44 protein-coding genes are annotated in these 49,884 nt (G+C 33.8%); 32 read left to right on the forward strand and 12 right to left on the reverse strand.

The genetic code is table 11. The features are described from left to right. From H3T96_RS12945 to H3T96_RS12965, 5 genes are all read left to right on the forward strand, one after another. The coding region (locus tag H3T96_RS12945; RefSeq protein WP_198248667.1) for a hypothetical protein at positions 1–1,076 on the forward strand (1,076 nt) is incomplete at its 5' end. 86 nt (positions 1,077–1,162) lie between these two features. After that, positions 1,163–2,314 (forward strand): hypothetical protein, encoded by a 1,152-nt coding sequence (locus tag H3T96_RS12950; RefSeq protein ID WP_198248668.1) that lies wholly within the window; start codon positions 1,163–1,165, stop codon positions 2,312–2,314. An 86-nt stretch (positions 2,315–2,400) separates the two neighbouring features. Continuing rightward, positions 2,401–3,552 (forward strand): hypothetical protein, encoded by a 1,152-nt coding sequence (locus H3T96_RS12955; protein ID WP_144093207.1) that lies wholly within the window; start codon positions 2,401–2,403, stop codon positions 3,550–3,552. 87 nt (positions 3,553–3,639) lie between these two features. Next, positions 3,640–4,782 carry a sel1 repeat family protein gene (locus H3T96_RS12960; RefSeq protein WP_144093205.1) on the forward strand — a complete coding sequence of 381 codons (1,143 nt, stop codon included), beginning with the start codon at positions 3,640–3,642 and terminating at the stop codon, positions 4,780–4,782. A 415-nt stretch (positions 4,783–5,197) separates the two neighbouring features. After that, entirely contained in the window at positions 5,198–6,730 is a 1,533-nt protein-coding gene (locus tag H3T96_RS12965) for a tannase/feruloyl esterase family alpha/beta hydrolase (RefSeq protein WP_144093203.1), read from the forward strand. A 283-nt stretch (positions 6,731–7,013) separates the two neighbouring features. Here the strand turns inward: H3T96_RS12965 and H3T96_RS12970 are convergent, their stop codons facing one another. Beyond that, on the reverse strand, positions 7,014–7,556 hold the full coding sequence (locus tag H3T96_RS12970; protein WP_144093201.1) for a DUF4865 family protein: 543 nt from the start codon (positions 7,554–7,556) through the stop codon (positions 7,014–7,016). Between the two features lie 109 nt (positions 7,557–7,665). Here H3T96_RS12970 and H3T96_RS12975 point away from each other — a divergent pair, with 109 nt between their 5' ends. Further along, positions 7,666–8,403 (forward strand): LysR family transcriptional regulator, encoded by a 738-nt coding sequence (locus H3T96_RS12975; RefSeq protein ID WP_144093199.1) that lies wholly within the window; start codon positions 7,666–7,668, stop codon positions 8,401–8,403. Between the two features lie 17 nt (positions 8,404–8,420). On the opposite strand, the gene H3T96_RS12980 is transcribed toward H3T96_RS12975, so the two are convergent. Next, on the reverse strand, positions 8,421–9,287 hold the full coding sequence (locus H3T96_RS12980) for a helix-turn-helix transcriptional regulator (RefSeq protein WP_144093197.1): 867 nt from the start codon (positions 9,285–9,287) through the stop codon (positions 8,421–8,423). A gap of 517 nt (positions 9,288–9,804) precedes the next feature. Here H3T96_RS12980 and fsa point away from each other — a divergent pair. The 3 genes from fsa to H3T96_RS12995 all read left to right on the forward strand — a co-directional run bounded on the left by fsa (position 9,805) and on the right by H3T96_RS12995 (position 12,066). Continuing rightward, a complete protein-coding gene (gene fsa / locus H3T96_RS12985; protein WP_086327077.1) occupies positions 9,805–10,467 on the forward strand; it encodes a fructose-6-phosphate aldolase in 663 nt (220 codons plus the stop codon). Between the two features lie 195 nt (positions 10,468–10,662). Continuing rightward, positions 10,663–11,460 (forward strand): siderophore-interacting protein, encoded by a 798-nt coding sequence (locus tag H3T96_RS12990; protein WP_144093195.1) that lies wholly within the window; start codon positions 10,663–10,665, stop codon positions 11,458–11,460. Between the two features lie 18 nt (positions 11,461–11,478). Beyond that, positions 11,479–12,066: an ACP phosphodiesterase gene (locus H3T96_RS12995; RefSeq protein WP_144093193.1), complete on the forward strand. Its 588-nt coding sequence runs from the start codon at positions 11,479–11,481 to the stop codon at positions 12,064–12,066. A 69-nt stretch (positions 12,067–12,135) separates the two neighbouring features. Here the strand turns inward: H3T96_RS12995 and H3T96_RS13000 are convergent, their stop codons facing one another. Further along, positions 12,136–14,223, reverse strand: a complete 2,088-nt coding sequence (locus H3T96_RS13000) for a 3-hydroxybutyrate oligomer hydrolase family protein (RefSeq protein ID WP_144093191.1) — start codon at positions 14,221–14,223, stop codon at positions 12,136–12,138. A gap of 110 nt (positions 14,224–14,333) precedes the next feature. Then, positions 14,334–15,248, reverse strand: a complete 915-nt coding sequence (ilvY, locus tag H3T96_RS13005; RefSeq protein ID WP_065737373.1) for an HTH-type transcriptional activator IlvY — start codon at positions 15,246–15,248, stop codon at positions 14,334–14,336. A gap of 206 nt (positions 15,249–15,454) precedes the next feature. Here ilvY and prfC point away from each other — a divergent pair, with 206 nt between their 5' ends. Then, positions 15,455–17,047 carry a peptide chain release factor 3 gene (gene prfC / locus H3T96_RS13010; RefSeq protein WP_144093189.1) on the forward strand — a complete coding sequence of 531 codons (1,593 nt, stop codon included), beginning with the start codon at positions 15,455–15,457 and terminating at the stop codon, positions 17,045–17,047. A gap of 80 nt (positions 17,048–17,127) precedes the next feature. Here prfC and H3T96_RS13015 read toward each other — a convergent pair whose 3' ends face one another. Beyond that, a complete protein-coding gene (locus tag H3T96_RS13015) occupies positions 17,128–18,213 on the reverse strand; it encodes a hypothetical protein (RefSeq protein ID WP_144093187.1) in 1,086 nt (361 codons plus the stop codon). A 468-nt stretch (positions 18,214–18,681) separates the two neighbouring features. On the opposite strand from H3T96_RS13015, the gene ptrA reads away from it, so the two are divergent. From ptrA to H3T96_RS13070, 11 genes are all read left to right on the forward strand, one after another. Continuing rightward, positions 18,682–21,555 (forward strand): pitrilysin, encoded by a 2,874-nt coding sequence (ptrA, locus tag H3T96_RS13020; RefSeq protein ID WP_186279288.1) that lies wholly within the window; start codon positions 18,682–18,684, stop codon positions 21,553–21,555. 114 nt (positions 21,556–21,669) lie between these two features. Then, positions 21,670–22,542, forward strand: coding sequence for a helix-turn-helix transcriptional regulator (locus tag H3T96_RS13025; protein WP_144093183.1), 873 nt, complete (start codon positions 21,670–21,672; stop codon positions 22,540–22,542). 29 nt (positions 22,543–22,571) lie between these two features. Further along, complete coding sequence (gene aroA / locus H3T96_RS13030) at positions 22,572–23,852, forward strand: 3-phosphoshikimate 1-carboxyvinyltransferase (RefSeq protein WP_144093181.1); 1,281 nt, start codon at positions 22,572–22,574, stop codon at positions 23,850–23,852. A 1-nt stretch (position 23,853) separates the two neighbouring features. After that, positions 23,854–24,534: a (d)CMP kinase gene (gene cmk / locus H3T96_RS13035; protein ID WP_144093179.1), complete on the forward strand. Its 681-nt coding sequence runs from the start codon at positions 23,854–23,856 to the stop codon at positions 24,532–24,534. Between the two features lie 112 nt (positions 24,535–24,646). Beyond that, positions 24,647–26,329 carry a 30S ribosomal protein S1 gene (gene rpsA, locus H3T96_RS13040; RefSeq protein WP_086326142.1) on the forward strand — a complete coding sequence of 561 codons (1,683 nt, stop codon included), beginning with the start codon at positions 24,647–24,649 and terminating at the stop codon, positions 26,327–26,329. Positions 26,330–26,429: 100 nt separating this feature from the next. Then, the gene (ihfB, locus tag H3T96_RS13045) at positions 26,430–26,720 is read left to right on the forward strand and encodes an integration host factor subunit beta (protein WP_025315113.1); all 291 of its coding nucleotides are present in this window, start codon (positions 26,430–26,432) and stop codon (positions 26,718–26,720) included. 330 nt (positions 26,721–27,050) lie between these two features. Continuing rightward, positions 27,051–29,357 carry a DNA internalization-related competence protein ComEC/Rec2 gene (locus H3T96_RS13050; protein WP_186279287.1) on the forward strand — a complete coding sequence of 769 codons (2,307 nt, stop codon included), beginning with the start codon at positions 27,051–27,053 and terminating at the stop codon, positions 29,355–29,357. Positions 29,358–29,453: 96 nt separating this feature from the next. Continuing rightward, positions 29,454–30,461, forward strand: coding sequence for a tetraacyldisaccharide 4'-kinase (gene lpxK, locus H3T96_RS13055; protein ID WP_144093213.1), 1,008 nt, complete (start codon positions 29,454–29,456; stop codon positions 30,459–30,461). Positions 30,462–30,464: 3 nt separating this feature from the next. Then, on the forward strand, positions 30,465–30,650 hold the full coding sequence (locus H3T96_RS13060) for a Trm112 family protein (RefSeq protein ID WP_144093175.1): 186 nt from the start codon (positions 30,465–30,467) through the stop codon (positions 30,648–30,650). A 21-nt stretch (positions 30,651–30,671) separates the two neighbouring features. Further along, positions 30,672–31,436, forward strand: a complete 765-nt coding sequence (gene kdsB, locus H3T96_RS13065) for a 3-deoxy-manno-octulosonate cytidylyltransferase (RefSeq protein ID WP_144093173.1) — start codon at positions 30,672–30,674, stop codon at positions 31,434–31,436. 3 nt (positions 31,437–31,439) lie between these two features. Next, a complete protein-coding gene (locus tag H3T96_RS13070; protein WP_065737361.1) occupies positions 31,440–32,132 on the forward strand; it encodes a DUF2461 domain-containing protein in 693 nt (230 codons plus the stop codon). Positions 32,133–32,150: 18 nt separating this feature from the next. Here H3T96_RS13070 and H3T96_RS13075 read toward each other — a convergent pair whose 3' ends face one another. Then, positions 32,151–32,813 (reverse strand): MarC family NAAT transporter, encoded by a 663-nt coding sequence (locus H3T96_RS13075; protein ID WP_144093171.1) that lies wholly within the window; start codon positions 32,811–32,813, stop codon positions 32,151–32,153. Between the two features lie 105 nt (positions 32,814–32,918). Then, positions 32,919–33,440: a single-stranded DNA-binding protein gene (locus H3T96_RS13080; protein WP_039127675.1), complete on the reverse strand. Its 522-nt coding sequence runs from the start codon at positions 33,438–33,440 to the stop codon at positions 32,919–32,921. 218 nt (positions 33,441–33,658) lie between these two features. Between H3T96_RS13080 and corA the strand changes: the two genes are divergently transcribed. The 4 genes from corA to H3T96_RS13100 all read left to right on the forward strand — a co-directional run bounded on the left by corA (position 33,659) and on the right by H3T96_RS13100 (position 36,442). Further along, positions 33,659–34,600, forward strand: coding sequence for a magnesium/cobalt transporter CorA (gene corA, locus H3T96_RS13085; RefSeq protein WP_039127672.1), 942 nt, complete (start codon positions 33,659–33,661; stop codon positions 34,598–34,600). A 195-nt stretch (positions 34,601–34,795) separates the two neighbouring features. Beyond that, entirely contained in the window at positions 34,796–35,755 is a 960-nt protein-coding gene (locus H3T96_RS13090; RefSeq protein ID WP_144093169.1) for a glucokinase, read from the forward strand. Positions 35,756–35,777: 22 nt separating this feature from the next. Further along, the gene (locus H3T96_RS13095) at positions 35,778–36,023 is read left to right on the forward strand and encodes a YcgL domain-containing protein (protein WP_039127699.1); all 246 of its coding nucleotides are present in this window, start codon (positions 35,778–35,780) and stop codon (positions 36,021–36,023) included. Continuing rightward, positions 36,020–36,442, forward strand: coding sequence for a YcgN family cysteine cluster protein (locus H3T96_RS13100; RefSeq protein WP_039127666.1), 423 nt, complete (start codon positions 36,020–36,022; stop codon positions 36,440–36,442). The genes H3T96_RS13095 and H3T96_RS13100 overlap by 4 nt, the downstream gene beginning before the upstream one ends. Before the next feature lie 38 nt (positions 36,443–36,480). On the opposite strand, the gene H3T96_RS13105 is transcribed toward H3T96_RS13100, so the two are convergent. Both H3T96_RS13105 and H3T96_RS13110 read right to left on the reverse strand, forming a co-directional pair. Then, entirely contained in the window at positions 36,481–37,038 is a 558-nt protein-coding gene (locus H3T96_RS13105) for a YggT family protein (protein ID WP_065737358.1), read from the reverse strand. Positions 37,039–37,075: 37 nt separating this feature from the next. After that, entirely contained in the window at positions 37,076–37,777 is a 702-nt protein-coding gene (locus H3T96_RS13110) for a YggS family pyridoxal phosphate-dependent enzyme (protein WP_144093167.1), read from the reverse strand. 36 nt (positions 37,778–37,813) lie between these two features. Here H3T96_RS13110 and H3T96_RS13115 point away from each other — a divergent pair, with 36 nt between their 5' ends. The 4 genes from H3T96_RS13115 to H3T96_RS13130 all read left to right on the forward strand — a co-directional run bounded on the left by H3T96_RS13115 (position 37,814) and on the right by H3T96_RS13130 (position 40,633). After that, a complete protein-coding gene (locus tag H3T96_RS13115; RefSeq protein ID WP_144093165.1) occupies positions 37,814–38,758 on the forward strand; it encodes a type IV pilus twitching motility protein PilT in 945 nt (314 codons plus the stop codon). Between the two features lie 126 nt (positions 38,759–38,884). Then, on the forward strand, positions 38,885–39,694 hold the full coding sequence (gene proC / locus H3T96_RS13120) for a pyrroline-5-carboxylate reductase (RefSeq protein ID WP_144093164.1): 810 nt from the start codon (positions 38,885–38,887) through the stop codon (positions 39,692–39,694). A gap of 307 nt (positions 39,695–40,001) precedes the next feature. Next, on the forward strand, positions 40,002–40,211 hold the full coding sequence (locus H3T96_RS13125) for a cold shock domain-containing protein (RefSeq protein ID WP_039127656.1): 210 nt from the start codon (positions 40,002–40,004) through the stop codon (positions 40,209–40,211). Positions 40,212–40,369: 158 nt separating this feature from the next. Beyond that, complete coding sequence (locus H3T96_RS13130; protein ID WP_144093162.1) at positions 40,370–40,633, forward strand: DUF5339 domain-containing protein; 264 nt, start codon at positions 40,370–40,372, stop codon at positions 40,631–40,633. Between the two features lie 17 nt (positions 40,634–40,650). Here the strand turns inward: H3T96_RS13130 and H3T96_RS13135 are convergent, their stop codons facing one another. The 3 genes from H3T96_RS13135 to H3T96_RS13145 form a co-directional block, all read right to left on the reverse strand. Beyond that, positions 40,651–41,049 carry a thermonuclease family protein gene (locus H3T96_RS13135; protein WP_198228699.1) on the reverse strand — a complete coding sequence of 133 codons (399 nt, stop codon included), beginning with the start codon at positions 41,047–41,049 and terminating at the stop codon, positions 40,651–40,653. Positions 41,050–41,412: 363 nt separating this feature from the next. Further along, positions 41,413–41,934 (reverse strand): bifunctional 3-hydroxydecanoyl-ACP dehydratase/trans-2-decenoyl-ACP isomerase, encoded by a 522-nt coding sequence (fabA, locus tag H3T96_RS13140; protein ID WP_039127647.1) that lies wholly within the window; start codon positions 41,932–41,934, stop codon positions 41,413–41,415. 145 nt (positions 41,935–42,079) lie between these two features. After that, positions 42,080–43,852: a Lon protease family protein gene (locus tag H3T96_RS13145; protein WP_144093160.1), complete on the reverse strand. Its 1,773-nt coding sequence runs from the start codon at positions 43,850–43,852 to the stop codon at positions 42,080–42,082. A gap of 135 nt (positions 43,853–43,987) precedes the next feature. Here H3T96_RS13145 and H3T96_RS13150 point away from each other — a divergent pair, with 135 nt between their 5' ends. From H3T96_RS13150 to H3T96_RS13160, 3 genes are all read left to right on the forward strand, one after another. Beyond that, positions 43,988–45,814 (forward strand): DUF3413 domain-containing protein, encoded by a 1,827-nt coding sequence (locus tag H3T96_RS13150; RefSeq protein ID WP_144093158.1) that lies wholly within the window; start codon positions 43,988–43,990, stop codon positions 45,812–45,814. Between the two features lie 623 nt (positions 45,815–46,437). Continuing rightward, positions 46,438–48,804, forward strand: coding sequence for a type VI secretion system Vgr family protein (locus tag H3T96_RS13155; RefSeq protein ID WP_144093156.1), 2,367 nt, complete (start codon positions 46,438–46,440; stop codon positions 48,802–48,804). Further along, positions 48,804–49,703 carry a hypothetical protein gene (locus H3T96_RS13160; RefSeq protein WP_144093154.1) on the forward strand — a complete coding sequence of 300 codons (900 nt, stop codon included), beginning with the start codon at positions 48,804–48,806 and terminating at the stop codon, positions 49,701–49,703. Before H3T96_RS13155 ends, H3T96_RS13160 begins: the two co-directional genes overlap by 1 nt. Positions 49,704–49,884 lie beyond the last annotated feature (181 nt).

The raw sequence follows: 49,884 nt of genomic DNA on the forward strand, positions 1-49,884 counted from the left end.
TTTTATATTTTCATCATTTATTTAAGCAAGACAGAGATTTTGGTTTTGTTGATACAGAAAATATAACCATGGACTATACTATTTACCCTTCAACCATTCCTGAAAACCAATTATTACGCATAGAAGAAGCTGAAAAACTATATCGTGGTGCATTTAACGATCAAGTATTTTATGCTGTTGTAGATCCTGAAGACTTAGTTAAATTTATTAAACATGCTTGGCAGTGGGATAAAAATGCAATGCCTTATTATTATGACCTTCTTTATTGGCATGAATTTTATAATGAATATGCGAAAGAAGAAGGTATGATGTCTTTTAAAGAATTTATGAAAAAATATCGCGATCAGTTGGTTGATAATACCGGAAAACCGTTAATTGAACCGGTGGTATTTAAAGAACGAAATATGCGTAGTTATTTATGGAATAAATTTGCTGATTTAAAATATCCAAAATTTGCTTACCGAAAGGGTAGGAATTTTAGTCCTTGTGAAAGTGATAATAATGAGAAATATCTTCCATGCTCTGATGAACAATTAGAAGAGAGTATTAAATATTACAATTATGCTTTGGAAGGTGGTTATCACTGTTATGAGGATTTAACAGCACGAATGCTGTTTCAACAAGGATCTCATTATAAAGATAAAGAATTCAAAAAAATTAATAAATTAACCGAATATCGTAAATCATTAATACCAGAAAGATTAGAACTGGCAATTGATTATGCCGAAATAATAGCTGAGCACAGTTCAATTATTGGTATATTAAGGGTGACTGAAGCCTATTTATATGGTTTAGGGCGTGAGCAAGATCCAGTAAAAGCCTATGCATGGTCACTATTAAGTGATTATGCAAAACAAAAAATTATTGAAATCGGTAATAATTTAGCATGGGATTATTATCAGCTTTCTCCAGTTTGGGAATATAATAAGGAAATTCAAACTCGTTTAGAACAAATTCTTACCCCAGAACAAAAACAAGCCGCACAAAATGAGTTAGCAGAGTTAAAAACCAAAATTATTGATTGGAATTATAATCGTTGGCAAGAGCAAATTGATGATTTTCATCCTAAACCTTAATTTTTTGAAATATGCTCGTTATAAACTTAAAGCTAGTTAATTATAGCCTATTAAGATATTGCAAATTTAAGTGAATGGAATTGAGGGTGAATAATAAAGTGAAACAATCAAAATTCAAAAGATTATTGGTAATCAGCATTATTATGGCTATTGGTGGTTATTTTTTATATTTTCATCATTTATTTAAGCAAGACAGAGATTTTGGTTTTGTTGATACAGAAAATATAACCATGGACTATACTATTTATCCTTCAACCATTCCTGAAAACCAATTATTACGTATAGAAGAGGCTAAAGAGCTATATCGTCGTGCATTTGACGATCAAGTATTTTATGCTGTCGTTAATCCAGAAGCGTTAGTGAAATTTATCAGACATGCTTGGCAATGGGATAAAAATGCAATGCCCTATTACTATGATCTTATTGTTTGGCAAAAGTATTATGATGATAACAAAAAAGAAAAAGGTATGATTTCATTTTCTGAGTTTATGAAAAAATATCGCGATCAGTTAGTTGATAATACCGGAAAACCGTTAATTGAACCGGTGGTATTTAAAGATCGTAAAATGCTAAGTTATTTATGGGATAAATTTGCTGATTTAAAATATCCAAAATTCGCTTACCAAAAGGGATGGAGATTTAGTCCGTGTAAAGGCGGTAATAATGAGGAATATATTCCATGCTCTGATGAACAATTAGAAGAGAGTATTAAATATTTCAATTATGCTTTGGACGGAGGTTATCACTGTTATGAGGATTTGACTGCACGAATGCTGTTTCAACAAGGCGATCATTATAAAGATAAAGAATTCAAAAAAATTAATAAATTAATCGAATATCGTAAATCATTAACACCAGAAGATTTAAAACTGGCAATTGATTATGCCGAAATAATAGCTGAGCACAGCTCAATTATTGGTATATTAAGGGTGACTGAAGCCTATTTATATGGTTTAGGGCGTGAGCAAGATCCAGTAAAAGCCTATGCATGGTCACTATTAAGTGATTATGCAAAACAAAAAATTATTGAAATCGATAATAATTTAGCTTGGTATCGTCATCAGCTCCCTCCAGTTTGGGAATATAATAAGCAAATTCAAACTCGTTTGGAACAAATTCTTACCCCAGAACAAAAACAAGCTGCTCAAAATGAGTTAGCTGAGTTAAAAACCAAAATTATTGTTTGGGATTACAACGAATGGAAAGTGCAAATTGATGATTTTCATCCTAAACCTTAATTTTTTGAAATATGCTCGTTATAAACTTAAAGTTAGCTAATTATAGCCTATTAGGATATTGCAAATTTAAGTGAATGGAATTGAGGGTGAATAATAAAGTGAAACAATCAAAGTTCAAAGGATTATTGGTAATCAGCATTATTATGGCTATTGGGGGTTATTTTTTATATTTTCATCATTTATTTAAGCAAGACAGAGATTTTGGTTTTGTTGATACAGAAAATATAACCATGGACTATACTATTTACCCTTCAACCATTCCTGAAAACCAATTATTACGTATAGAAGAGGCTAAAGAGCTATATCGTCGAGCATTCGACGATCAAGTATTTTATGCTGTTGTAGATCCTGATCACTTAGTTAAATTTATTAAACATGCTTGGCAATGGGATAAAAATGCAATGCCCTATTATTATGATCTTCTTCTTTGGCATGACGTATATGATGAAAATGAAAAGGAAGACGGTATGATGTCATTTACTGAATTTATGAAAAAATATCGCAATCAGTTGGTTGATAGTACCGGCAAACCGCTAGTTGAACCAGTAGTATTTAAAGATCGTAAAATGCTTAGTTATTTGTCGAATAAATTTGCTGATTTAAAATACCCAAAATTTGCTTTCCAAAAGGGATGGAGATTTAGTCCGTGTAAAGGCGGTAATAATGAGGAATATATTCCATGCTCTGATGAACAATTAGAAGAGAGTATTAAATATTTCAATTATGCTTTAGAAGGAGGTTATCACTGTTATGAGCATTTGACTGCACGAATACTGTTTCAACAAGGTGCTCATTATAAAGATAAAGAATTCAAAAAAATTAATAAATTAACCGAATACCGTAAATCATTAACACCAGAAGATTTAAAACTGGCAATTGATTATGCCGAAATAATGGCTGAGCACAGCTCAATTATTGGTATATTAAGGGTGACTGAAGCCTATTTATATGGTTTAGGGCGTGAGCAAGATCCAGTAAAAGCCTATGCATGGTCACTATTAAGTGATTATGCAAAACAAAAAATTATTGAAATCGATAATAATTTAGCTTGGTATCGTCCTCAGCTCCCTCCAGTTTGGGAATATAATAAGCAAATTCAAACTCGTTTGGAACAAATTCTTACCCCAGAACAAAAACAAGCTGCTCAAAATGAGTTAGCTGAGTTAAAAACCAAAATTATTGATTGGAATTATAATCGTTGGCAAGAGCAAATTGATGATTTTCATCCTAAGCCTTAATTTTTTGAAATATGCTAGTTAATAAACTTAAAGCTAGCTAATTATAGCCTATTAGGATATTGCAAATTTAAGTGAATGGAATTGAGCGTGAATAATAAAGTGAAACAATCAAAGTTCAAAGGATTATTGGTAATCAGCATTATTATGGCTATTGGGGGTTATTTTTTATATTTTCATCATTTATTTAAGCAAGACAGAGATTTTGGTTTTGTTGATACAGAAAATATAACCATGGACTATACTATTTATCCTTCAACCATTCCTGAAAACCAATTATTACGTATAGAAGAAGCTGAGAGGCTATATCGTCGAGCATTCGACAATCAGGTATATTATGCTGTCGGAGATCCTAATGAGTTAGTAAAACTTATTAAACATGCTTGGCAGTGGGATAAAAATGCAATGCCCTATTATTATGATCTTCTCCTTTGGCATGACGTATATGACAAAAAAGAAGGTAAGATGTCATTTACTGAATTTATGAAAAAATATCGCGATCAGTTAGTTGATAATACAGGCAAACCGTTAGTTGAACCGGTGGTATTTAAAGATCGTAAAATGCTTAGTTATTTATGGGATAAATTCGCTGATTTAAAATATCCAAAATTCGCTTACCAAAAAGGTTGGAGATTTAGTCCTTGTGGATACGATAACAAAGGGGAACGTTTGCCATGTTCTGATGAAGATCTTGAAGAAAGTATTAAGTATCTTAATTATGCTCTTGACGGAGGTTATCACTGTTATGAGGATTTGACAGCACGAATGCTGTTTCAACAAGGCTATCATTATAAAGATGAAGAATTTAAAAAAATAAATAAATTAATCGAATATCGTAAATCATTAATACCAGAAGATTTAAAACTGGCAATTGATTATGCCGAAATAATGGCTGAGCACAGCTCAATTATTGGTATATTAAGGGTGACTGAAGCCTATTTATATGGTTTAGGGCGTGAGCAAGATCCAGTAAAAGCCTATGCATGGTCACTATTAAGTGATTATGCAAAACAAAAAATTATTGAAATCGATAATAATTTAGCTTGGTATAGTCATCAGCTCCCTCCTGTTTGGGAATATAATAAGGAAATTCAAACTCGTTTGGAACAAATTCTTACCCCAGAACAAAAACAAGCCGCACAAAATGAGTTAGCTGAGTTAAAAACCAAGATTATTGTTTGGGATTACAACGAATGGAAAGAACAAATTGATGATTTTCATCCTAAGCCTTAATTTTGGGAAATTTTTTATGGAACATTATAATACGTACTAATGTAAGCCCGATCTGGCTGTCATCTATTTCTTTAAATGATGGTCAGATTGAAATAGTTTACTTTTTCTTTCCAAGTCATCTTATCAAATAAATTTTTATTACAATTCTATTAAAACACATTACAATTTACAATCATCAGAAATATTTATAAATTTTTACAATGAGTTAGATATTCAAAGTTACATTTTGATGGTAATTATCGTTGATGGATATTGTCTTTTTTTATTTCTTAATATTTCAAAGTGAAAAAATACGGCAGAGTGACATTCGCTGATAGAAATTAATTATTATTTATGTTGTTATTTATGTAAGTAATGCATAATATTAATCTAAATAGTTTTAGAAAAGATATTTTTTGATGATAGGAATAGAGATATGATGAAATATAGTTTATTGTTTTTATCGGTTTTAAGTTGTTTGAGCGCTTCTGCTTATGCAAAACCACCTTCAATGTGGGATTCAGCCGAAAGTTGTAAAAAATTAAGTGATTTGAAATTAGATAATGCAAAAGTCGTAAATACTAAGTTAATTGAAGGAAATTTTACGCCACCTTCCAAATTAGCTGATACTCTACGGGGAGCTAAAGCAAAAGAAATCGTTGGTTTACCACAGATTTGCCGAGTTGAATTAACTATTGAGCCTGCTATTAATGTTGAAGTATGGTTGCCAAGCCAATGGAATCATCGTTTACAATCAATAGGTGGTGGTGGATATGCAGGGTTTATACCATTTGATAAGTTAGCTGTAGCGGCTAAAAATGGTTATGTCACAGCGGCGACAGATACTGGACATGTAGGGAATCTGGTTGATGGTAAATTTGTCTTTAAAGATGGCAAATTACAAACTGATGCGGTAAGAGATTTTGCACATCGTAGTGTACATGAAATGACGATAAAAACTAAACAAATTATTGAATCATATTACGGTCAGGCTGCAGATTATTCGTATTGGAATGGTTGTTCTACAGGAGGGCGTCAAGGACTAATGGAAGCGCAATGGTACCCAACTGATTATGATGGTTTATATATTGCAGCCCCAGCAATCTATTGGGATAAATTTGTACCTGCAGAATTATGGCCGCAAGTTGTAATGCAAGAAGAGTTAGGTAGACCTATTGGAAGCGATAAGCTAAATAAAGTTAGAAAAGCGATCATTGAATTTGCGGATGAAAAAGATGGCATTAAAGATGGAATAATTAATGACCCAACAACATTAGAAATCAGTGATGATCTACTTAATCAAGCAGGCCTAAACAAAGATGAGATTCGAACATTACGAAAAATCTGGCAAGGTCCAACAGATCAAAATGGAAAGTCTTTATGGTTTAGTATTGAACCATCCGCTCCACTTGATGTATTAGCTGGTAATGAAGGACCTTTTCCTATACCACTTGATTATTTGAAGTATTGGATTAAACAAGATCCTAATTTTGATTGGAAAAGTTTAGGATATAAAGGTTATGAAAAGTATTTCAATCAATCCGTTAAAATGTTTGCTCCAATAATGGGAACTGATGATACAGATTTAAGTCAGTTTAAAAAATTAGGTGGAAAAATGATTATTTGGCATGGTTTGGATGATCGTCTTGTAGCACCAAAAGGATCAATTCAATACTATAATGATGTATTGAAAACCATGGGTGGCAAAGAGTATGTAGATAATTTTGCCAAACTTTATCTAGCACCTGGTGTTGATCATTGTAATGGTGGTGATGGCCCAGATAAAATTAATGGTTTTGAAACATTAGTTAATTGGGTTGAGAAAAAACAAACGCCAACGACTCTAATAGCTAAAAAAATAAAAAATGGTCAAGTCACCATGCAACGACCTTTATGTCAATATCCTCAACAAACAATATATACAGGTAACGGTGATACCAATAACCCTGAAAATTTTGTATGTCAATAATTCAGTAACTAGCTAACCTAAATATTGGGTTAGCTAGCTTTTTTATGCTTAAAGCGCTCAGAATTTTCTTTTTTGTTGAAGTTGGCCTTTTATGTGTGCGCAAGTAAGAACTTTTGTTTTTTCTCTCTTTCATTATAAACCTTGAGTTTATAATGAAATGGTATAGACTCCTGAATATTTTTTACATGATATAACTGTTATATATTTAAAAATGCATATAATCTAAAATTTTTTGAAGTACTTTAAGGCAAAATCAATCTATAAAATTAGCTCTAAAAAATTATCAATAAATCGCTGGTACTGTCCCTTTTGCTAGATACAAAATTTGATAAATATTTTTTTGTTCGCTAGCTGGTTTTTTCTTGAAAAAAGTATACGAAGTATATTGCCATTTGTCGGGATTATAGATGACGACATTGCCTATCTGATCTTGGTGTTTAGTTGTTTTGAAACTAAAATTTTTTAGTTGAGCTTGCACAGGTATAGCGTGATGTTCTTCTAATACATATTTACTGAGAAAAAAGTTATCTTCTAATTCAATTTTTGTCGTAATGCCAATATTAATATTTTGCCAGCCAAATGAGTCAATTATATTGTCAAAATAGCCATCAAAAATAAATTTAGTCATGCCGTTAGTGTGATGCCAAATATACAGCGGGCAATAACTATTGGTTAGATTGTCATTGCCTTGTTCTGAGATTAAATAAGCTTTAAAAAGTAAATCTTCAAAGCCATCCATTTTATAACCATTTTGGTTGACGCGATTTTTTATGATCTGCATATCATAATCGGCAGGTAAAAGAATTTTATATTGCATAGCTTGCATTGTTTTTCCTCCTTTTAATTTTATCGTTAGTTTAATAACTTAATTGAGGTTTGAATAATTCTAATTTATGATTGAGTTATCAAAAAAAATGATAGGTTACTGAGCAAAAATGGATTTTAAAGGATTACATATTTTTAAAACGATTTATGATCTTAAAAGTCTTAATAAAGCGGCTAAAGCGTTGAGCTATACACAATCAAATATAACAGCTCATTTAAAAAAGATTGAACATGAATTGCGAGCAACGTTATTTATTCGTGGTTTTGATGGCGTTAGACCTACCGAAAAGGGGGAACAATTTTATCAATTTACTTTGCAGACGTTAGCGCAGTTTTCACAACTCAAACAATCTTTTAAAGGTAAACATTCTACATTATTAATTTCGGAACTTTTATTTCAGTTTCTGGTTATTGAAACGAAAAAATATTGCCTTGAATCCACAGAAATTATTATTAAACGAACCAGTGATATATCTAATGCAATTCATCATCATTATTATGATGAAGTAATTACTTTTGAAAAATTTAAACATCCTGATTATCTTTTAACAAAAACCGAAAATTTACCGATTGCTTTTTTACAAAGTCAATCAATTGAGACGCCCGATCTTTTACCAATATTTATCAATAATGATGAACATTGCCCATTAAGAGCCAAAACGCTTGCTTTAAATTATCCATCCGAAAATCTTATTACGGTTGATTCTTTAAGCCAAATATTAAATCTTGTCGAGAAAGGACAAGGTATAGCATTGTTGCCAATTTTTTTAATGAAAGATAAATTCAAAACCATTAATAATCATTGCGACTTTGTTAAATATTATGGTTATCAACATAATAGCGTTTAATTTTTACTAAAATCGCATTATTTTTGAGATAACTTACTGTGATATTGTCGGCGGTATTCGGTAGGTGAACGTTCGGTTTTTTTTCTAAAAATTCGACAAAAATAGTTACTGTCTTTAAAGCCTGAAGCATGGGCGATCTCTTTTACATTTAAATCATAGTTTTTAAGTAATGATTTGGCATATTCTAAACGGATTTGATTCAAATATTCATTCAGTCCAATCTTTCCTTCACGTTGGAAAAGATGTGATAAGTAATTAGGAGAGATGTAGAACATTTTCGCTAAAAAGTCGCGGGTCACATCTTCCCGAAAATGCGTATCAATATACTGGCGAATCGCTTCAAATAAACTGGTGGTTTTTGAGGAGGTTTCAATATCGGCGTTGAGCAAATCAAGCGTACTACTCAGCAAGCTATGAATAAGAAAATAAGCGGTTTGATTTTGTTCTGACGGTTGATTATGCCAAGTAAGTTCTGCAATTGCTTGAATAATAAAGGCACCAACACGTGGTCCACGTCTTGCAATATTGAGTTGACCTTTAGGAATTATCTGCGTGCCATCCCAATGTAATAAACTTAGACCAATTTGTTGTTTGCCAAATAAAATACTCAAAATGGTAACAGGTTTATGCCACAAAGGTTTATTCCAACTATTAGAGGTCACATAGAGAATATCATTGGCATACAGAGTATTACTGATTTGTTCACCTCTATCATTTGCGCATAATATTTCTTGTTGACCATTGATAATGATCTCTATACGAGGAAAATTAACTTGGTAAGCAAGAACAGGGGCGAGTAGAGCATTATTGGCAAAATATATTTTATTGATACTGTTAATTTTGCTTGTAAATTGTCTCAGTATTTGTTCAATAGATAAATCCATAAAAACGCTCCAACTAAATTAATTTATACTTGCCAAAATTTTTTATATAACCAGTGGTTAAACTGCATAATTTGGATTGAGCACATGATGCGCGATAAAAAGTAAGTGTATAGTAGGGGAAAGTAACAATTTATTAGATTAATAATGGAAAAATTATCCTGATTCAATCGCTGTTTTACCATTAGTTTTATAGATGAAATAAAACCACAATTTATCATGTTTTATTTCTATTTTATAGTGTTAATGTTTTCACTATTTAATCGAAAATATACACAACATTACAATTAATAACATATTAAAAATATAAACTTAGCATTGTTTCGATATCTATAGTAATTAACTCTCTTTTTTTTTGATTATGTGATCAGACTCTCATTTTTATTTAAAGCATACAAAAATCCAGTAAATGACAGATTCGTCTTCTAGGTTTTTGCTTAAATATTCTTTATTATCAAACTATTATTTATGTACTACTTTTTTTATATAAAGATTAATTATCCAAGTTAGGGGGTTCAATATGGAACTATATTTAGATACAGCCGATATTGCGGCAATTAAGCGTTTAGCGCCCGTGTTGCCAATTAATGGGGTAACAACCAACCCAAGTATTGTGGCAAAGTCAGGTAAAAACATTTTTGAGTTGTTAGATGAACTGCAAAATGTGTTAGGTCCCGATAAGTTGCTCTTTGCACAAGTGCTGGCAAGTGATGCAAAAGGGATGATTAAAGAAGCCGAACAACTTAGAGAGGTCGTACCGTCAATTGTGACTAAAATTCCCGTTAATGCACAAGGTTTAATGGCTATTAAAGAGTTAACTCAACAGGGAATTACAACGTTAGGAACAGCAGTCTATGGTGCTGGGCAAGGATTTTTGGCAGCACTTGCTGGAGCAAAATATATAGCTCCCTATGTGAATCGTATTGATGCACAAGGTGGCAACAGCAAAGAAACGGTTTTAGAATTACAAAAATTGCTTGATTTGCATTGCCCTGAATCAGTGGTGTTAGCAGCAAGTTTTAGAACGCCAAGACAAGCATTAGATTGTATGTTAGCGGGTTGTAAAGCCATTACCTTGCCAGTCGATGTGGCAGAATTATTTATCTCTGACCCCGCAGTCGATGCGGCAGTAGCTAAGTTTGATCAAGATTGGTGTAGCGCATTTGGTTCATTAAAATATTAATTTTATCTTCTAGGCTATTTTTTAGGTTAAGTAATATTATTATTTGCATCGGTGAAATCTGTTCCATTAAATTTAAATGGAACAAGTGAGTTTTATTTTTGGACTAAAAAATAGCGTTTTTTTTTGATGTTTTGCTGTATGATAATCCAACATCCAAAGGCAATAATATCCATAAAAAATTTAAGGAGTTAACTAATGACAGATAAACCCAAAAAATCAAAAAAACTTATTGTTAATGCGCTATTAACAGTATTAAAAGTTGAGAAGATTTCACCGAGCTTTATACGTGTGCAGTTTAGTAGTAATAAACCGTTTGATGTTGATTCTGCGTGGGTTTGTCCTCATGTTAAATTGCTTTTTCCTGAGCCTATTACAGGTGAAATTTTATTTCCTAAACTAGACGAAGATAATAAGATTGTGGTAAGTGATAAAGTTCGTCAATTGGCGCGCAGTTATAGTGTACGTGAATTTGATAGTGTGACTAATCAGTTGTTTATTGATTTTGCGATTCATGAAAGTGGTTTGGCGACTGTTTGGTCAAGACACGCTAAAGTTGGTGATCAGATTGGTTTGGTCGGTTCTGCTGGTAAACTGTCGTTCACCGATAATTGTTTGGTGTTGATGGGGGATATTTCAGCTGCACCAGCAATCTGTTATACGCTTGAACATTTACCTGAAAAACAAAAAGTTTATGCGTTTATTCTGGTTAATCATCCTAAAGATATTGTGCCACTACCAGATAATGAAAATGTGCAAGTTAATTGGTTAGTTCAAGATAATACAAAACCTAATCAATTGGTCGATGTAGTAATAAATACTGAATTTGCCGAACAGGATAAACTTATGTTTTGGGGCGGAATGGAAAGTTCATTAGCTCAACAATTACGACGAGCATTGAAAGATAAATATACTCAGCTTGCACCAGAAGCGATTCATATTACGAGCTATTGGCGTGAGGGTTTTGCTGAAGGTGAATTTAAACATCGTGACTAATCAATTATACTTGATTTTATGAATATTTTAGCGCATCTACATTTAGCTTCGCTGGCTAGTAGTTCATTAATTGGCAATACGGTAGCGGATTTTGTTAAAGGTGATCCTTATTTAACTTATACTGACGATATTGCTGATGGAATTATGCTACATCGCAAAATTGATAGCATGACCGATAATCTGCCTGAAGTGAAGCAAGCGAAATTATTGTTTCGCCAAACACATCGGCGCGTGGCGTCAATTGCATTGGATATCGTGTGGGATCACTTTTTATCAAAACAGTGGTTGACCTTTGGCGTTATGGGAACTGTTAGCGAATTTAATCAATATACCAAACAGCAAATTCAACCTTTTATTACTCAATATCCTATTGATTATCAAAATTTTATGCAAGCTATGTGGCAAGGTGAGTGGCTAGAAAATTATGCCTCAATTGATTTTGTTGAAAAGGTATTAAATGGTATGGCAAAAAGGAGACCCAAACTCTTTTTATTGAAAGAAAACATCATTGATATTCAGCAAAATTATTCTGAGTTAAAAGCATTATTTGCTGTTTTATATCCTAAAATACGCACATCAGTACTCTTATCCAAATTTACTTTATAAAGATTTTGACTACCGGTATTAAGTCAGTTTAGAAACTTAACCCGATAGTTAAAGATGATTTCTTAATGATTAATTAGGAATAATCAGTTCGCCATTTTCTTTCTTGATGATATTGCTACTGTTAGGCGATTGTAATATTGGTACTAAATTTTGGGCAGTGGCATCAGGTGTAAATGCAATTTTTCCTGCACGAGGCTTAGCATGAATTACTTGGCTGTCAGGCAGCGTTGCATTGTTGGTTAAATTAGCCCACAACCACTCTATCGCATCCTCACCATAATAATCAATTGAGACGAGCGAATTATCAAATGGAGGTTTTCCTTCTAAATAACTACTATTTTTTACCTCAATATAACGTAATTGTGAATTGTTACCTTCCACTTGACTGTTTAACGCCACATAAGCGCGGGAAGTATAATCTGGTAGTTGTTTTACATTATTACGACCATGGATGATAAATGTTTTAATTCCATTTAAATTGGCTGAAGCGATAACTTGTTTCATACCTAGCTCAACTTGAGGCTCTTTTAATTTGTTATATAAACAAATTGCTCCTTTGCTGTTGTAGTCAATTCCATCTTTATTATCGGAACTTGAATAGAAATCTCTTCTTGGTGAATATATATCTTCATCATTGACAAGAGCCAACACGGTTGATTCATCCCCTAGCCATATCGGAAGTTGTCCATTTGCCAATCCCCATAATTGCTGGAAATCTATTTCTGATAAAGGCTCAACTTTACCTATATAAAGGAGTGGATTTTTTTGGGTGCTTGCAACTGAATAATTACACATTTTTTCCATAATGTCATAATGACCATAGGCACTAATATATTGATAAGGTAAACCTATTGTTTCTTTAAAATAAAAATATGGAAGCTGCTTCTCCATTTCGGATGTCCAACCATATTGACGCAATTTTTCAAGTGCTTCTTTTGGGGTTCCATAAACTAATAATTGTGCCTTTTTTAATGCATCACAACGATTTTGCGCATAGATAAATTTATCAGCAAAAGGTAAATGGATATCTTTATTATTGTCAATAATCGCAGGAACAGCGCAAGGTATATATAATGATGCATAAGCGCTATATTCTGCTATTGAACGATACTCAATTTTTGTTGGCGGTTTTTGTCCGAGTTTAACCGTTACAGGTATCGTTTCAGAGTAAGGTGCGATTTGTGGATTAACTGCAACAATACCTTTTATCGTATTATTTTTATCTAACTCTCCTGCTTTTAAAGCGGCTCCTGCGCCATCAGTTGCACCATAAACTAATACTAGCGTATTATCTTTATCAAATATGACCTTTTTAGTCGGTGAAAATTGAGTATTGATTTGGTAAAAAGCAAACTCAATGGATTTTAAAACAAATTCCCCCCAACGTTCTTCAGAATTCTGTTTTGAGTGCAGTTGTTTTATTGCATAGCGATTAGGGTGGGTTTTTACATATTGTTCTCTATTTTCTATTTTTGGTTTAAACAGTAAATTGTCTGTTTGTACCTTGCCATTGATCGCATAACCACGTTGATTGGTTATATCATAAATACCATTCCCTAAACCCTTATCATTATAAACGACTGCACAGTTATGACGAAGTCCCCATAATCCTCGAATTTGTACATCATATGCATTAAATAATCCATCAGAATCAGTTGATGGTACTGCAACAATACATGGTTTATTTTTATCAAAATCCAATGGGATTTGTACTAATAACCCGACACTCTCATCGTTATTTTTAAAGGTTGCTAATATTTCAGTACCAGCTATTTTGCCATCAAACATAGGAGTAAGATTTTTTCTTTGAAAACCAAAAAATGTCCCTTCTCCTGTTTTGGTATCAATAAAACGATTCAATTTTAGTTGTCTAAGTTCTTGTGGGGTTGGTTTGGCAGGGTCAGCAATGGTTGGTTTAATCACGAGTGTTGATAAAGGCGTAAATCCCAACCCAGCTGTTACTAAGTCATCGGTATCTCCGTCATAGTAGGTCGAACTTTCAATTGTTATCCCGGTTGGATACTGGATAAGATTCATCTCTTCACGAGATATACTTAATCTTGAATCACTTTTAGCTTGTGCTGCAAAAGGAATGATAGCGGTGGTAACACATATTAACGATACCAATGCTTTTATTTTTATATTTTTAATTCTCATTGCAAGTATTTCCTTTCTTAACAACCAAATTATTTTAGGTAGAGTTATCTAGGTGTACATTTGGTTGTTTAAATAAAATTATCTCTATTTTTTTATTTGGTGAATAAATATTATATTTTATTTTTTTGATTATTGGGTAGATTAAGAACACAAAGTGTCCAAAATGCCGAGATGATCCTTTCGGACAATCGTCTTTTTTGCACGCAGATGCCCACATCAAAGGGTTCCATTAAATTGGTTGACCATTCGGTTATTCGCTCTCTGATTCTTTCAGGACTGTTTTCCATTACTACTTTAGGTAACAATGCTACGCCACATCCTAATGCGACCATTGATACGATTGCTTCGTGCCCAGCTACAGTGGCATAAATTTTTGGACTGGTTATTTTTTGTTGTTTAAACCAAAGATCAATTCGGTGTCGGCTTGGTCCATGCTCAGGTAAAATAAAAGGGATATTATGCCAATCAGGCTGTTTTTGATGAAGTTTATCACTAAATGAACTGTTAAGTTTTGGTATTAATAGTACCATCTCAATTTCACCAAATTTTAAGAATTCAACGCCGGCTGGTAATTGTTTGGGTTTACCGGCAATGGCTAAATCGGCAAGGTTTGATTGTACTTTCTCAACGGCATCGGCCGCATCGCCTGTGGAGAGCTTAATTTCAATCTGTGGATAATGAATACGGAATCTATCCAATATTTCAGGTAGATGGCTATAAGCAGCGGTAACCGAACAAAAAAGGGTAAGTTCACCGACTAATTGTTGATCTGATTGATCTAAATCTTGTCTAACTTGTTGATGCAGGTTCACAACTTGTTGAGCAAAGCGCTTTACTTTTTCACCTTCCGATGTAATTTGTACTTGGCGATTATCTCGAATAAATAGAGTATGACCAAAATGCTCTTCCATTCTTTGGATCTGTCTGGATAACGTTGATGGACTTACGTGCATGGCATCGGCTGTCATTCCAAAATGACAAGTTTCACATAAATGTAAATACAACTTTAGATCACGGATATTCATAACAAGTTCCATTTTTATACTGAAACGTTAGTGTAATCTGAAACTTCTTGTCAAAAAGACAAATAACAGCTAACAATATTTAATGTAAACATTATGCATAGATACACAAATAAGGCAAATAGCATCGTTTATAACATCAATGGCAAAACAGTTAGATACCTGTTAAAATACGCGATTATTTTGTATAGATTAAAACAGTTAATTTTATGACAGAACAAGCTTATTTAGATGAAGTGAATGCACGTCGCACTTTTGCTATCATCTCGCACCCCGATGCTGGTAAAACAACCATTACGGAAAAAGTACTATTATTTGGACAAGCGATTCAAACAGCGGGTACCGTTAAAGGTCGCGGTGCGAATGCCCAACATGCCAAATCTGACTGGATGGAGATGGAAAAACAGCGTGGTATTTCGATCACCACTTCGGTTATGCAGTTTCCTTATAACAATTGTTTAGTTAACTTACTCGATACTCCTGGGCATGAAGACTTCTCAGAAGATACTTACCGTACTTTAACCGCAGTAGATAGTTGCTTGATGGTTATTGATGCGGCAAAAGGGGTCGAAGATCGTACTCGCAAATTGATGGAAGTTACCCGTTTGCGTACGACGCCAATTTTAACCTTTATGAATAAACTTGACCGTGATATTCGTGATCCAATGGAGTTGCTTGATGAAGTTGAAAATGAGCTTAATATCATGTGTGCGCCTATCACATGGCCAATTGGTTGCGGTAAGCTGTTTAAAGGTGTTTATCATTTAGCTAAAGACGAAACGTACTTATATCAATCAGGCCAAGGTCATACCATTCAAGAAGTGCGAATAATAAAAGGTCTAACAAATCCTGATTTAGATGCTGCTGTGGGAGATGATTTAGCACAACAACTGCGTGAAGAATTAGAATTAGTGCAAGGTGCATCAAATGAATTTGATTTGGAAGCGTTCTTATCAGGTGATTTAACCCCAGTGTTTTTTGGTACTGCATTAGGCAATTTTGGCGTCGATCATATGCTGGATGGATTAACTGCTTGGGCTCCGACCCCGCAACCTCGTCAAACTGATAAACGTCAAGTTGAATCATCAGAAGAGAAATTCAGTGGCTTTGTATTTAAAATCCAAGCCAATATGGATCCAAAACATCGTGACCGTGTGGCATTTATGCGCATTGTATCGGGTAAATACGAAAAAGGGATGAAGTTGCGTCATGTTCGTTTGGCTAAAGATGTAAATATTTCTGATGCATTAACCTTTATGGCTGGCGATCGGGAGCACGTTGAAGAAGCTTACGCTGGTGATATTATTGGTTTACACAATCATGGCACAATTCAAATTGGTGATACTTTTACCCAAGGTGAAGATTTTAAATTTACAGGTATTCCTAATTTTGCACCAGAACTGTTCCGTCGTATTCGTTTAAAAGATCCTCTTAAACAAAAACAGCTATTAAAAGGGTTAGTTCAGTTGTCAGAAGAGGGGGCTGTACAAGTATTTCGTCCAATCACCAACAACGATTTAATTGTCGGAGCGGTTGGGGTACTTCAATTTGATGTGGTGGTGGCTCGATTGAAATCGGAATATAACGTCGAGGCAATTTATGAGCCAGTTAATGTCACTACAGCGCGTTGGGTTGAGTGCAATGATGTGAAAAAACTTGAAGAGTTCAAACGCAAATGCGAGCAAAATTTAGCATTAGATGGTGGTGATAACTTATCTTATATTGCACCAAGTATGGTAAATCTGAATTTAACCCAAGAGCGATATCCTGACGTTGAATTTAGAAAGACACGTGAACATTAATCATTTTTTATGAGTACATGTACCGATAGTTGAAGAGCTGGTTTGCCAGCTCTTTTGCTTTATTTAAAAGGCGTTTATCGTTATAAAGCAAGACCATGTAGAGCAATGCCGTCAAAAGAACGCCATTGCGTTAAGTCATTTTCCAGTAAACGTACCGTTTCAAATAACCTTTTTTCATCCCCCATAAAACTAATTTCATTATTTGCTGTTCTTGGCGATAAGTGTGAAGAGTAAGTATGAACTTTATTATCGCCACTTGAAATATTAAATTTATCAACTTCATCCTCAATTAGACCATTTTCAAGCGCAATAATAATTTTTTGTTCGTTTTTATCACCCCAAGTTAACCATTCCGCACTAATATTGTAGATTTGAGTGTAATTGGTACGGTAAGCCATAATAATATATTTTGAAGTATAGGATTTAATGCTTTTTACAGTTTGTTCACCATTGTCTATATAGAGTAACCAAAAAGGGATAACGACCTCAATTTTATCTCCCCATGATTGACTAAGCATCTTTATGGCATTAACCCAAAGTTTCCAAATATGATTGGCGTCTTGATTGTATTCATCTAATATATAAGGTTCGATATCATATTGAATACCAGCAAGACTAGGTTTATTTTTACGCATAGAACAAAACTGTTTGATTATTTTATTGCGTTCAATGGCATTTTTTAAACCTGAATCAATGACCATATCGGGTGAACCTTCTATCGCAATGATTTTTATCCGATTTTTATAGGCTATATCGAGCAGTTGGTTTAACTGATCTATATATTTTATTGTTTTATTTTCAATTTCTAATTGAAGATAGATTTGATTTATCCCTTTTGACTTTATTTTGGCTATAAATTGTTTTGGTGAAGTATTCCAAGTATGCGCTTCCCAGTTCCACATACCAAGATTAAGTGATTTTTTGGTACTTTGTCGATTATTGGTGGCAAAAGATTGGGTCGTTATTGTTTGATTATCACAGGATGTATTATCATTTTGTATTGAATCAAATATTTCAGTTGCAGTGGTTGAGCTAACTTCATCGTTGTTATCGTAGCTAGAAGAAACGATATTGTTATTTTGTTTTTGTGTGGTGGAAATTGAGGTAAATGTTTCGTTTTTTGTTTCACTTGAAACTTCTTTTTTTTTCTTATTGATATGAACCATTATTTGATTGCTCCTTTAACATATTATAAGTACCGTTTGGAGTTTTACATAAACCAATCATAGTACAGATGGAATCAATATAGGGAGTGCTAGAAATATAGTCGAACGAAGTACTCCTTTCCTTTTTGAATCAATGCATTTTCGATAAAAATCTAAACTACTTTAAATCAATTGGAGCTACTGCATAATTGTGTTAATTTGTACTGATATTGACTTTGATACTGATAAGATAGCATCATTTTTGTGACATAAAATTGTAAACAATTTATAAAGTTACTGAACTGACCGTATAATTGTAAGACTGCTTCTTCAACGGTAATGATTGAATTATAGTATAATTTTTATGCAAAAGATATTTATCACTGGTCATTTTTTGTAAAGAAACTTTAACGTTCAAACATTGTGTTTTTCTCCCTAATTCATTAAAAAAAGACTATAATGTTGTTTTTTTTGTTAGGCGAAGATTATATGGATAAGATAAAAATTATTTTTTTTATAGTATCAGTATTTTTAATTTTTAATTCATCTTTTGCAATTGAAAACAAAATTTCCTTCCCTGTGCTTTTAGAAAAGATACAACAAAGTGATCGCGATAATCGCCAATATGAGGTAATTGAATTGGCAAATCAGATGCGCGTACTGTTAGTTTCCGATCCTAAAGCGGCAAAATCGTTAGGATCTTTAGCATTACCAGTAGGTTCACTGCAAGATCCCAAAGATCAGCAAGGATTAGCTCATTACACCGAACATATGGTACTGATGGGATCGAAAAAGTACCCTGAACCCTCAAGTTTCTCCGAATTTTTAAACCGCCATGCAGGCAGTTATAATGCCAGTACTGCTGCGCATCGCACCGCTTTTTATTTTGAAGTTGAAAACAGTGCGTTAGATACTGCGATAGATTATTTAGCCGACGCGATAGCGGAACCTAAATTAGATTCTAATTTTGCAGATAAAGAACGCAATGCGGTTAATGCTGAAATGACTATGGCGAGATCAACCGATGGTTTTAGAATAAGGCAAGTTAATGCAGAAACCATTAATTCTGATCATCCAGCAGCACAATTTGCAGGTGGTAACTTAGAAACATTAAGTGATAAACCAACGAGTAAACTTCAAGATGCTTTAGTGGCTTTTCATAAAGATTATTATTCATCCAATATTATGGTGGGGGTAATTTATAGTAATCAACCTATCAATAAATTGGCAAAATTAGCAGAAACAACCTTTGGCAGAATCCCGAACAAAAATATTACTGTTCCAAAAGTGGATAAACCCGCATTAACGCCAAATGTACTCAGTAAACAAATTGCTATGGTACCGGCCCAGCCCAAAAAAATGCTGTTTTTGCAATTTCCAATGGAAAATAATTTAGCTAAATTTGCTGATAAAACGGATGAATATATCAATTATTTGATCAGCAATAGCAGTCAAAATACTTTATCAGACCAATTGAAAAAACAAGGTTTAATTGAAGGTATAAGTTCAACTTATGATTCTATTCGTTACGGTAATAGTGGTACGTTTAGTATAAATGTGAGTTTAACTGATGAAGGTCTTGCTCAGAAAGATAAAGTAATTGGTGCTATTTTCAATTATTTACATTTAATTCAAAAGCAAGGTGTTTCAGATGCCTATTATGAAGAACTCAGAAAAGTTTTAGCATTACAATTTAAGTATGAAGATGTAGAACGAGATATGTCTTATGTAGAATGGCTATCTGATCAAATGTTGTTATATCCAGTGCAAAACGTTTTAAATTCCGATTATGTTGCCACTAATTTTGATAAAGCGGCAATAATTGCTCGTTTAAAAAGTTTAACGCCGGATAATATTCGAGTTTGGGTGATTTCACCAGATCAAACTACTGATAAAACTGCTTATTTTGTCGAGGCTCCTTACAAAATTGAAAATATCACCAGCGAACAAAAAGCCAGCTGGTCAACATTGGGTAAAAGTTTTACTTTTACTTTACCTGAATTGAATCCTTATATCCCCGATGATTTTTCGATAGCAAAACAAAATTATGATCAAGCTCAACCCACCGAGCTTAGCAAACGTGGTAATCATATCCATTTTGTTAGTCAATATTTTAAAAATGAGCCTAAAGCTGCAATTGTGGTTTCATTGCGTAACAATCAAGCTTTCGACTCAGCTAAAGCAGATGTCGAATTTGAGTTACTTGACTATATTGCAAACCGAAATTTAAGTAATTTGCAATTTCAAGCTGCAGTAGCGGGGATTTCGTTATCCACTCAAAGTGACAATGGTTTAATGATCTCAGCAAGTGGTTTTAGTCAACATTTACCAAAAATGGTTACATCAATTCTTGATAATTATCGAAATGTAACTATTGATGAACAAACTTTAGCTTTGGCAAAATCTTGGTATCTGCAAAAACTTGATAATGCCGATCATGCTAAAAGTTACTGGCTAGCTGTCCAACCAATCAATGCGTTATCGGTGTTACCTCATTATTATGAACGAAATGAACGACGCCAAATTACTGCCAATATTACCATTGAAGATGTTGTCAATTATCGTAATAACTTACTTTCTCGTTCTGTGCCATATATGATTAGTTTAGGCAATTTATCTAACGAGGACTCTTTAGATCTTTATCACTCAATCCAAAAAACGTTAGAAAAGGATGTTGAATATACACCGAATGAAAATATTAACATCAAAAATTCACTGGATGCCAAAATTACTCAACAAGCTAAAAGTACTGATAATGCTTTAATAATGGGTTATATTCCAACAGGCTATGATAGGATTAGTGGTGGGATGTTGAGTTATACCTTGACTAAAATCATATCCCCATGGTTTTATGATCAAATACGTACTAATGAACAATTAGGTTATGCGGTATTTGCGGCTCCTATGACAATAGGGGATTCCATAGGAATGAGCTTTATAGTGCAAAGTAACCAGTACGATCCAGCTTATTTATTTAAACGTTATAAAGAATTTTATCCTGTAATATCAAGTAAATTGCATGCATTATCTAAAGATGATATAAACCAATATAAAAAAGCAGTACTTGATGAATTAATTATGCCACCGCAAACTTTAGATGAAGAATTAAGCCGTTATTTACCTGATTATCGCAATAACCGTTTAACGTTTGATTCATTAAGAAAAAAAATTGAGCAAGTGAAGAAAATCACCAAGCAAGATCTTATTGATTTTTATCATCGTTCAGTTATGGAACCAAAAGGCTTGGTGTTAGCGTCACAAGTTTTAGGTAAACGCGAAGCTGATGCAAAACAACCCGAAGCTATTTCAGAATTTACTGAATATAAAAATGTAACATCTTTACAAGAAGTTCTATTAAACTAATTTATGTTTTAAAAATAAACATAAAAACGGGTTAAGCCTGAAAGATATTCACAAAAATTGGCATTGTTATCACCATGTGATACACTGCCAAAATCCCAATGTTTTGAGTGTATTATGATTACTGGAACGATTGATTATTGTGCTATAGGTCAGCGATTGCGCGCATATCGAATTGCGGCTTCGCTAAAAGCGGAAGATGTTGCAAAAAATCTTAAAATTTCACGAGCAGCTGTCTATCGGTTAGAGAAAGGTGAAATTGTTAAAATAGAAACTTTAGAGCGGTTGGCCTCTTTACTCAATACATCTTTTGCGAGTTTACTTGGAATCGATACTGAATATTATTCAAGTGGTGAAGGATTTTTTGAAAGAATGCGACAGCTTGAAGAGCAATCAACTCATATTTATTCTCATTTCGATCCTTTCTCATTTTTATTAACTTCACCGAATTATCTTAATCATTTAGCTATGATGCTAGCAGAGTCTAGCGAGTCAATCGATCCGCAAAAATATGCAATGATTTTGTCAATTTTAAGACACCGTAAAACACAGTTTCACCAATCAATTCCTAAGGTTATTAATTTAATTAGCTTACGTAATGTTGAACGTTTTTTACATATCGGCTTAGTAGGCAACTTAACTATTTCGCCAGGTAAAAAGTCTGAAAGAATGCTACTTGCTCGTAAAGAAGTTTATCATTTGATTGAACTCATTGAGCAACAATCTTATGCGCCAACCATTGCTATCACACAAGAAGCTATTCCATCAATTGCTTTTCAAATTTTTTATCAAAATGGTGAGCCAATTTCACTTGCAATGAGTCCTTTTCGTTTGGGTGAATTGCCAAATGTAACGACGGGTATTGCTTCAATTACTTCTTCGCATGATGCCATTAAACATCATCGTTCCTTATTTGATAAATTATGGCAAAATAGTGCCAAAGATGAGTATGCAATTGATTTGCTAAAAACAACATTAGATAAATTTTAAAGAATACAAAAATATTTAAGAGAGCCATTATGTTATCCCTAACATTACAACCAATAAAAAAATTTAACGGCACCATTAATTTACCCGGTTCTAAAAGTGTGTCTAATCGTGCATTACTATTATCCGCTCTAAGTAAGGGGAATACACGTTTAACCAACTTACTTGATAGTGACGATGTTCGCTACATGCTTGATGCTTTGGCGGCTTTGGGGGTGAAATATCAGTTATCGCATGATCGAACCATTTGTGATGTTGAAGGTGTAGGCGGTATGTTACATTCGACGCATGCCTTAGAACTTTTTCTTGGGAATGCAGGTACAGCAATGCGACCACTCGCTGCGGCTTTATCTTTAGGCAATAACAATATTGTACTAACGGGTGAGCCACGCATGAAAGAGCGTCCAATTGGCCATTTAGTTGATTCGCTCCGTCAAGGTGGTGCTAAAATTGATTATCTTGAAAATGAAGGTTATCCACCACTTCATATTCAAGGCGGTTTTGCTGGCGGTAATATTCAGGTTGATGGTTCGGTTTCTAGCCAATTTTTAACCGCTTTATTAATGGCTTCACCATTGGCGCCAAATGATACTGAAATCACGATAGTCGGAGATTTAGTTTCTAAGCCTTATATTGATATTACGATTAAGATGATGGCAATTTTTGGTGTCACAGTGACCAATCATCATTATCAAAAATTTACAATTAAAGCTAACCAAAGTTATCAATCTCCGGTTAACTATTTAGTCGAAGGCGATGCTTCGTCAGCCTCTTATTTTTTAGCCGCTGCTGCAATTAAAGGCGGTACGGTGCGTGTTACAGGTATTGGTAAAAAAAGTTTACAAGGCGATACTCAATTTGCCCATGTACTTGAAAAAATGGGCGCTAAAATCACTTGGGCTGATGACTATATTGAATGCACTCGTTGTGAGTTAAATGGCATTGATATGGATATGAATCATATTCCTGATGCAGCAATGACTATTGCAACAACGGCACTGTTTGCGAAAGGACCAACAACAATTCGCAATATTTATAATTGGCGAGTTAAAGAAACTGATCGTTTATATGCGATGGCAACTGAATTAAGAAAAGTTGGTGCTACGGTTGAAGAGGGTAAAGACTATATTACTATCGAACCACCCGCTAAATTAACTCATGCTGAGATAAAAACTTATAACGATCACCGCATTGCAATGTGTTTTTCATTAGTTGCATTATCTAATACGCCAGTAACCATATTAGATCCTAAATGTACAATGAAAACTTTTCCTGATTATTTTGAACAATTTAAACGATTAAGTGTAGAATAAAATGAATAAATCTGTTCCTGTTATTGCAGTTGATGGGCCAAGTGGTGTTGGTAAGGGCACATTATGTCAAGCATTGGCAAATCATTTTAAATGGCATCTTTTGGATTCTGGAGCAATTTATCGTGTGCTTGCACTTTCGGCGCTTAAACAAAATATTGCTCTTGATGACGAACAAAAGCTTGCCCAATTAGCGCTTAATTTACCATTGACATTTGATACGACAGGCATTGAAGTAAAAATTTTGTTAAATAATGTTGATGTGTCAAAAGATATTCGCACAGAACTTACAGGGGGAGCTGCCTCAAAAGTTGCTGCAATAAATAGTGTTCGAACTGCTTTATTACAACGCCAACGAGACTTTAGACAGGCACCGGGACTGATTGCTGACGGTCGAGATATGGGTACTGTAGTGTTTAAAGATGCGCCAGTTAAGATATTTCTTGATGCGAGTGCAGAGTCCCGCGCAGAAAGAAGAATGAAACAGTTGCAAGATAAGCAAAATCATGTTAAATTCGCCGAAATTTTGCAGGAGATAACTGCGCGTGATGAGCGCGATCGAAATCGAACTGTTGCGCCACTTAAGCCTGCGGATGATGCTTTAATAATTGATACCACATCCCTATCTATTCAAGATGTTTTCAATCAATCTATTAAGTATATAAATAAAGAACTTGCGTTGTAAGTTTGCTTACAGCGTGGAACTCGCTCCAATATAAGGATGTATGGAGTATCACCAACAACCCCACAAGACATGATGTAATGTGGACGTTAATTTTAACTTAAAGTATATAAATATGACTGAATCTTTTGCTCAACTCTTTGAAGAGTCTTTAAATCAACTAGACACTCGTTCTGGTAATATGATCCGTGGTACTGTCGTTGCAATCGACAAAGATGTTGTTTTAGTTGATGCTGGTTTAAAATCTGAATCAGCAATTCCAGTAGAGCAGTTTAAAAATGCCCAAGGCGAATTAGAAGTTCAAGTTGGCGACGTAGTTGATGTCGTTCTTGACTCAATTGAAGATGGCTTTGGCGAAACAATTTTATCTCGTGAAAAAGCTAAACGTCACGAAGCGTGGCTAACACTAGAAAAAGCAGTTGAAGATGCTGCAACAGTTTTAGGTGTTATCAATGGTAAAGTTAAAGGTGGCTTTACGGTTGATCTTAATGGCGTTCGTGCGTTCCTACCAGGTTCGCTTGTTGATGTTCGTCCATTACGCGATACTTCTCATATTGAAAACAGAGAAATCGAATTAAAAGTTATCAAATTAGACCAAAAACGTAACAACGTAGTTGTTTCACGTCGTGCTGTTATTGAATCTGAAAACAGTGCAGAAAGAGAACAACTTCTTGAAAATCTACAAGAAGGTTCAGAAGTTAAAGGTATTATCAAAAACCTTACTGACTATGGTGCATTCGTTGATCTTGGCGGTGTTGATGGTTTACTTCATATCACTGATATGGCTTGGAAACGTGTTAAACATCCAAGTGAAGTGGTTGAAGTGGGTCAAGAATTACTTGTTAAAGTACTTAAATTTGACAAAGATCGTTCACGTGTATCTCTAGGCTTAAAACAATTAGGCGAAGATCCATGGGTATCAATTGCTAAACGTTATCCAGAAGGTACTAAAGTAACTGGTAAAGTAACTAACTTAACTGATTACGGTTGTTTTGTTGAAATCGAAACGGGTGTTGAAGGTTTAGTACACGTTTCTGAAATGGATTGGACAAACAAAAACATTCACCCATCTAAAGTTGTTAGCCTAGGTGACGTGGTTGAAGTTGTTGTTCTTGAAATTGATGAAGAACGTCGTCGTATCTCTCTAGGTCTTAAACAATGTAAACCAAATCCATGGTTACAATTTGCTGAGTCACACAATAAAGGTGATAAAGTTAGCGGTAAGATCAAATCAATCACTGATTTCGGTATCTTCATCGGTTTAGATGGCGGTATTGATGGTTTAGTTCATCTTTCAGATATTTCTTGGAATATGCCTGGCGAAGAAGCAGTTAAATCTTACAAGAAAGGTGATGATATCGAAGCGGTTGTGTTACAAGTTGACGCAGAACGTGAACGTATCTCTTTAGGTATTAAACAACTTGAAGACGATCCATTCAGTAGCTTTGCAGCTAACTACAAAAAAGGCACAATCGTTAAAGGTACTGTGACTGCAGTTGATGCTAAAGGTGCAACTATCGAAATCGCAGAAGGTATTGAAGGCTACTTAAAAGCACAAGATATCTCTCGTGAACGTATCGAAGATGCAACGACTGCATTAAAAGCTGGTGATGAAGTTGAAGCTAAGATTGTTAATATCGATCGTAAAACTCGTGCTATTTCTTTATCAATTCGTGCTAAAGATGAAGCTGACGAAAAAGAAGCACTTGCAGCGGTAAATAACACAACTACTCAAGAAGATGCATCATTTACTAACGCAATGGCGGAAGCATTTAAAGCAGCATCAAAAACTGAGTAAAAAATGTTTATGTAAAGAGTAAAGAGGGCTTGCCCTCTTTTTCTTTTGTAGTATAAAATGAATTGATTTTATGCCGCGCAAAAATTAATTAGGAGTGACCATGAACAGATCAGATTTAGCAGAAAAAATAGCCAACTGGCGGGCGCACCTTCCTGTGCAGCTAGTTGATGATGCTGTGAGAGATATTATCGAACAGATCGCGTTGGCTATGGAAAGTAATGATCGTGTTGAAATTCGAGGTTTTGGTAGTTTCAGTTTGAATTACCGAGCCCCACGTAAAGCAAGAAATCCTAGAACTGGTGGTAATGTTGAAGTTAAACACAAATATATTCCACACTTTAAACCAGGTAAAGAGTTACGTGAAAGAGTAAATAATGCTGCTAAAGCATAATATTTAAATATTATCATTCATAAAGCCTTTGATTTCGATCAAAGGCTTTTTATTTCACTGCGATTTAATCTTGGCATCAATAATTTACTTACCTTACTACTAAAAATCTTTTCTTAAGATTGCAATTCGCTGGTTTATCAAGTCAACGTCACTGTTGCTCTGATAAATAACAATATTCCACAATAAACTATCAAATAAACTTATTATCCTAAAATTATTCTCACCTTATTAATAAATTGGAAGCTAACTTCAAAATTTCAAGATAGATTATTCTGATCAATTAATCATATGATAAGTTGACTGCTCTATAAAATGAATCTTGTTAGGTTTATGCGACGATTATCACTTGATTTATTGGCAATCATATTTTCGTTAGGCTGTTTGCCATTGATGTTTTTACCTTCACTGCTCTGTGACGATCAATGGTATATGATAACGTTGATATTGATTATTGTGATTTTAATTGCTCCATCTAAATTTCAAAACTATATTACTGTTATTACTGTATTTTCTATTAGTTTTTTATGGTCCGTAGCGTATTCTAAACAATATTTAATAAAAATTGAGCCATATATCGACAAAACGATTGTGGTAAAAGCAAGAGTTGAAAGTATAAACACTCGTGTTTCTACTTCGCCAACCGATCTTTATTATGTAAAAATTGCAATCAATGACGATTCTCAATCTTTTTTATATCCTAAGGTAACAATATCGGTATATTGGGATCAACAAATTAAACCAAAAGCAGGACAAATTTGGCAATTAACCTTAAAAACAAAAGTAGTACATGGTTATTTAAATGAAGGAGGATTTGATAGCCAACGTTATGCCATAGCTAATCGTAGCCTTCTATCAGCAAAATTAATTCAGGCTGAGTTACTTGAAGATAATTTAAGTATTCGGCAGCTAATCGCTGATCATTCGTTACCTTACATTGATCGATTTACTTATCGAGGTATTTTACTCGCATTAGCTTTTGGTGATCGTAGTCAAATGGTTGATGAGCATCGAATTATTATGATGCAAACAGGTGTTGCCCATCTAATGGCTATATCAGGTATGCACATTTTATTGGTTTTTGGACTTTGTTGTACTTTATTAAAAATTTTGATGTTTTTTATTCCTCAGCGTTTTATCTACTTTTTCATCCCAATCATAATAGCATGGCTAGCTGCACTATTTTATGCATGGTTAACAGGACTTAATCCTCCTGCATTACGAGCCATGTTAGCATTATCTATTTGGATATATTTACGTTTTAAAAACAGTCAAATCAGTGCTTGGCAAAAATTAAACCGTATCGTTGCGTTATTATTACTTTTTGATCCGCTAATGATTTTATCAGAAAGTTTTTGGCTATCTTGTTATGCAGTAACGAGCTTAATTTTTTTATCTGACTGGCTACCTCTACCTAAAGTTATAAATAATAAGAAACGCTGGTATTGGATAAGATTGTTACATTTACAATTTGGTTTAATCTTATTAATGTTACCGATTCAATTGATTATCTTTCAAGGTATCAGTTTGGTATCTTTGTTAACAAACTTAATTGCTATTCCTGTTATTACATTATTGACTTTGCCCTTGATTATTTTTGCCCTGTTCTTTAGTGTTAGTCATTGTATTCATCTTGCTTCATGGTGTTGGTTTATCGCTAATAAATCGCTTGAATGGCTATTTGTTTGTTTAGATAAATTAAATCTGGTATGGCTTGATATTTCCGCAGATTTTTATCTTTTAAGTATTTCCGGTTGGCTAGCATTTGTTATTGTACGTACCGAATTATGGCGACGTTTTGGGTTCACCTTATTAATCATTTTAATGATACTTTGCACACCCCTTTTTAAACAGCAGGAGGATTATTGGCGTTTAGATATGCTTGATGTTGGGCATGGGTTAGCAATTGTGATTCATAATGGTAAATCAGCAATTTTGTTTGACACGGGGGCTAAATGGGAAAGAAACTCCGCAGCAGAGCGGATTATTCTCCCTTTTTTACGATGGCATAATTTGAATTTGGAAGGAATTATCATAAGCCATCAGCATAATGACCATATAGGTGGTTTAGATTTACTGCAAAGTCGTTATCCTAATGCTTGGCTAATGAGTTCATCTTTAGCATTAAATAATCATTACCAATGTTTAGCAGGTAACACTATTCTATGGAATAGTTTGTCTGTTAATGTGCTATGGCCAACTCAATTAGTTAAATATGCTCAAAATGCAGATTCGTGTGTGGTTCAGGTGACCGATGGGCATTTTTCTGTACTTTTGACTGGGGATTTAGAACGCAATCAAGAATATCAATTAGTCACTAAATATCGAAATCAGTTAGCATCAACCATATTGCAAATTCCTCATCATGGTAGTAGTACTTCATCTAGTTATGCTTTTTTAAATCATGTTAAACCAGTAAAAGCATTAATTTCAACTTCTCGATATAATCCTTGGAAGTTACCATCACATAAAGTCATAGCACGATATCAAGATTTACACATAGATTACTATATTACCGCTAAGACAGGGCAAATCAGTCTGATTTTTGATAATCAAAAGTGGAGATTAAAAACCATGCGCAGTGAAATTAAACCAAGATGGTATCATGATTGGTTTGGTAGTTTACCGATTTATGAGTAAAATAGCTTATCTTTTGCTGTAAGCAATTAATCTTGTAAATGCTATATCTAACAGGTATAAAAACAAAACTAAACATAATTGAGTGATATTAACGTGATGATTGAAAAACTTTGGTATGGTAAAAATCGGTTATTTTGGTTACTAATACCATTTTCTCTATTATATGGTTTAATTGCGTTTGTTCGTCGTTTTTTATATAAAATTGGTATTTTCAAATCTTGGCAGTCACCGGTACCAATCATTATTATTGGTAATTTATCTGTAGGCGGTAATGGTAAAACACCATTGGCTATTAGTTTGATTAAAGCTTTACAGGCAAAAGGATTGAAAGTTGGTCTTGTCTCACGTGGATATGGAGGTAAGGCTGAAAACTATCCGCTTATTTTAGATGACACAACAACAACCGACCAAGCAGGCGATGAACCCGTACTTATTTACCAACGAACCCATGCCCCTGTAGCAGTCTCGCCAAATCGATGCCAAGCTGTTAAAGCATTATTGGAACAAAATCAATTAGATGTAATTTTAACGGATGATGGTTTGCAACATTACGCATTAGCAAGAGATATTGAAGTTGTTGTCGTGGATGGTAAACGATTATTTGGTAATGGTTGGTGGATGCCAGCCGGCCCAATGAGAGAGAGACAAAATCGGTTAAAATCAGTTGATTTAATCATTGTAAATGGTGATAGTATCAATAATTTGACCCAGCAATATCCTGATAAAACTTACACTATGCAATTAGTACCGAAATATGTGATAAATTTACTCACCAAAGAAAAAAAAGAGTTATCTTCGTTATCAAATATTTGTGCCGTTGCGGGTATTAGTAATCCGAAAAGATTTTTTGATATGCTGATTAATATGAAGGCTGATTTAAACAAAACCGTCGCATTTGCTGATCATCAAAAATTTACCTTACCATTATTAAATAATGTTGTTAGTGGTGAGCAGACACTTTTAATGACTGAAAAAGATGCTGTTAAATGTCAGCAGTTTGCTCAACCCAATTGGTGGTATTTGCCTATAGATGCTGTGATACCCAAACCAGCCATTGATCAGATCTGTGTATTATTAGATAAAACCAAATCTCAAAGAGAATAAAAAATGAAACAAATTCTATTAAGTGCGCTTGCTTGCCCTAAATGTCATGGACAATTGCAGTATGATGCAGAACATCAACAATTAATCTGCCAAGCCGATAATCTTGTTTTTGCAATTAAAAATAAGATTCCTGTGTTGCTTGAATCAGAAGCTCAACCAATCAAACAAACACAATCTATTGAAGAATAAAAAAGATATAAGGCTTTAGTTATGAAATTTTCAGTTATTATTCCTGCTAGGTATGCTTCAAGTCGTTTACCCGCTAAGCCGCTGGCAGATATCCATGGTAAACCAATGATTGTGCGCGTAATGGAGCAAGCACAAAAATCTTCAGCCCATCGTGTAATTATTGCTACTGATCATCAGCAGGTATTTGATGTTGTCAAAGCCTATAAGGGTGAAGTGATTCTTACTAGTGATAAACATAATTCTGGCACTGAACGTTTAGCTGAGGTGATTAATCGTTATCAATTCGCTGACGATGAAATAATTGTTAATGTGCAGGGCGATGAACCATTAATTCCACCCGTTATTATCGATCAGGTGGCTAAAAACCTAGTGCAATATAAAACAGGCATGGCAACATTAGCCGTACCTATTGATTCAGCTGAAGAGGCCTTTAATCCTGGAGCAGTAAAAGTTGTGACTGATAAAGATGGTTATGCCTTGTATTTTTCTCGTGCAACGATACCTTGGGAGCGAGATCGATTTGCTAAATCAACCGATTTACTGAAACAATCAAGCATTGGTGATTTTTATCTTCGTCATATCGGTATTTATGCTTATCGTGCTGGTTTTATCCGCCAATATATCAACTGGGCGCCATCATCACTTGAGCAGATTGAAATGTTAGAACAATTGCGGGTACTTTGGTATGGTGAAAAAATTCATGTGGCAGTTGCAAAACAATCTCCTGCAATTGGTGTAGATACACAAGAAGATTTAGAAAAAGTAAGAGCATTATTTAAGGAGTAAGCTATGGCAAACTTTACTGGTTTTACGCAAGCAGGGCTTAATTTTCTACAAGATGCTTGGATCAATAATAGCAAACCTTGGTTTGAAGAGCACCGAGCAATTTATGATAACGATTTAGTTAAACCTTTTCGCTTATTGGTCGAACAACTGACGCCAGATATGCTTAAAATTGATGAATGGTTTGAAACGCGTCCAGCGATTGGTAAAACAATATCACGTATTCATCGTGATACGCGGTTTTCCAATGATAAATCGCTTTATCGAAGCCGTTTATGGCTAACCTTTAAACGCCCCAATCGTGATTGGAAAGAAGCGCCTGCTTACTTTTTTGAAATAAGTCCGAGTAGTTATCAATATGGACTTGGTTATTACTGTCCTTCCAAACAGACAATGGATATCTTCCGAGAAGAAATTCTTAATGATACGAATAAATTTCTTGAAATGACACGCTGCGTTAAAAAGCCATTTGAATTGGTTGGTGAAAGCTATAAACGCCCTTTAATTAAAGAGCAAGATGAAAAGATAGCGACATGGTATAACCGAAAAAATTTAGCTGTGATGGTAACAAGCAACCATATTGAAGATGTGCTGAATGGTGAACTACCTAAAAAATTGGCAAAAGGATTTAAACAGTTAGTTCCACTTTATGATTTTCTAATGCGTGTAGAAATGATTAAAAATATCCCAAAACTATGAATTCTATTTGTCGATAAACTATATATTTGGGAAATTTATCACTAATTCTTTAATGCCATTAATAATAAATTGTGTACCTACGCAAACCAACAAAAATCCCATTATTCTTGAGGTGGCTTCGATGCCACTTTTTCCCATAAATCGCATGATGCTGCCAGCACTACGCATACAAAACCAAAGAATAATGCATAATGATAAAGGAACCAAAATCGACGCTGTATAAACAACCCACGTTGAAATATCATAGCCACCACTTTTAACTGTTGAAGACATACTGATGATCATCGCTATGGTACCTGGACCTGCGGTACTTGGCATAGCCAGTGGCACAAAGGCAATATTATTGGAAACTTCTTTCTTTTTAGCATCTGCTTCAACGGTTTTATGCCATGGTTGTTGAGGAAATAGCATTCTAAAACCTATCACACCAACAATCATTCCTCCGGCAATACGTAATCCGGGAATAGATATTCCAAAAGTGTTCATCACTAGTTGCCCACAATAAAATGAAACAACCATAATCAAAAACACATAAATACAAGTTAACTTTGATTGGTAATTACGTTCTTCATTGGTCATATCGCCAGATAGACCCAATAAAAGAACAACGGTGGTTAATGGGTTCGTTAATGGGAGAAAGAGAATTAAACCGAAGCCAACAGTCTGTATGAGTTCCAACATAGTTATATCTTGAATCCATTAAAATTATAACTAAGTATAATAGAAATAAACAAAAAAAGATATAAGGGCGCAGATAAACGCCCAAATATAACAGAGGTGATAGTTTTAGAATGGAATGTCGTCATCAAAATCCATTGGTGGTTCTGGTGCTTTAGGTTGTGGTGCAGGCGCATTTTTATTTGGTTGACGAGATGGTGCAGCCGGTGCCGATGAAATATTATTGGCACTTTGCCCCCAATTTTGAGAACCATCATCATAACTATCATTATTGTTTGCACGTGAGCCTAGAATTTGTAAAGTTCCACCGATAGGATTAATGACTACTTCTGTCGTGTAACGATCTTGCCCTGATTGGTCTTGCCATTTTCGAGTTTGTAGCTGCCCTTCAAGATAAACTTGAGTACCTTTTTTGATGTATTCACCAGCAATTTCGGCTAATTTACCAAAAACGACAACTCGATGCCATTCAGTGCGATCACGGGTTTCACCAGTTTGTTTATCTTTCCATGATTCTGAGGTTGCTACACTAAAATTAGCTACAGCATTTCCATTTGGCATGTAACGGACTTCAGGATCTTGTCCTAAATTACCAACTAAAATGACTTTATTTATTCCTCGGTTTGCCATTATAAACTCCTAAAAATTGCATAAGTATTTAAGTGGCGTATTGTAGCATGAGACAGTAGTAATATCAGCGAATTTAATTTAATAATGGAATTTTTATCCCATTTTGTAAATGTGTAGAAAGATTGGCTTAGACATAGGAATTTGTAGCTATAACGAGTATAATGCCTACCATTTGTTAACGTATTGTAATAAAACGTTCCCCCACTACAGGAGTCCTTATGATTAATGCGTTTGGATTAAAAAACAAACAATTAGTAAAAATTAATGAAAACGATATAAATAATGCGACATGGATTGATTTAATTGAACCAGAAGAAGCCGATCGCGATTTTGTTTTAACACATTTAGGACAAAACTTAGCAACGAGTATTGAATTGGATGATATCGAAGCGTCAGCCCGTTTTTTTGAAGACAACGAAGGCTTACATGTGCACTCATTCTTCTTTTATGAAGATGCAGAAGATCGTGCAGGTAACTCGACGGTTGCATTTACTGTACATAATGGTCGACTGTTTACCTTACGTGAGCGTGATTTACCTGCATTTCGTTTGTATCGAATGCGCTCACGTTATCAGGGGATGAACGATGGGAACCCGTATGAAGTATTACTTGACCTATTTGAAGTTAAAGTTGAACAATTAGCTGACCAAATCGAGAATATTTATAGTGAACTGGAAGAATTAAGCTTAATTATCATGGATCGTTCATCTCAAGAACATTATGATGAAGCAATTACATCATTAGCCGAACTTGAAGACACTGCATGGAAAGTAAGACTCTGTTTAATGGATAGTCAACGTGCCGTTAATTATGTAGTACGCCGTGCTAAGATGCCAGCCGATCAATTAGAACAAGCTCGAGAGGTTATTCGCGATATTGAGTCACTTGTTCCACATAATGAATCATTATTTCAGAAAGTAAATTTTTTAATGCAAGCAGCAACTAGCTTCATCAATATTGAGCAAAGCCGAATTATTAAAATATTTTCGGTTGTGTCTGTTGTATTTTTACCTCCGACAGTGGTGGCCTCAGCTTATGGTATGAACTTTGAAAATATGCCAGAATTGAAATGGGAATATGGTTATCCATTTTCGTTATTATTGATGTTACTTGCAGGGGTTGCACCTTATATTTATTTTAAACTTAAGAAGTGGCTATAATTGTTATTTACTTACAATATTTAAAATATTTATCTGCTGACTGAGTTAGCACAAGTGTTTATTGGAGTAATAATCAGTTAACGGAATTAACTTAATGTAACTAGTTAATCACATTGACCGTTTTACTTTCTTCAACAAATAAATGTAATGCTTGCTATTTAAAGAAAAGAATTAATTTTCACAGAAGGGAATAACATGAATCAACATGCACTAGTTACGGATATTGGTGGAACCAATGCCAGATTTGCACTTTATAATTTAGCAACTAACGAACTGTCAGGAGTTACTAAGGTTGTTCTTTCAAAAAATGATGTTTTATTAAATTTAATCAAGGATTACTTGCAAACACAAGCAGTCAAAATTAGTATGGCTTGCATCGCAATTGCTTGCCCAATTGATAATGAAGATATCATCAATATGACAAATAATCATTTGTCATTTTCACGTTCAGAACTGATTAAAGAATTAAATCTGACTAAACTTGAAGTAATTAATGATTTTACGGCTGTATCGACTTCAATTCCTAAATTAACTAAACAAGATTTAGTAAAAATTGGTGGTGATGAACCTGATTTAAATTATCCAATTGCGATTTATGGGGCAGGCACCGGACTTGGTGTATCGCATTTAATCAAAGTTAATGAGCGGTGGATTAGTCTGCCAGGAGAGGGGGGGCATACTGAATTACCGATGACCAGTGAAGATGAAGATCGGATTTTAGCCCAATTACGTAAAAAATTTGGTCGTGTTTCAACAGAACGCTTTTTATCCGGTAATGGCATTGTCAATATTTATCAAGCTTTATTACAAATTAATAATCAACCTCAACAAGATATTACACCTGATGTTGTTGTTAAAAGAGCATTAGACAATAGTTGCCCAATTTGTTTACAGACGCTTACCTATTTTTGTACTTTTATGGGGCGCTTTGGTGGTAATTTAGCTTTAACGCTTAATACGCAAGGTGGTGTTTATATTGCTGGTGGTATTGTACCGCGATTTATTGAATTTTTTAAAGCATCCCCATTTAGAGCGGCTTTTGAACATAAAGGCCGTATGTCATTTTTAGTCAAAAAAGTTCCTGTTTATGTGATAACACATGAAGATCCAGGTCTATTTGGCGCAGGTGTTTATTTACAAAATAGTCTTAAATAATTGAGTAAGGTTCTATTCTATGATGTGGTGTTATATTTACCGAAGTACTAAAAAAGAAAATTGTTATTTGTACATGGAAAATGAAAATGATTTTTCTGCGATTCCGGAAAAAATAATGTCTATTTTTGGTGCTCCAGTGTTTGTAATGAAAGTACTTCTTGATGGTAAACGTCAATTTGTGGTGGGTACTGCACAAGAAATAGAAGAAAGAATTAAAACGGATGGATTTTTCTTACAAATGTTAAAAGAAGACGATTTCAAAGTATGATTGAGCCATTTTGGGAACACAAAACCTTAGAACAAATGAGTGATGATGAGTGGGAACAACTTTGTGACGGTTGTGGTCAGTGTTGCTTAAACAAATTACAGGACGAAGATACTGGCAAAATATTATATACCAATGTTGCATGCAATTTGCTTGATTCTAAAACTTGCCAATGCAGGCATTATCATAATCGTTTTGCCTATGAGCCTGATTGCATTAAATTGACGCGAGAAAATCTTTTAACCATTGAATGGTTACCGTTAACCTGTACTTATCGTTATTTTTCAGAAACAGGGCAGTTACCTGAATGGCATCCTCTTATAATGGGAAATAAAAAGCTTATGCACAAGCTAAAAATTTCAGTTAAAAATCGCATTGTGTATGAAAAAGATGTGATTTGTTGGGAAGATCATATTCTTTAAAAAAGGGAGCATTTACTCCCTTTCTTAGTTTTAAAAACTTAAAGTAAAATCCATAGATAGCCCACAATATCAAAAGCGAGCATATTTAAAAACATTAAAATAAACACAAAAATCATGAACGAGATATCAATTATACCAAGAGGTGGTACAATACGACGGATAGGAGCTATAAACGGTTCAGTTAATTGAGCTAGTAATTCATCGGCTCCGGATTGCCCTCTACTTACCCAACTTAAAATCGCGCGAAATAGCAATAACCAAAATAAAAGATTCCCGGCATCATGAACTATTGCGGCGACAGCATATAACAGATATTCAATAGAAAATATTGGAGTGTTAGTTAAGTTAAAGTACAAAACAAAAATAATTTTAATAACTGCAAATAGATATAAAAGGATCCATGTAGCAGTATCAATTCGGCCAATTGACGGAATAACTTTACGTAATGGACCAATGATAGGTTGCGTTATTTTGACGATAAATTGGGTAAAAGGATTATAAAAATTTACGCGCACACGTTGCATCCATAACCTTAAAATCAAAACATACAAACAAAAGGTTAATACGGTTTTCCCTAAAAAGAGAATCGATGTCATTTAAAATTCCTCAGAATAAAGATATTTAGCCAATATATCACAAATACTGCCGTGCACCAAAGATAGCCGTACCAATGCGAACCATAGTACTACCTGCATTAATGGCAGCCGGCATATCGCCACTCATGCCCATAGATAATGTATCCATAAATGGATAATCTTTCTGTAATGAATGCAAGAGTTGTTGCATCTTAGTAAATACCTTAAGTTGCTTATCATAGTCATTTTCAATTTCAGGGATTGCCATTAATCCTCGTAGATTCAGATTAGGTAAGGCAACAATCTGCTTGACCAACTCCGTAACCTCTTCAGGTTTTACTCCGGATTTACTGGCTTCTTGACTAATATTAACTTGAATCAACACATTCAATTTAGCCATATGGTTTGGACGTTGATCACTTAATCTTTGTGCTATTTTGAATCGATCAATGGTGTGCATCCAATCAAAGTGTTCAGCAACTAATTTACTTTTATTTGATTGTAATGGACCTATGAAATGCCATATTAAGTCATTATTTGGCATGTGCTTTTCGAAATATTGAATCTTTTCAATTCCTTCTTGCACATAATTTTCACCAAAAGCTAATTGACCAGCATTAATTGCTTCCATAATTTGCTCAACAGGTTTGGTTTTACTAACTGCAATAAGTTGTATTGTATTGGGATCTCTTCCGCATTCTTTAGCAATTTTTTTAATTTCATTTTTAATATTAAGTAAATTGTCTTGTACTGTATTCATGTTAATTCCCAAAGGATAATTAATAGGTAAAATTTAATGTTAAACTCATTGTTGACTCTTAGTGTAACGCAAAATGCTTCGGATTTGCACCTTTCAAGTGGTGAAGCGCCTTATGTTCGTATTAATGGGCAATTACAGTTTTTAAATGCTGATAAACTAATACCAAACACCCTTGAAATAGCGTTATTTGGTTTATTGAATGAATCCCAAAAAAAAATTCTACAGCAACATAGGCAAATAGATTTTGCTTATGATTTGGCTAAAATAGGGCGATTTAGAGTTAATATTTTTTATCAACACCGTGGTATTTCAGCCGTGTTTCGAGTGATTAATCATCGTATTCCTACATTGTCTGATATTGGTGCTCCCGCTATTTTTAGCGAACTTGTAAAAAATGAATCAGGCATCATCCTTGTGACAGGAGCAACCGGTAGTGGTAAATCCACTACTTTAGCCGCATTGATTCAGCACATTAATACGACAATTGCCAAACATATTATTACGCTTGAAGATCCTATAGAATATATTTATAAAAATGATAAATCGTTAATCCAACAACGTGAAATAGCCGATTTTGGTCAAGCTATTGATAGTTTATTAAGGCAAGATCCAGATATAATTTTATTGGGTGAGTTACGCAATAAATCATCAATTCAAGCTGCATTGACTGCCGCAGAAACAGGTCATTTGGTTTTTGCAACTTTGCATACTAACTCTGCTGTGCAAAGTATCAATCGCATTATCGATGTCTTTGAAGATAATTCTCGTGATTTTATTCGTAGCCAACTCTCTAACTGTTTGAAAGCTATCATAAGTCAAAAGCTAATACGTCATAATAATGAACGTAAAGCGCTATTTGAAATATTGATTAATACACCAGCAATCAGTAATTTAATTAATGAAGGTAAGGTCAAACAAATTTTATCGCTTATGCAAACTGGGCAACAATATGGTATGCAAGTAATGCCAAAAAGTTTTTAATAAAGTTTAAAAGTTATATTGTGAAAGATTTTATTTAAGAGTCAGAATTAATAGAAAGATAAATTTTGGGTTTTATTAAAAAAATAATCTATAATCAATTTAACTTACATTCATAGGAGTATACAAATGGAACAGCGTATCGGTTTGATTGGTTTAGGTAATATGGGTAATGCTATATTACAAGGTATTTTAGGGAGTAATATTGTACCAGGCACACAAATTTATGTTTATGATACTCATCCAGAAAAAGGTGAAGATTTAAATAAATCTCACGAAGTGAATAATTTAACATCAGCAAAAGATGTAGCTCGAGAGTCAGATATCGTTTTTGTTGCTGTAAAACCTAATGTTATTGTTGATGTTCTTAGTGATATTCAAAAAGAATTAAAAAAGAATACGATAGTTGTCTCAATCGCTGCAGGAGTGACAATTAAAACAATTGCGAAAAGCATTGGTTATGAGCAAAAAATTATCCGAGTAATGCCAAATACACCAGCATTAGTTAACGCCGCTATGTGCTCTATCACACCCAATACCGAAGTTACCGATGAGGAGTTAACAACAGTACAAGAACTTTTAAATTGTATTGGTGAAACTGAAGTTGTGCCAGAATATTTAATTGATGCGGTTATTGGTGCAAGTGGTTCTTCACCTGCATTTGTTTTTATGTTCATTGAAGCTTTAGCTGATGGCGCAGTTAAAGGCGGATTATCAAGAAAACAAGCTTATAAATTTGCTGCTCAAGCGGTTATGGGATCTGCAAAATTGTTGCTTGAAACAGGTAAACATCCTGGCGAGCTTAAGGACATGGTTTGTTCTCCTGCTGGTACAACTATTGAAGGTGTCCATGCACTAGAAGAAAAAGGTTTTAGAGCGGCAGTTATTGATGCAGTAGAAGCAACAATAAAAAAATCTCAGTCAATGGCTGAAAACTAATTTATCACAATAAATTATATTGTTATGTTATTAATGTAATATTATGATTTAGTTTGTTTTACTATTATTAACAATTATTATAAAAAGATTGCTTGCATTAGTTTACTAATTATGAGTAAATAGTTGCCAGCATATGACATGCGGATTTATTTTGTAACATTTAGATATATGTAGTTGTAGTTTACTTTAACTCAGGTATTGGTTTTCTTCAGTCTCTTCTTATCAGTGTTAATAAGTAGTCTAAGTTTTATGTTTTATGAGTATAGCCTTAAGTGGCTGAGATTAATTTATTTATAGGAAGATTATTATGTCTAAGATTACTGGTCAAGTAAAATGGTTCAACGAAAGTAAAGGTTTTGGTTTTATTTCCCCTGCTGACGGTAGCAAAGATGTGTTTGTACATTTCTCTGCAATCTCTGGTGACGGATTTAAAACACTAGGTGAAGGTCAACAAGTAGAATTCACTATTCAAGATAGCCCACGCGGTCCTGCTGCTGCAGACGTTACTGTGATCTAATCTTCATCTGCTTATCTTATCAGTAAATTATTACTGGTAAGATAGATATCACCCATCAACGTTATATTCCAAATCTTACCTTGTTTTCCGCTAGAAATCATAAAGTATCATTTTCAACAAAAATTTTAATAACTATTAGAAGATCACAAAGGTAAACAATGAAAAAGTTAATATTAACTGTGGTAATGTTGGGTTTCTGTTCTGTTGCAACAGCAGATATACCAGAATCATGTAAAGTATATTTTGATAAAGTAGAAAATATTTATAAAAATATGCCTGAAAATACCTTTAATCAAGAAATACTCGACATAATAAAACAAAACCTTGAACAAGCAAAACAAGAAATTATTGCTTTGCCGGAAGATAAACAAGTTGCTGCTTGTGCTCAAGGTTTAGAGTTACTTAAACAAATCGATAAATAGAATACCGATAGAAAAAGTTAACGTTTATTATTGCGTCGAAAATCCCAAGGGGCTATAGGTTTTTTATCTTTCCATAGTCCTTTTTTGCTTTGCTTAGCCTTTGCTTCAATTTTAACCATCAATTTATTATTAGCCACGCCCTTATAACGATAAGCCCAAGCATAGCCACTTTCAACCATTTTGGCATTTATATTTACCTTATTTAAGAAAATAGTGCCTAATGTTCTTTTATAAATATCTTTCTTGCTCGACTTTACAAAAACTTTTTTACCTGCGATAAGTGAGGCTAAATATTGCTTCGACTTATTGCCATAAGCTTGATTGCTTTCTGGTGCATCGATATCAAGTAGACGAACACGAATTTTTTGCTTCTTGATGGTTAGTATATCAACTGTATCGCCATCGATAACTTTCACTACTTTGCCACTGAAATCAGCGTAAACGAAACTATTTAAAAAAAAAGATAAAAGAATAAAAATAAAAAAACGTTTTAAGAAAATCATAAATTATACTAAATTAAAAATGTTAATTATTAAGAATAGACGGGTAGAGTGATGAGTTAGCGATATGATTTATTGAAAACTGCAAGGCGTTTTGCATTATTGTGAATCTATCTTTAAATTTTTTTTTATAAAAAAACACTAACATAATAAAAAATATTATTAAATTACATAAGTAAAGCATAACCAGTATGACAATCGCTTATAAAGCTAACTGAATAAATTCGGTATTCTATTCTTATATTTTAAGCAAATATAAGAATAGAAAGTCAAAAAAATTTAAAATTCACTTGTATCTTTAAAAAGACCCACTTTTAAATCAGTTGCTTCGTAAATTAATTTACCATCGACAAAAACTTCACCATCACCAATACCCATAATTAATTTACGGTTAATAACACGTTTGAAATGAATTTTGTAAGTAACTTTTTTATTGATTGGAAGTATTTGACCTTTAAATTTAACTTCGCCTACACCTAAAGCGCGACCTTTACCTTTACCGCCAATCCAGCCTAAATAAAACCCAACTAATTGCCACATAGCGTCAAGTCCAAGACAACCAGGCATTACCGGATCATTTTTGAAATGACATTTAAAAAACCATAAATCGGGATTAATATCAAGTTCTGCCTCAACATAACCTTTACCAAAATTACCACCATCCTCATTCATTTCGATAACGCGATCCATCATCAACATTAAATCAGACGGTAATGGAGGACCATCATGACCAAATAGTTCACTATTGCCTGATTTAATCAGATCTGCTTTATCATACGAAGATTTACGTTCAAATGTCATAGGAAAACCTTTTATCTAATGTAATTACATGCATGGCAAATATAATTAAATTATTAAGAACCATGCTTTAAAACCCTAAAAGCGAGTAATGCACTTCATTTTAATTTATTAATCAATCAAATGCTAAGATAAAGTTTATTGGGTATTACTGTTTTTTGCAATATTTTTGCCATTTACTAAGCCAGCTATCACGCTTTTTGTCTTGTATTAGTACTGATTGCATACGAGCATGAATCAGTTTATACAAATTGATGCTACTGCTATCTTTATAAGGCACACCTGTAAGCAGATAGAGTGCATCAGCGATATGCTCAACTGTCCAAATTGAAAACTGCTCTTTTTCAATTGCTTCAATAATTTCATCATTTAAACTTAAATGACGTTGATTGGTCGCAGGGATAATCACACCTTGTTGCCCAGTTAAGCCTTGATGTTTGCAAACAGCAAAAAACCCTTCAATTTTTTCATTTACACCGCCAATAGATTGTACATGGCCAAACTGATCAACTGACCCAGTGACTGCCAATTGCTGATCGATGGCTTGCTCTGATAATGCGCTTATTATTGCGCAAAGTCCAGCAAGAGATGCACTATCGCCATCAATTTCATTATAAGACTGCTCAAACACTAATGATGTGGAAAAAGGGATCTGGTGATTAATAGCAAATTCAGACATTATAAAAGCCTGCATAATCATCATGCCTTTAGAATGGATACTGCCCGCTAAATCAGTTTTCCGCTCAATATCAATAAATTCTCCATCCCCAAAATGAATAAGGCAGCTTAAGCGTGTTGGCTCGCCAATTGCTTTTGGGTATCCAGGATATTCAATTACCGATAATCCATTAACTTGACCCACAACTTGATCTTTTGTGTTAATCATAATTTGATTAGTAAAGATTTCATCATGTAATCTTTCTTGCAAATAAGCTTCATGCCAAGATTTTTGTTTTATTGCTTGGGCAACAGCAAATTCATTTATAGCATTATTTTGTGAAAAATGTGTAGAATTCACCAAAACAGAATTAATCCAATCTACTGAAAGGGGTAAATAATATTGATCGCCTGTATAGCGGGTCGCTTCTTTATAAAGTTTACCAATCGCTGAACTATCAATATTAGGCAACTGTTGCTTATCAGCAATAAATTTTAAGTAATCAACCCATTGTTCAATATCTTCTATTGATTTTACTGGTAATTCATTTTCAAACTCAGTATAGATTGAGGTTGCATAAAACTCTGGTTCAAAATCTTGCAACTCAGCTAAACTTAATCTATCACCAACAAAAATAACACGCAAATCTAGAGGCATAGGAGGAATAGACAATGGTAACGGGTGTGATTCATCAGACGAAAACCATTCAAATTCTTGTTTAATGACCATCTGTTTTAACTTTATCCAAAGCTCTGGTTGGCTTAGTAATGAGCGTAGCCCTAAAATTAAAATGCCACCATTAATTTGATGAACTAAACCTGCTTGTAGCTTAATCTGACCATTTTCAGGTTGTCTGACGCAACCAAAAAGCTTTTCAGAATCGACAGCGGAAACAGCTAAACAACTATCTTGAACGGCAAAATTATCTTGCTTACTTTTTGCTTTGTTCAGTGTGATTTTATTTTCATTGAAAAAATAGCTGTAGCCTAATTCTGATGATGACAAATCAGATTTAACTGCTTGCTCAAGTAAAGAAAATAAAAGTTCACTTTCAGGCGCTTTTAGTAGCATAAATCGTGGACTATAATTTGTTCTTGTATGCGGGCATAACAAAGATAAAGCCGAAGCAATGCGAGGTTGCCATTTAAGTAAATGGGCTGATTTATCTGACACCAATCTGGTTGTATCTACTTGGGTACTCAATGCAGAAATTTTTGTTAAATCAGGTTGGATGTGTTGTGATTTAAGTTGTGTAATTGCCAAAGTTATAGTCTTTATTGTTAGCTAAATAGATCCGAGAATTATAACAAGTATCGATTATAACGCCAACAAGTTACCTAAATCTTTATGCTAACGAATAAAAAAATTACAGAAAGATTTTTTAAAATCAGGTAAACTATGCCACAAATTAATATGTACTTACCATCTCATCATTACCAACGATTAAATATGCTCAAACTTAAAAGTAACCACTTCAAAGATGAACAGACCACACAAATTGTCAGTTGGGGTCATTGGTTTACATTGTTTAATGTATTTGTCGTAATTGCTTTGGGAAGTCAATATTTATTTATTGCTGATTGGCCTCGTACTTTTATGGGACGATTTTATGCAATTATTAGCGCAATTGGTCACTTCAGTTTTTTAACATTTATTGTTTATCTGATCTTACTTTTTCCGTTAAGCTTTTTTATTCGTTCGGCTTGTTGGCAACGAATGATTGCCATAATCATTGCAACATTGGGTATTGCACTCCTTCTAATTGATATTGAAGTGTTTACGCAATTTAGGATGCATCTTAATTTATCGATTTGGCAATTGTTAACAACGCAAAAAGCCTCATTTTTAAGTACTAACCTGATTATTATTCCATTCATTCTACTTTTAGAAATATTGTTTGCAACATGGAGTTGGAAAAAATTACGCAGTTTAAGTAAGCGAAAATGTTTTGCTAGACCTATAGTCATTCTTTTTATGCTAAGTTTTGTCTCTTCCCACTTAATTCATATTTGGGCTGATGCCAACTTTTATAGGCCAATAACCATGCAACGGTCAAGTTTGCCTCTTTCTTACCCGTTGACGGCTCGGCATTTTCTTGAACGTTACGGTTTTATAGAAGAAAATGACTATCGCAATCGTATTACTCAAGAAGGCAATCCGTTTGCACTTGCAATTGAATATCCATTAGATCGCATTACTTTTGACGATACACAAGTATCGAAAAAAAATGTGCTTATGATAGTTATTGATGGTTGGAACTATAGTTTACTGACGGAAAATATGCCGTGGTTAAATGACTTTGCAAAAAGTAATATTTACTTTGGTAATAATTATGCTTCAAGCAATCAAGCTTATTTAAACGATTTTTCACTATTTTATGGTTTAGATCCAAATTATTACAACAGTATTTTAACCAGTCATAAAACATCTATTTTATTTGAAGTAGTCAACCAGCAGCACTATAACTTAGGCTTATTTTCAACAGAAGGATTTTCGGAACCTCTTTATCGTTATGCATTATTGTCTAATTTTACCTTGCCTGATCCTATAAAAAAGAATAACAAACAGACAACAGATAATTGGATCACATGGTATGCTAAACAAAATGAGTTAAATAACCATGCGCCATTGTTTTCTGTTATCCAATACTCTCTGGGTAACAAAAATAAAAAAATGCCAATAGCTGAATTAGAATCCAATGCGATGAAGCTCGATCAATATTTAAAATCGATAATTGATCATTTAAAACAGTCAAACCTATTTGATAATACTATTATTATTATTGCAGGAACTAACGACATAAAAGTTGATAAAGTTAAAAAAACAGCTTTACGTAATGATGTTAATAACTTTAATCGAGAATATCTAAAAGTACCATTAATTATTTCTTGGCCAGGTAAAGAAAGTCTTAAAGTTAATCATATTACCTCACAAATAGATATATTGCCGACATTGATGCAAGATGCATTTAATGTAACAACATCTCCACAAAAATATAGTCAGGGTAATAATTTATTTAGTCAAATCTCGAAACAATGGATTATTGCAGGTAATGAAAATAAAATTGCCGCACTTTATAAAGATAAAACTATTGTTATCGATGAATATGGTCGTTCTAAAGTTTATGATTTAACGGGTAAACAATTGAAAAATGAAAAAATCAGCTTACCTATCTTTTTACAAATTGTTACCGAGAATCGACGTTTTATGGTAGTGGACAATTAACAGTTTAGATTAAAGAGAACGGATTTATTTAAGTAAAAAAATAATTAATCACTTCTTTATTAAAAAAATTGTTCCTCAAATTTCAGATTTAATTTTGTCAAAAACGAGATCACAAATAAAATATTTAATATCCATCCATATAAATCATTAACAAAGAACCGTTTAATTATGGTTCTTTTTCACAAATAAACAATAAGCCAATCAAAAATTCTGAATAAGAATTTCATTCAAAAACCGATAAAATTGACAATTAAAGACTCAATAATGCGCATTGATAGATAGAAAAATTATTTATTAAAGCAAATTGTTGAATTTTTAATTGATAAAATTAATGAATCAGATATAAGTGGCTGAAATTAGAGCTTTTGATGTTCATGAGAACTTTAACTTTATTAATTTTATAAATTAAAAGCTCAATTCATTTACTCAAATAACGTCATGATCACAAGAATTATTTTTAATATTAGCTATCAAATTATTAACAAAATGTAAAAAAAATTTACAAAATCATTGACCGTCCAATTTGAGGTTGTGTATTATTTATATCATCTGTTTGTTTTTTGATTAAATAATATTTAATTGGACTATATCAACCGTTTTTTGAATTAACCAAGGATCCCAACATGGATATAAAGGAGATAAAAGGAGTAGTTGCCGATAGCTTTTCTTCTTTAGTTAGTAATTTTTCACATAATAACTATTCTCTATCAATTGAAAATATTGAAACTTCTCAAATTTCAATATTATCGATAGAAGGTCATGAACATCTAAATCAACCTTGGCAGTATACCATACATTTTACTAGCCAAAATAAACAAATCGCTATTGCATCTGTGCTTAGTCAATTTGCCTCATTGACTTTTCACCCTGCCAATTTACCTAATGAATTGATTAACATCGGTTCATCAATAGCAAGTGACAAACCCAAAACCATCTATGGTGTTATCACTGAGTTTAGTTTAATTTCAATTAGCAATGACGAAGCACATTATCAAGTTATACTTGAACCACGAATAGCATTACTGGCTAACAACCATCAAAGCGCAATATTCCAAAATAAAAGTGTGATCGATGTTGTGGAAGAGGTTTTGCGTAATCATAATTTTACAGGTGTTGATTTTCGCTTCGAATTAAACCAAACCTATCCTATTCGAGAATTTATTACTCAGTGGCAAGAAAGTGATTTAGCTTTCATTCAACGACTACTGGCAGACATAGGTGCTTATTTTTATATTAGTACTCATTTAGAACATAATTGCGATACTATCGTCATCAGTGATTATGAACAAGGATACCAAGATGCTGGAAGTACTATTATTAAGCAACCAAATGGTTTAAATGACAGTCAGCGATATAGTGTATGGGATTTACAATTCAGTAGTAAAACAAAACCTAACCAAGTTAGTGTTAATGATTACAATTATCGTATGGCTGACAGTTCACTTTATGGCAGTGATAACAGTCAACCAAATGATACTACTACCCGTGGTCAAGATTATCGTTACGAAGAGCATCATAAATCGCTCGGTGATGCACAGACAGTTGAAAGTGGTAGTTGGTATGCACACATAAGACATCAACATTACATGAGCGAACAACTCATTATTTCAGGAAAATGTAATGACTATAAACTCATTCCTGGTCAACATATCACAATTGAAGATTGTCCAATTGCAGATATAAAAGACGGTATTATTATTGTTTCGACTAATTGTACGGGTAATCGAACTGATTCTTATCAAACACAATTCACGGCTATACCTTATGATGGCCTTAAACCGTATCGTCCTGCACCATTGCCATGGCCACAAGTAAGTGGCACCTTACCTGCAAGGGTAACAAGTCCTAATGATGATACTTATGGTTATATTGATACCCAAGGCCGCTATCGTATTAAATTCAATTTTGATTTAAAAAATTGGAAAAAAGGTGAGGAAAGTTTATGGGTCAGATTGGCAAAACCGTATGCTGGTGATACATATGGCTTTCATTTTCCCCTTATCGATTCCACTGAAGTCGCCGTAGCGTTCACTAATGGTAATCCAGATCGTCCTTATATTGCTCATGCTATGCATGACAGTAGCCATCCAGACCATGTTACCACTATCAACAAACATCGCAATGTGATACGCACTCCAGCTAATAATAAACTGCGAATGGATGACAAACGCGGGCAAGAGCATATAAAACTGGCAACAGAATTCGGCAAAACTCAACTTAACCTTGGTCATCTGGTTAATGAAAAAAAAGAACAGCGAGGTAGTGGGTTAGAGCTACGTACCGATGAATGGGGGGCGATAAGAGCAGGTAAAGGGTTATACATAACCAGTGAAGAACAAGTAAAAGCGGGTAATAAACAGTTACAAATGGATAGTGCCATTAGTGAGCTTGCACAAGCCAGTGAAATGGTGAAAAGGCTTAATGAATTGGCACAAGCGGCTCAAGCCGAACTTTCTGATTTACAAACACAAAAACAGCTATTTGAACAAAGCTTACAAGAATTAAAACAACCAGGAATATTAACTTACTCACCTTCTGGGATAGCTGATGTGACTCCAAGTTCAATCCAGCAAACTGCGGGTGAAAACATTATTCAAACAGCGCAAAGCAGTATTGATGTCAACGCCTTTAAACGTTTTATGGTAACCGCTGGCAATATGATTAGCCTTTTTGCCAATGCTATGGGTATAAAAATATTTGCATCAAAAGGTAATGTAGATATCCAAGCACAAAATGAAGAAATGCTGTTAACTTCTAAACAAGATATGAAAATTACAAGTACTGACAGTGAAGTCATTATCTCAGCAAAGAAAAAACTTACTCTTGCGTGTGACGGTGTTGGTATTGTATTGGAAAACGGCACTATAAAATTTATGGCTCCTGGTGATATTGAAGCGCATGTTGCTAGCTTTGGTGTGATAAGTCCATTAAGTTACAATGGCAGTTTACCTGAATTACCAGCAGGTAGTACATGTAAGGAGAAAGGGTAATGAAGCAACAATTAATTGCTCTGCTAGATAATGAAAATAACCAAAAATATTATCGTTACTTATTGCTTGATCCACTCACATCGGTAAGTGAACTTGATTTTGTTGGGTTAAATAATATAAAAGATTTATATGGCGAACAAGCCGTTACACCAGTTGTCAGAAAAGATTTAGCTTATGACTTAGACGCTTGCCCGCAATTAATAACGCTTGGTAAACCAAACCAAGAGCTTGAAAACCGATTACTACATTTTAGTTTGATTGAGGCAAAAGGTGAGATATTGCAAAGCAAACGTTATGTATGTTGCTGGCTAGTGAGTCAATATGAGCCTAAAATTGTGGCTAAAATTTTATCTGAAATTGGTATGCATTTAACCCAGTTTTTAGGATCAATATTTGTCCCTTTTTATGAGCCGTTTCGGATGCAATTGTTGCATCAAGGTAATCTAATCTGCCCAGAATTTTTGGCTGATTTATTGAGCAGTTTTGTAAGTTACAGTTATTTAACGGTTAATAAAACTATCGAAACTATTAATAATTTAGGTTACAAACCGAATCCATCAACTATCTTTTTGAGTGAAGATGCAAAATTTTATAATCAACATATCAAAAAGATTTTTGATATCTATTTATCACAAGCAAATATTTATATAAAGCTTGATAAAGAAACTACCCAAATTAATTTACTCGATTTGGCCAGAGCCTATCACAGAGTTTGCTCTTACGGTTTAACCAATTTAAATGATCAACGAACTTTCACAATAATGACACTTCGTTATGGTAATCTACTTAGTAATAGCACATTAAAAATGGCTATAGATCAAGCTAAGTTAAATGAAGGAAGCTTAGCAGAAAGATTTCAAGCGATAGATAGACAAGAGTTTTTATCGATAAAAAACTAAAATAAATAAGAATGAATAATGGAAGAAACAATGACCGGTAATTTAGAAAATACAGAACAAACAGAAACAATAAGTAAAGAAAAACAAAAAAAAGCGGAAGATTTAGAAGATAGAATAATTTATGGTGAACTGGATAAAGGAAAGGATTCTCATTCACCTTTAGCCAATGGCAACTGTGGTG

Origin of the sequence: Gilliamella sp. W8136, assembly GCF_016101285.1 — a bacterium.
GTDB lineage: Bacteria > Pseudomonadota > Gammaproteobacteria > Enterobacterales > Orbaceae > Gilliamella > Gilliamella apicola_N.

Excerpts from the sequence above, each read along its gene's own strand:
- H3T96_RS12965 (WP_144093203.1), top strand. The coding sequence starts at position 5,198 with ATGATGAAATATAGTTTATTGTTTTTATCGGTTTTAAGTTGTTTGAGC.
- H3T96_RS12970 (WP_144093201.1), bottom strand. The coding sequence starts at position 7,556 with ATGCAAGCTATGCAATATAAAATTCTTTTACCTGCCGATTATGATATG.
- H3T96_RS12975 (WP_144093199.1), top strand. The coding sequence starts at position 7,666 with ATGGATTTTAAAGGATTACATATTTTTAAAACGATTTATGATCTTAAA.
- H3T96_RS12980 (WP_144093197.1), bottom strand. The coding sequence starts at position 9,287 with ATGGATTTATCTATTGAACAAATACTGAGACAATTTACAAGCAAAATT.
- fsa (WP_086327077.1), top strand. The coding sequence starts at position 9,805 with ATGGAACTATATTTAGATACAGCCGATATTGCGGCAATTAAGCGTTTA.
- H3T96_RS12990 (WP_144093195.1), top strand. The coding sequence starts at position 10,663 with ATGACAGATAAACCCAAAAAATCAAAAAAACTTATTGTTAATGCGCTA.
- H3T96_RS12995 (WP_144093193.1), top strand. The coding sequence starts at position 11,479 with ATGAATATTTTAGCGCATCTACATTTAGCTTCGCTGGCTAGTAGTTCA.
- H3T96_RS13000 (WP_144093191.1), bottom strand. The coding sequence starts at position 14,223 with ATGAGAATTAAAAATATAAAAATAAAAGCATTGGTATCGTTAATATGT.
- ilvY (WP_065737373.1), bottom strand. The coding sequence starts at position 15,248 with ATGAATATCCGTGATCTAAAGTTGTATTTACATTTATGTGAAACTTGT.
- prfC (WP_144093189.1), top strand. The coding sequence starts at position 15,455 with ATGACAGAACAAGCTTATTTAGATGAAGTGAATGCACGTCGCACTTTT.
- H3T96_RS13015 (WP_144093187.1), bottom strand. The coding sequence starts at position 18,213 with ATGGTTCATATCAATAAGAAAAAAAAAGAAGTTTCAAGTGAAACAAAA.
- ptrA (WP_186279288.1), top strand. The coding sequence starts at position 18,682 with ATGGATAAGATAAAAATTATTTTTTTTATAGTATCAGTATTTTTAATT.
- H3T96_RS13025 (WP_144093183.1), top strand. The coding sequence starts at position 21,670 with ATGATTACTGGAACGATTGATTATTGTGCTATAGGTCAGCGATTGCGC.
- aroA (WP_144093181.1), top strand. The coding sequence starts at position 22,572 with ATGTTATCCCTAACATTACAACCAATAAAAAAATTTAACGGCACCATT.
- cmk (WP_144093179.1), top strand. The coding sequence starts at position 23,854 with ATGAATAAATCTGTTCCTGTTATTGCAGTTGATGGGCCAAGTGGTGTT.
- rpsA (WP_086326142.1), top strand. The coding sequence starts at position 24,647 with ATGACTGAATCTTTTGCTCAACTCTTTGAAGAGTCTTTAAATCAACTA.
- ihfB (WP_025315113.1), top strand. The coding sequence starts at position 26,430 with ATGAACAGATCAGATTTAGCAGAAAAAATAGCCAACTGGCGGGCGCAC.
- H3T96_RS13050 (WP_186279287.1), top strand. The coding sequence starts at position 27,051 with ATGCGACGATTATCACTTGATTTATTGGCAATCATATTTTCGTTAGGC.
- lpxK (WP_144093213.1), top strand. The coding sequence starts at position 29,454 with ATGATTGAAAAACTTTGGTATGGTAAAAATCGGTTATTTTGGTTACTA.
- H3T96_RS13060 (WP_144093175.1), top strand. The coding sequence starts at position 30,465 with ATGAAACAAATTCTATTAAGTGCGCTTGCTTGCCCTAAATGTCATGGA.
- kdsB (WP_144093173.1), top strand. The coding sequence starts at position 30,672 with ATGAAATTTTCAGTTATTATTCCTGCTAGGTATGCTTCAAGTCGTTTA.
- H3T96_RS13070 (WP_065737361.1), top strand. The coding sequence starts at position 31,440 with ATGGCAAACTTTACTGGTTTTACGCAAGCAGGGCTTAATTTTCTACAA.
- H3T96_RS13075 (WP_144093171.1), bottom strand. The coding sequence starts at position 32,813 with ATGTTGGAACTCATACAGACTGTTGGCTTCGGTTTAATTCTCTTTCTC.
- H3T96_RS13080 (WP_039127675.1), bottom strand. The coding sequence starts at position 33,440 with ATGGCAAACCGAGGAATAAATAAAGTCATTTTAGTTGGTAATTTAGGA.
- corA (WP_039127672.1), top strand. The coding sequence starts at position 33,659 with ATGATTAATGCGTTTGGATTAAAAAACAAACAATTAGTAAAAATTAAT.
- H3T96_RS13090 (WP_144093169.1), top strand. The coding sequence starts at position 34,796 with ATGAATCAACATGCACTAGTTACGGATATTGGTGGAACCAATGCCAGA.
- H3T96_RS13095 (WP_039127699.1), top strand. The coding sequence starts at position 35,778 with ATGTGGTGTTATATTTACCGAAGTACTAAAAAAGAAAATTGTTATTTG.
- H3T96_RS13100 (WP_039127666.1), top strand. The coding sequence starts at position 36,020 with ATGATTGAGCCATTTTGGGAACACAAAACCTTAGAACAAATGAGTGAT.
- H3T96_RS13105 (WP_065737358.1), bottom strand. The coding sequence starts at position 37,038 with ATGACATCGATTCTCTTTTTAGGGAAAACCGTATTAACCTTTTGTTTG.
- H3T96_RS13110 (WP_144093167.1), bottom strand. The coding sequence starts at position 37,777 with ATGAATACAGTACAAGACAATTTACTTAATATTAAAAATGAAATTAAA.
- H3T96_RS13115 (WP_144093165.1), top strand. The coding sequence starts at position 37,814 with ATGTTAAACTCATTGTTGACTCTTAGTGTAACGCAAAATGCTTCGGAT.
- proC (WP_144093164.1), top strand. The coding sequence starts at position 38,885 with ATGGAACAGCGTATCGGTTTGATTGGTTTAGGTAATATGGGTAATGCT.
- H3T96_RS13125 (WP_039127656.1), top strand. The coding sequence starts at position 40,002 with ATGTCTAAGATTACTGGTCAAGTAAAATGGTTCAACGAAAGTAAAGGT.
- H3T96_RS13130 (WP_144093162.1), top strand. The coding sequence starts at position 40,370 with ATGAAAAAGTTAATATTAACTGTGGTAATGTTGGGTTTCTGTTCTGTT.
- fabA (WP_039127647.1), bottom strand. The coding sequence starts at position 41,934 with ATGACATTTGAACGTAAATCTTCGTATGATAAAGCAGATCTGATTAAA.
- H3T96_RS13150 (WP_144093158.1), top strand. The coding sequence starts at position 43,988 with ATGCCACAAATTAATATGTACTTACCATCTCATCATTACCAACGATTA.
- H3T96_RS13155 (WP_144093156.1), top strand. The coding sequence starts at position 46,438 with ATGGATATAAAGGAGATAAAAGGAGTAGTTGCCGATAGCTTTTCTTCT.
- H3T96_RS13160 (WP_144093154.1), top strand. The coding sequence starts at position 48,804 with ATGAAGCAACAATTAATTGCTCTGCTAGATAATGAAAATAACCAAAAA.